The organism is Hyunsoonleella jejuensis, assembly GCF_900111025.1.
GTDB classification, from domain to species: Bacteria; Bacteroidota; Bacteroidia; order Flavobacteriales; family Flavobacteriaceae; genus Jejuia; species Jejuia jejuensis.
Window position 1 is genome coordinate 403,701 of record NZ_FOFN01000001.1, and the last position, 57,671, is coordinate 461,371.

Consider the following 57,671-nt stretch of genomic DNA (forward strand, 5'->3'; position numbering starts at 1 on the left):
AAGCGTTACCCACCTATGAATCGTGGTTAATGGACGTAGAGGGTGTAGACCAAGTAGGCGAAGGCGGTAATAGCTGGAGTAAATGGGTAAAACATTGGACTGCCGAAGAAAATCGTCATGGTGATGTTTTGAATAAATATTTGTATTTATCAGGACGTGTAAACATGAAAGAAATTGAAAAAACTACACAGTATTTAATCGCTGATGGTTTTGATATTGGTACCGATAGAGATCCATATAAAAACTTTGTATACACCAGTTTTCAGGAGTTGGCGACTTATATTTCGCATAATCGTGTGGCAAAAATTGCAAAAAAAACGGGCAATAAACGATTAGCAAAAATGTGCCAGATTATCTCTGGAGATGAAATGCGTCACCACAATGCATATTCTGAGTTTGTGGAGCGTATTTTTAAGGTAGATCCTAGCCAAATGATGATGGCATTTCATTATATGATGAAACAAAAAATTACCATGCCAGCCCATTTTTTAAGAGAATCTGGAGGCCAAATAAGTACCGCTTTTGAAGAATTTTCTAATACTGCCCAACGCATAGGTGTTTACACCTCGACAGATTATGTAGATATTTTACAAAAGTTGATTGAGCGTTGGCAAATTGACAAAATTACTGATCTTACAGAAGAAGCTGAAAAAGCTAGAGATTACTTAATGAAATTACCTGCGAGAATGTACCGTTTAGCAGAACGCATGAAGGTTCCTCAAAATTCTTATGAATTTAAGTGGGTAACCCCGGCTATTGCAAAATAACAGTAATGACCTTAGAAGAAGAAATCATAAAGAAAACCATTGTCTTCGTTAAAAAAACACTTGAAAATGCAGAAGGTGGGCACGATTGGTTTCATATAGAACGTGTTTATAAAAACAGCTTATTAATTGCAAAAACCGAGCCTGTTAATCTCTTTATTGTCGCATTAGGAAGTTTACTTCATGATATTGCCGATAGCAAGTTTCATAATGGTGATGAAACTGTTGGCCCAAGAGTAGCCAGAGCGTTTTTATTTAAAATGAATGTAGACTCTACTGTTATTGAGCATGTGATAGCCATTATTGAAAATATTTCCTTTAAATCGAGTCTTAGTAATGCAACATCCTTCCAATCTAAAGAACTAAATGTTATTCAAGATGCTGACAGGCTAGATGCTATTGGCGCTATTGGTATTGCACGCACGTTTAATTTTGGTGGTTTTAAAAATAGAGCTATCTATGATCCTGAGATACGGCCTAATTTAAATATGACTAAGGCCGAATATAAAACCTCAACCGCTCCAACAATAAATCACTTTTATGAAAAACTACTGCTTTTAAAGGATAAAATGAATACTGCAACCGGTAAAAAACTTGCAGAACAACGCCATACTTTTATGGAATTGTATTTAAAGCAGTTTTATAAAGAGTGGAATGGTAAAATTTAATACCAATCTTTTGAGGTAAATTCCATTTTATTTCTCATAACAACCTATATATCCTCTCATTAATTCTTGCATATTACCCAAAAATATTTACTCATTTAAGCTTCAATGACAATTTAGCATAGAAACTCAACAGAAATAATGTTTTCATAAGTGCCATTCTAAAGTAATTTTAAATGCTTATAGAATGAAAAAGATGAATGAGATCTCAATTCATAAGAAAGACTGCTGTAAAATAACGCAGAACATTTTGTATGCTATTACTTTTCTAGTAGCGTCACCATTGATAATAATATTTTATCTCATATCAAAAAAGCTGAAAACTATAAATTAAAAAAAACTCCAAAATATTGCAGACGTTTTTTCACTTCAACTTAGAAGAATTTTAATTTTCTTTGGCCACCTGTAGCGCTGTTATTTTATATTCTAATACAGCAAGTTCTTCGCCTTTTTCTATAATTTCTTCTACACCAAGAGTATCATTACCGTTTACAAAATCAATAATCACTTTTTGTTGGGACAAATAATATTCTAAAGCTTCATCAATTTTATTATCCATAATAAAAGTATTATTGAATTATATGCTTTATCTCCTTTCGATATTGAGAAGCACTTTTCCCTGTAATTTCGTTAAACTGCTTATTGAAATGCGAAAAATTGTTGAATCCACACTCGTAACAAATGTCAGCAATACTCATTTCGCTTTCATTTAAAAGCTTGGTAGCGTGCACAATACGGTATTCATTCACTATTTGGGTAAAGGTTTTTCCTGTGGCTTTTTTAAAATATCTACAAAACGCCGGAACCGTCATGCTTACCTTATCTGCTATTTCATCCAAAGTGATGTGGTTTTGAAAATTGGAGTTTACATATTTAAATATATCCCTGATTTTTGAGCTTTCTTGCGCTTCTGTTTCAAAAGCAACACCATCGGCATTTAAAATTTCATAATCATCAGTAAGCGCTAAATACCTTAAAATCTCCATCAACTTGATAGAGCGCTCCAAACCTTGATAGTCTGAAAGTTTTTCAATTTTAGGCCCAATTATTTTTTTGGTTTCCACCTTAAACCGAATACCCTTTTTTGCCAATTCAAACAAAGACACGAGATTTACTGCTTCGGGAATATTCAAAAAATCTTCCCCTAAAAAGTTGTTTTTAAAATGTATTGTGGTTTCTGTGCCTTCGGCAGTTAATCTATCAGTAAATCCATTATGAGGTAAAAATTCTCCTATAAGAATTAATTGACTATTATTAAAATAGGATAGATGATTCCCTATATGGGTTTTTCCTTGTCCTTTATTAACGTAAATAAGCTCTAGTTCTTTATGAAAATGCCAATAAGCATCATTTCTATCTAACTTCTCAGTATGCTGCTTAACCATAATAGAGCTACCGAAACTTGGTGTTAGCTTTTTAAGCGTAGGTTTCTTCTTTATCATTGTAGGCTATTTTAATGCAAATTTAATGTTTATTATGCATACATTATATATTCTATTACCTTAAATATATACTATATTAACTTAACACTTATTTAACATTAATTTAATAGTTAATATAGCATATAAATTAGCCAAAATTGATGTTTTATAAGGTGTGCATTACGTATATCTTTGTTCTATAAAAAGTGGCAAACCCTAACTTGGTAAAAAATGAAAAAGATATTTAATACCATTAGGATATAGATACAAAATAGAGTGCTTTACACAAGTAAGCGCATTTAGAAAATACATTAATAATTAATTTTAATGTCTTATTTAGTTTAGTTGGTTAAAGGTGGGCTGTGGTGGCCCACTTTTTTTGTTTGAGAGAAAATCAATTGTATAAAAAAAAAGCACTTTATTTAAAATCAAAGTGCTTTTTTGAGTAACTCATTATTAAAAATCTTTCTTTTTCATATTGAATTTAACAAGAGCTAACTGCAATAGGCTTAACAATTTTCTATAATCTGATATACAACAACTGAAACGCCAAATGCTTTATATAAATGGGATTTGGAACTAAAATTTTTCTTTTTCACAGCAAATTTTTACCCACTTTATTTATTAGATGCAAAAAAAACAAAATGGTTGCGTTAGGAATTAAAAAAAACAATTACATACTTAAAATAGACTTTAATGCATGTTGAAAACTATTATTGTAACATCTCGAAACTTGTAGTATTTTAGCTAACATAATTTTTTGAGAAAACGAAACAATGAGCAACGAAAAAGAAGCAAAATTAAAGGCACTAAAACTTACATTAGACAAACTAGATAAAGCATACGGCAAAGGCACCGTAATGAAAATGAGTGATGCTGCTGTAGTAGATGTGGATGCCATCCCATCAGGATCATTGGGTCTGGATATTGCATTAGGTGTTGGTGGTTATCCGCGCGGACGTGTAATAGAAATATACGGTCCGGAATCATCGGGTAAAACCACATTAACATTACACGCCATAGCCGAAGCTCAAAAAGCTGGAGGTATTGCAGCATTTATTGATGCAGAACACGCGTTTGATAGATTTTATGCCGAAAAATTAGGTGTTGATATAGACAACCTTATTATTTCCCAACCCGACAACGGTGAGCAAGCACTAGAAATTGCCGATAATTTAATCCGTTCTGGTGCTATAGATATCGTTGTTATAGATTCGGTAGCAGCATTAACGCCTAAAAGCGAGATTGAAGGAGAAATGGGAGACTCAAAAATGGGCTTGCATGCGCGTTTAATGTCTCAGGCCTTAAGAAAGCTAACCGCTTCTATAAGTAAAACGAACTGTACCGTTATTTTTATTAACCAATTACGTGAAAAAATTGGGGTAATGTTCGGCAATCCTGAAACAACAACTGGTGGTAATGCCCTAAAATTTTATGCTTCGGTACGAATAGATATTCGTAGATCTACCCAGATTAAAGATAGCAACGGCGAAGTTTTAGGAAATAAAACAAGAGTTAAAGTGGTGAAAAATAAAGTAGCGCCACCCTTTAGAATGGCAGAATTTGATATTATGTATGGCGAAGGTGTGTCAAAAGTTGGTGAAATATTAGATGTAGCCGTAGAGCACGATATTATTAAGAAAAGTGGCTCCTGGTTTAGCTATGGTGAAACTAAATTAGGACAAGGTAGGGATGCTGTAAAAGCTATAATTAAAGACAACCCAGAACTGTTTGAAGAACTGGAGGAAAAAATCAAAGATGTTATAAAAAGCGAATAATAAAAACCGAAAATTTAAAAAAATCCCGTTAACGCGGGATTTTTTACTTTTATACGCAACCTTTTATTGTGTTTTGCATCTAAAGAGAAAGTATTGATTAAACCCAAATTAAATTTTTTATGAAAAAGTTTTTTATTTTAAGCTTTGTGGTGGCGTTATTATTTTCCTGTAGTCTTGATGATGATGGCCCAAACTTCAGCTTTGAATTAATTCCTATTGAAAGCGTTGATATTCCTGATGAATTTACTTTAGGAGAAGTTTACCCTATCACTGTAACCTATGAAAGGCCTACGAGTTGCCATACCTTTAGGGAATTTTACTATGCAAAACATAATAATGAGAGGACAGTCGCAGTAATTAACACAGTGTTTGATGAAAATAATTGCGAAGATTTAACCGATGCCATGTTAACTGCCTCATTCAACTTTCAAGTTACTAGTAATGGTTCCTACATATTCAAGTTTTGGCAAGGAAAAGACGAAAACGATGAAGATATTTATTTAGAAATAGAAGTACCGGTAACCAATTAAACGAAGTGTAAACTAATTTTTGTGTCATTTGAGTTTAAATCAACTCATAGAAAAATGTAAAGCCAATGATACCAGAGCACAGGGGGAATTATATCAGCTCTTTTCGAGTAAGTTATTTTCTGTATGCTTAAAGTATTCGCGTAATTATGTAGAAGCACAAGATAATTTACAAGATGCCTTTTTAACGATATTTGATAAAATTGAACAGTATAAATACAAAGGTTCTTTTGAAGGTTGGATAAAGCGTGTCACGGTAAATACCGTTTTACAACGCTACCGTAACGAAAAAGTTTTTGATATTATAAATGAAAATATAACTGAAGACATTGAAATTGAAGTTTACGAGGACCAGATATCCATAGATTTTCTTCTAAAATGTATTCAAAAATTACCCGATAGATACAGAATGGTGTTTAACCTTTATGCACTTGACGGGTATTCGCATAAAGATATAGCAGAAATGCTAAAAATTACTGTAGGCACTTCAAAATCAAATTTAGCCAGGGCGAGACAAATTTTGAAGCAGACTATAGAACAAAATAGCGAGAAGCAAAACCTACAATCCTTATAATGGGAGAGAAAAAACATATAGATAGATTATTTCAGGAACGCTTTAAAGACTTTGAAGTACAACCTGATGATGCTGTTTGGAGTAATATAGAAGCTAAGCTTAATGAAAAAAAGAAAAAGCGACGTGTAATACCTATCTGGTGGCGTTACGCAGGTGTAGCGGCACTTTTGTTGTTAGCATTTACTATTGGTGCATACTTATTCGATAGGGACAATTCTGAGAATACCATTCCACAAATAGTTGATACCGAACAAAAAGACACAGAAAACGCAACGAACAAGAACTTGTTGAAGAAAAATAATAACCTTATCGGTGTAGATGACACGTCTATAACATCAAATGTTGATGATACTGATGGCGCATCTGTATTGCCTTCTAATACTTCAAAAGATACATTTAAACGTAATTCTAAAACAGTACATCAAGAGACTGTAGTGGCTAATTCAAAAGAAAATATTTCGGTTAATAAATCTTCAAAAGCCTCCAAAAATAAGTCTCGAGCACTATTTAACGATGATGCCTCTAAATTGATAACAGATAATGGCGTTATTGAAAATAAAACGGAGCTTAAAGACGCTTCTAACGTGAAGCAAAATAATTCTGATGCTTTTAATAAAACGAATAACCCTCAACAAAATGCCACTACAATTGCTTCAGATAATACTGCTTTAAAGACAAGCGAGATTAAAACGACTGATGTAGCCGAAAACGAATCGAAAAAAGAAGAACAATCGATCGAAGAGGCTATTGAGAAAAACAAGACACTTCTTGAAGACGAAAAAACCGAAGTGGCTGCAATAAACAAATGGAGTATTGCTCCAAATGCAGCACCAGTATATTTTAGTAGTTTGGGTAAAGGCTCGTCAATTGATGCTCAGTTTAACGAAAACTCTAAAAGTGGAGAAGTAAATATGAGTTATGGCCTTAACGCAAGTTATGCTATAAATAAAAGGCTTACTGTACGCTCAGGAGTTAACCGTGTAAATTTAGGGTACAACACTAATGATGTTGTGGTTTTTAGTTCTGTAAATGCAAGCACTAGTACTAAAACTTTAAATACCTTAAGTAGTAATGTGTCGGATAATATGGCTCAAACATCTGCCATAAGTGCTGGAGAGAATGTATCAATTATAAGTGCTACATCTTTTAAATCCAGCAACATAGCTGCTTTTGAAACTACAAACACCAGTATTAATCAGTCTTTTGGTTTTATTGAAGTGCCTCTAGAATTACAATATGCTATATCAACCAAACGCTTAGGAGTAAATGTTATTGGTGGTTTTAGTTCCTTGTTTTTAAATAATTATGAATCGGTTTCAGTTATAGAAGGACAGCGCACGCGTTTACAAGAAGCCGATAATATTAATAATACAAGTTATAGCGCCAATTTTGGTTTGGGCTTAAATTATAAAGTATCAGAAAAGATTAATTTGAATTTAGAACCTATGTTCAAATATCAAATTAATACGTTTAAAAATACGTCTGGAGATTTTCAACCCTTCTTTATTGGGGTTTACACCGGATTCGGAATTAAATTTTAGGTTTTTGGTTAGATTGATGTCGGCTTTCCTTAAGCTCGAAAGCTGATGTCTAGAAAAAACTGCTCTTCCCCCAAGAGCAGTTTTTTATTTTCTAAAAATTACTCAAATGCCTTAAGTTGCTTCATGATAATAGCCCGAGAGCTTTCGTTTATACTCCTAGTATCATGAGTTGTTAAACCTTTGGTTGACAAAAACTTATGAATTTTGGCACGCATTTTTCCTGGTCCACCACTAAAGAATGTATATGAAAAGCGTTTTTTATTATCGGCAAAGGTTAATGGCACAATTGGAATTTGGTGATTTATGGCTAAACGGAATGCACCATCTTTAAATTCGTCTAAAAGCACAGATTCGTCTGGTACTCCACCTTCAGGAAATATACAAATACTTAAACCTTGTTTCAAACGTTTTTGGGCTCTTAAAAATACGGCACGCCTACTTTCTGGAGAACTTCTATCTACCAAAATACACGTACGTTTATAGAAAAAACCAAACAGTGGAATTTTTGCTAGTTCCTTCTTCCCCACAAACACAAACGGATTTTTAACTACAACCAACATCAGCATAATATCGGCCATTGAAGTGTGGTTTGCTATAAACATATAGCTTTTTCCTTGCTCTGGTATTTGTTCGCGTTCAATATTATAACGAAAGCCCATGCCTATTAAAATGAATTTCGCCCACCCTCGTGCTAATTTAAAAAAGTGAGGATACCATGATTCCTTTAAAATAGAAATCAACAGCAATGGGAACAATATTAAAATTGGCAATGCCACAAGGATGTAAAACCAAATACGGTATAACACCCAGAATATGTATTTAAAAACCATCATTACTGCCAAAAATAAGCAATTGCATTGAGGTTTTTATGAAATCGTTTACCTTTGCTTTCGGTTAAAAACTAGAGTTTAATTTAAATTAGATTTCTGCCTTGGCGGGAATGACGAAATGGCAAGAATACTTACAGGCATACAAAGTACAGGAACACCACATTTAGGAAACATTTTAGGCGCAATTATGCCAGCAATTAAAATGGCCGAAGACCCAAAAAACGACTCCTATTTGTTTATTGCAAATCTGCATACCTTAACGCAAATTAAAGATGCTGCTACACTTAGAGAAAACACCTATTCTACTGCTGCAACTTGGTTGGCTTTTGGTTTAGATATCGAAAAAACCGTATTTTACAGACAAAGCGATATTCCTCAAGTAACCGAACTGTCTTGGTATTTAAGCTGCTTTTTTCCGTACCAACGTTTAACCTTAGCCCACAGTTTTAAAGATAAAGCTGATAGATTGGAAGATGTAAATTCTGGATTATTTACCTACCCAATGCTTATGGCTGCCGATATTTTATTGTATGATGCCAACATCATTCCTGTAGGGAAAGACCAATTGCAACATATTGAGATGACACGTGATGTAGCCTCTCGTTTTCATGCGCAAGTAGGCGATACTTTTGTAATGCCTGAAGGGAAAATTCAAGAAAACACCATGCTAGTTCCTGGAACGGATGGTGAAAAAATGAGCAAGAGTAGAAATAATACGATTAATATATTTCTAGCGGATAAAAAACTGCGTAAGCAGATTATGTCTATTAAAACGGATAGTACGCCGCTTGAAGACCCTAAAGATTGGAAAACCTGTAATTGTTTTGCAATTTATAGTTTATTAGCAGATGATGCTCAAATTGCTGAAATGAAAGCTAATTACGAAAAAGGTGGTTATGGCTACGGACATGCTAAACAAGCCCTATATGAATTAATTATAGAAAAATTTGCTGAACCTCGCGAGCGTTACAATCACTACATGAATAACCTTAACGAAATTGACAAAGCTTTAGCTATTGGTGCTGAAAAGGCAAAAAAAGTGGCTGACAGCGTTTTGGCTAGGGTTCGTAAGAAGGTTGGGTATTAAATAACCTCAAACAACTTACCAGGTAAAGGTCTTACCACACCTTTTAATTCCATATTCAATAAGATACTTGCAGTTTTAAAAATAGGTAAGTAGCACCCTAAAGCGATTGTATCGAGTTGTGCTTTTTCGTTGTCTTTTAAATAATTGTAAATAAGCTTTTCAGTATCATCCAACTCAACAAACAATTGTTTTTGTATGTTATTTTTGGCTGCTGAGCTTGTCGAAGCATCCAGTTGCCAATTTAATATATAAGGCACATCTAAAGGAGAAGTCATCATATGTGCTTTTTGGTATTTAATTAAATTGTTACAGCCCATACTAAATTGGTCTGTAGCGCGCCCAGGAACTGCAAAAACATCACGGTTGTAGGAATGGGCAATATCTGCAGTAACCAAACTACCGCCTTTTTCAGCAGATTCTATCACAATTGTAGCTTCACTTAGGCCTGCAATAATACGATTTCGTTTTAAAAAATTGGTTTTATCAAACTTACTTGTACTCCAAAAATCAGAGAAAAAACCTCCGTTTTTCTCAACATCAGCCATATACTTTTTATGCACTTTTGGGTAAATTTGGTTCAATCCGTGTGCTAAACAACCTATAGTTTGTAAATTATGTTTTATCGCCAATTTGTGCGCCGTAATATCTGTACCATATGCAAAACCTGAAACAATTATAGGGTTATAGGGTCTTAAAGCTTCAATTAATTTTTCACAAAAAGCAATGCCATTAGTTGTAATTTTTCTGGTACCAACAATACTAATAATATGCTGCTGCTCTAAATTAATATGTCCTGTTTGAAACAATAAAATAGGGCCATCAATACAATGCTTTAATTTTTCAGGATAATCAGTGTCTTCAAAATAAGACACTTTTATAGCGTTCTCCTCGATGAAAGCAATTTCCTTTTCGGCCTCAACTAAATGTTGCGGATCAAAGAGTCCACTTAACACATATTCGCCAATACCATCAATCTTTAAAAGGCGTGCTTTTTTTTCTTTCAATACCGCTTCAGCAGAACCACAATGTGCAATGAGGCGTTTCGCAATAATGTCTCCAACATTTGGCACATGCTGTAAGGCTAAGGTGTAAAGTAGTTCGTTTTCTGTCATTTAAACATCTGAAATTCTACTGCAAGAAAAGGATTTTTTATTGAACTCATCTAGGCTTTTTCTAATTGGCTACAAAATAATCTTTTTTGCCCATTTTTCGTTATTTTTTAGTTCCGTAACTAAGGCTATGCAACGAAAAAATGCCTTAACTGAACAAAAAATCTTTATTTTTCGCTTCAATCAAAAAAGTCTACACGAGTTCATTGTTAATAAATAGTTAAGTCAAAAATTTAATAGAAACCATATTTTTTTAAATTTGCCTTATGCAACTGGAAACCTTCATTAGCGATTTATTATACCGATACGAATGTGTGATTGTACCTGACTTTGGTGCGTTTTTAACTGAGCGTCAATCAGCTACCGTAAATGAAACTACTAATTCGTTCTATCCACCAAGAAAAGTCATTGCTTTTAACGAGCAAATCCAAAATAATGATGGTTTGTTAGCACGTTATATTGCTGATGTAGAAAAAATTCCTTTTGAAGTTGCAGTAAAAAAAATAAAAAAACGTGTAAAAATCTTAAAGTCATATTTGACCCAAGGAGAAACCATCACGTTTAATAATATAGGTGAAATTATTTTTAACTCTGAAGGAAAAATAGTTTTTGAACCTTCGTATAACCTCAATTATCTTACTGACGCTTTTGGTTTATCTCAATTTGAATCGGAAGTTGTTACGCGAGAGGTTTACAAAGAAACCGTTGAAGCTATTGAGGAAACTGCACCTATTACAATCACTCCTGAAAAGCGTAAAAATAGAGGGTATTTAAAATATGCCGCTGTTGCATTGATTGCATTAACATTAGGTGGTGTAATGGCATCAAAATATTACGTTGGTCAAATTGAAGCCCATAATATGTTGGCTCAAGAAGAAGCAAAACAGCAATTAGATACTAAAATTCAAGAGGCTACTTTTAGTTTGAATCCCCTTCCAGCGATTACTTTGAATGTTACCAAACAAACGGGCAATTATCATATTGTCGCTGGTGCTTTTAGAATTGAAGATAACTGCGATAAAAAAGTAGCACAATTAAAATCTGAAGGCTTTAGTGCAAGAAAAATTGGTGCAAATCGCTATGGTTTACATCAAGTAGCTTATGCGAGCTACGAAGGCAGGCTTGATGCGCTTAAAGCATTGAGAACTATCAAAAAAACGCATAATAAAGATGCGTGGTTACTGGTACAGAAGCTGGACTAGTTTAACAAAAGATTACTGTTTACTTTATTGCTTTAATACGTAACTTTGCAGCATCAAAATTTAGAGATGCAAGCAAAGACTCCGGAACAATCGAAAACTACAATGACCGATATGGTCTTACCTAGTGAAACCAACCCTTTAAACAACTTATTTGGTGGTGAACTTTTAGCACGTATGGATCGTGCAGCTAGTATCGCTGCAAGACGCCATAGTAGACGTATTGTGGTAACAGCTTCTGTAAATCATGTAGCGTTTAATCGCGCGGTGCCTTTGGGGAGTGTGGTTACTGTTGAAGCTAAAGTTTCTCGAGCGTTTAATACGTCTATGGAGATTTATATTGATGTGTGGATGGAAGATAGAGAATCTGGCGCTAGAACAAAGGCTAATGAAGCTATTTACACATTTGTAGCTGTTGATGAAACAGGACGTCCTGTAAAAGTACCTGAAGTTACTCCTGAAACCAAACTAGAAAAAGAGCGTTTTGATGCAGCATTGCGACGTAAACAATTAAGTTTATTGCTAGCTGGAAAAATTAAGCCCGATGATGCTACGGAATTAAAAGCACTTTTTTATTAAAATCACATCTTGTAAATCCAACTTGCAGGATTTTGTGTTGTGGCATCCTTAAATATAGAAAAACTGAGGATGGTGTCTACTTCTACATTTGTAGAAACCTCACCAATAACGTCTTTTGTTTTAAGCGTATCTCCCTCTTTTACATAAACTTTAGAGAGGTTTTTATACACCGTAATGTAATTACCGTGCCTTATCATTACCATAGGGTTGGAGTTTCTAATGGCGGTAACTTTAATTACAGTACCATTAAAGATAACCCTAGCTTTCGCTTGTTTTTCTGTGGTAATTAAAACGCCATTACGTTGAACGGTTAAAGATTTATCAATCAACGAAGGTTGTTTCCCATAACGTGCTTTTACAAAACCCTTTTCCACAGGCCAAGGTAGTTTTCCTTTATTGGCTATAAAATTACTAGCCAACACCTTTTCTTCCGCCGTGAGCGCAAAATTGGAACTTCTAGATGTTGATGTGCTCGAGGCCTTATTAGATTTTGCAATGGCTGCTTTAATAATGCGCTCTATTTCTCTATCTATTCTAGCGGCTTCCCGCTGTTTTGATTTTATTTGAGCCGTGTATTTCTTCAAGTCTTTTTGAATGGACGCCATGATAGAACTATGTTGCGCACGCTCCTCTTCTAACGTTTTCTGTGTTTTTTTGTTTTCGGCAATCAGCTTTTGTTTGTCTTCCTTTTGAACGAGCAAATCTTTATTTATTTGCTGTAATTTGGCCGTTTTAGCCTTTATAGTTTCACCTTGTTCCTTTTGATGGCTTGTGTACTGCTTCATGTACTGCAAGCGCTTATAAGCTTGCTTGAAATCGTTGGAAGATAATAAAAACATAATGCGACTTTGCTGATTTTTGCTTTTATATGATTTTACAATCATAGCAGCATAGTCATCTTTTAAGAGTTTTAACTCATCACGAAGGTTGTCTATTTGTTTTTGGTTATTATTGATTTCTCGCGTTAATAAATTTGCTTGTTGATTTGTAACTTTAATTAAGTTATTAAGCACACTTATTTTATAGTTGAAGTCTTCTATAAGTGATAGTTGCGATTTCTCCTTAGACTTATTTTCAGCACGTAAAGCGTTGATTTTTTGAATTTCCCTACGTAGTTCTTGGCGACGTGTTTCCAATTGTTTTTGGGTATTGCTCTGGGCAAAAACCACGGTGCTCCCCATAAAAATAAAGAGTACAAAAACACCTCGAATTATGTGAGTTTTGGAACGCATTATAACTCTATTTTCTTAAATCCTGATGGAATTTTAAATGGAAATCGTAAATCTTCATTAAGCGACACCGATTTAAATTCTAATTCTGCTATAAGCTCTTTAGTACCTTCAACAGCGATTACTTTTACATGTTCTGGCAACACCTGTTTATCTACTTCTTGATGCGCTAAATAGTCTATCTGTAAATGCCGTTGTTCCGACATTTGCGATAATTGTTGCGATGTCACCTTGAAAAGTGACGGATTTACCAAAAAGAAAATTTCAAATAATTCCCGCTGATTTTTAGGTTGCAGTACATATTTGCCTTCATAAACCGAAACGTTATAAGTCTCATCCTTTAAATTGAACAAGGCTTCACCTAAAATAATATTCTGTACTTTTTCAAAATCTAATGCTGTGCCCAGCAGTTTACTAAAATATTTAAAATCACCTTCAAAATACGTGTTGTCTAACTTATTATAAAATGCTACACTTTGTGGGGTGATTTTTGCTCTAATAATCCCAAATGTAGCGCTCATCCACAACACTTTGTCTTTCTCCATACGATAACTAACCGTATGCGATTGGGTTTTATCACCTTCAGAATAGGTGATTTTTAATTTTGATTGCAGCGTTTTAAACTCTGGAGCCTGTTTTTGGTTCTCTTTAATCAATTGCTTCGCAGAAAGCTTTAAGTTACTATCTCCTGCTGTTACAGTTTTTGTCGATTTACATCCTGTAAACCCAAAAAACAATAGGAACAGACATAAAGATAAAATGTGGGGTTTTTTCAAAATTTGAGGTCTCATTAAATTATCTTATTACGATTTAAGCGCATTCGCCTTATCCCTAAACGTTTTTGCCTTGTTGGTATTGTTAAGCAATTCGTACGCACGGGCCAGTTGGTTATAAAAATCGGCTTCCATCTTCGTGTCATCCACAATCCAATCTAACCCAGATTCCAAAACATCAATAGCGTCTTTCGCATGTTGCAACTCAATTAAGGCTATACCATTTATCAGGTAACATAAAGGTTGCGCTGGATAGGTTTGCATGGCATTTTCACTTTTAGCTTTTGCCAGTTCAAACTGATGTAAATCTATATGCAATAGCATTACGTTTTTTAAAATACCGAAATTATTGCTATCTAACTTCAAAGCTTCCTGAAAGTGTTCTAGGGCCTTTTGCTTATCTTCTTTTTGTAGATAATATTGCCCTAAATCTGTCAGGGACTTTGCATTGGCTGTACCCTCAAGAAGCGATGTAGCTTCAACGAGCTCCTTTTCGTATTCTGGATGTAGCTTTACAAAATTTACAAAATCAGACAGTACTTTTAATTTAGCGTCTGGCTTAATGGCATTGCTTTGCACTACAATTTTCATAGATTTTATAGCTTCCTCTGTTTCATTTCTGTCCAAATAAAACTTATAAAGTGCCAAGTGTACCACTTGGGAATTTGGTTTAATTTTAAGTAATTCCTGCGCTGTTTCGAATGCTTTTTCCGTGTCTCCTTGTTCGCTATAGCGATAAATCAAGGCCAAATAATTGGTTTCATTATTAGGATTCTTATCAACTCTAGATTCTAAATTCTCTATTTGCTCTTTTGCACGTCCTGTGGCCTTGTATATTCTATTACGCAAGACATCACGTGCTGCGGAAATACCAAAGGAAGCATCCAATTCATCTAAAATCTCAAGTGCATCATCATACTTTTCCATCTTAACGTATAGCGTTGCCAAATCCTCTTTATAATCGGGATGATACTGCACCAGTTGCTTTACGGTTTTAAGCGCATTTTTTAAGTCATTTTGCGATGCATAATAGCCATAAAGTTCATCCAAATACCATTCGTTATCAGGAGCTTTATCAACAGCTTTTTTTAATGCCTCTTCAGCTGCACCAAAATTCTTTAATTTCATGTAGTTTTTACCCAACTCAAAATATAAAACTGCCGGTTCTTTATCTATATCGATGCATTTTATAAGTGCTTCTACCGCTCTATCGTAGTTTTCAATACCTTTTTGTTTCAAGGCTTCAAAAAACAGTTCTTGAAATTGGTCTTCAACAATACCTAAATCATCATCTGGAGTTTTATTAAAATCCACTTGGGTATAGCTAAAGCTAGGAATAACTAATATTCCGAAAAAACAAAATATGTAAAATAATCGTTTCATTACATATATTTTAGGGCGTTACCCCGCTCGATCGCTTAGGCTCTCGAAGCGCGGTCGGGCTATCCGTTACTAGTCCTCGCACCTCCTGCGTCGGGCTGTGGGCTATCCACTTCTATCCCTAACGCACTTATCCGCCATCATTTAGCATGCACTAAGCTTACACTTGTCTACAAATAGATTCCTTTTTTCAAAGGAATTTTATTCCAAAACCGAATAATCACCAATACTAATACTAGTAAATTCGCCATTATAGGTCACATTGTTTCCAATCATGGCATTCTTCAATTTAGCATTTCTAATTTCTGTGTTGGTTTGAATTAAGCTATTCTCAATAGTTGAGTTTTCAATAACCGTACCATTTCCAATAGACACAAACGGCCCAATGGTTGTATTTTTCAATACCACATTTGCTCCAATAAAACAAGGCTCAATAATATTTGCGTTCTCTAACTTCGCTGAACTTGCCACCAATTGTTCCTCGCCATCCGCCTTTAAAAAGCCCAGCATCCGTTGATTAGTTTCTATGGTAATGGCTTTATTACCACAATCCATCCATTCATCAACAGTTCCTGTTTTAAATATTTTTCCATCGGCCATCATACGCTTTATACCATCATTAATTTGGTATTCACCACCGTTCACAACGTTCTCATCCAAAATTTCTTGCAGTTTTTCTTTTAAAACAGCAACATCTTTAAAATAATAAATGCCAATTACGGCTTGGTCGCTCACAAAAGTCTCTGGTTTTTCAACTAACTCTACTATTTCATCATTTTTATTCAGCTTTACCACACCGTAAGCTTCTGGATTATCTACTTGTTTTGTCCAAATAACACTATCTGCTTCAGGATCTAAATCAAATTCTGCCCTAATCAATGTATCTGCATATGCAATGACTGCTGGTCCAGAAAGCGAAGGTTTCGCGCACATAATGGCATGCCCTGTTCCTAAAGGTTTATCCTGTCGGTAAATTGAGGCTTTTGCTCCTAGGCTTTTGGCTAAATCTTTTAAACTAGATACCACATCGTCTCCAAACCATGCAGGGTCTCCTAAAACAAACGCTATTTCATCAACAGGCTGCTTTAATACTTTTGCTATATCCTTAACAAGTCTGTGCACTATAGGTTGACCCGCAACCGGAATTAACGGTTTTGGTACTGTTAAACTATGTGGGCGTAATCGAGAGCCTCGACCTGCCATGGGGACTATTATTTTCATTTTTTAAGGTTGATTCGTTTATGTGTTTAATTGTTTATTCGTTGTGTTGAGTTCACTAATTTTGTTATAATTCTGCTATCAAAAATCGTCAATCGTAATTCATTAATTACTTAGTTCCAGTACTTCCAAATCCTCCTTCACCTCTATCAGTTTCAGAAAGCGTCTCTACCTCAGCCCATTCCGCACGCTCATGTTTCGCAATCACTAATTGTGCAATACGCTCACCGTTTTGGATGGTAAAGTCTTCATTAGATAAGTTAACCAAAATTACGCCTATTTCACCTCTGTAATCGGCATCAATAGTTCCAGGAGCATTAAGTACTGTAATGCCTTTTTTTGCCGCTAAACCACTTCTTGGGCGTACCTGGGCTTCAATACCTACTGGAAGCTCTATAAAGAGTCCTGTACCGACAATACTGCGCTCTAATGGCTTTAAAACTCTTGATTCGGATATGTTGGCTCGTAAATCCATACCAGCCGAAGCAATGGTTTCGTAATGTGGCAACTCATGGCTGGATTTGTTTATGATTTTAATTTTCATGAATTTAATATTAAAGATGCTTAGACCGCGCTCAGCACGACATTAATTTATTTTCTTAATAATTGTTTTAGTTCATCTTTCTCTGAAAAATAAACGATTCCCAAAAATACAACTAACATAGAAATTCCGACAATATAATTAGTCCTAAATTGATAAAAGTATACTACTGAAAACAGTATGGAAACCGTTAAATATATTCCTATCTTCTTCAAATTATAAGCTATTGGATAATATTTTCTACCGAAGTAATACGATAATAACACCATAGTACCGTAAGCTACCAAAGTTGCAATGGCAGATCCTTTATAGCTCATAATAGGAATTAACCAAATATTTAATACTAAAGTAATTATAGCTCCAACTACAGAAATATAAGCTCCGAATTTGGTGCGATCGGTGATTTTATACCATACAGAAAGGTTATGATATATCCCTAAACATAAACTGGCAATTAAAATGATAGGAACAATCCACATGGCTTCCCAGAAGTCTTCATCTCGAATAATGATAACTTTTAAAACATCTGAAAACACAACAACCATCAATAAAATCACAGAGCCAAATACCACAAAATATTCTAAAATTCTGGCATAGTTTTTCTGTGGGTTTTTACTATTTGAATGACTAAAAAAGTAGGGTTCTATACCTAAACGAAAGGCTGTGGCAAACAACGTCATAAACAATGCTAGCTTATAACAAGCCGAAAACATCCCAACTTCACGCTCAGGATGTTCGGCAGTGGACAAACTACTATCCAATAAAATACGGTTAAAGGTTTCTATAGTGGTGTAGGCTAACCCTGCTATAAGTACTGGGAATGCGTAGCGCAACATGTGCTGCCATAATTTAGTATCGAATACATATTTGATCTTGCTATAAAAAGACAGCATTAACAAAAGCGTAATAGCGCTTGCAACCACATTGGCAATAAGTACATAATTTATTTCAAAATCAGGTTTATATGCGGTTTCAAAAAAACCTCCGTTTTTTGCTAACCCACTTAACAACAAAAAGAAAAACAAGTTAAGACCAATGTTGATAGCTACATTTGCGATTTTAATTATAGCATATTTTACAGGTTTTGCCTTAGCTCTTAACCAAGCAAATGGAATGATTACTAAAGCATCTAGAAGTAAAATCCATACCACAAAACTAATATGTTCGGGCTGTATATCAGTGATTTCAGCTATTTCATTTTTAAACATAAAGGCTAAAACAAATATTGCGAACGATGTAAAAATAACGGATAATGCAGCTGTTCCAACCACTTTATCTTTGTCTTCCTCTTTATTGAAAAAACGAAAAAACGCTGTTTCCATCCCATAGGCTAAAATCACATTAAAAATAGCAAACCATGAAAATATAATAGAAACCTTCCCATAAACACCTACAGCCATCACTTCTGTGTAAAGTGGCGTCAACAAGAAGGTAAGCATTCTTGGTAACACAGTTGCTAAACCGTAGATAAATGTTTGTTTAAAAAGTGATTTAATGCCGCTCAAGAACAGGTATTTTGTTATGCTAAAAATAGGGTTTTTAAAACAAAAAAACCTAACTCAAAAAAGTTAGGCTTTTGTTAATTACGATGAGATGCTGAACAAGTTCAGCATGACAATATTAAATCATTAATTGTTTAAAGCTTCAGCTCCACCAACAATCTCAAGGATTTCGTTAGTAATTGCAGCTTGACGTGCTTTATTGTATGTTAATTTCAACTGATCTCTTAATTCAGTTGCGTTATCAGTTGCCTTATGCATTGCAGTCATACGCGCACCATGTTCAGAAGCAAAAGAATCTCTAATACCTTTGTACAATTGTGTCTTTAAAGACTTAGGAATCAATTGCTCTACAATTTGAGCTTTCCCTGGTTCAAAAATATAATCTGCATTATTTACAACTGCACCTTCAACAGGTACAATTGGCAAAAATTGCTCGGTCATTACAATCTGTGTTGCAGCATTTTTGAATTTGTTATAAACAATTTCAATTTTATCAAATTCGCCAGCAACAAATCTATCCATTAAATCTTGAGCAATGGTTGCTACATTATCAAAGGTTAAATCATCAAAAACCCCACTATGGTTTGCAATAACCTTATTGGTCTTTTTAAATGCATCGTTAGCCTTCTTACCTATTGCAATGTATGATACCTCTTGATTTGCATAATTTTCTGTAGCTAGTCTACTCACTTCTTTAATGATGTTTGAGTTGAAAGCACCTGCCAAACCTCTGTTAGAAGTTATTGCAACAATAAGTACTTTTTTAACATCGCGTTGCGTAGAAAATTTACTCCCAGAATCGGCATCTAAAGTTGCACTCAAACTCTGTAAAAGTTCAGTTAACTTATCAGCATAAGGACGCATTGCGGTAATAGCATCCTGTGCCTTCTTTAACTTTGCAGCCGATACCATTTTCATGGCACTAGTAATCTGCATCGTTGAAGATACCGATGATATTCTGTTACGTATTTCTTTTAGATTCGCCATAATCTCTATTTGTCATTCTGAATTTATTTCAGAATCTATTTTCAACTAAATTATGAGATCCTGAAACAAGTTCAGGATGACATCAACATGTCTTAAGCTCTATATTTACCTGATAAATCCTTAGCTACAGCAGTTAATGTATCTGTAACCTCATCAGTTAATTTTCCAGATTTTAAAGTATCTAAAACATCTCTATGCTTAGCGTTTAAAAACTCTAAATAATCTCTTTCAAATTCTTTTACTTTATCAACAGGAACATCTCTCAATAAGTTTTTAGAACCTGCATAAATAATTGCAATTTGATTTTCAACAGTAAACGGATCGTTTTGTGCTTGTTTTAAAATCTCAACATTTCGCTTACCTTTTTCAATTACATTTAAAGTAACCGCATCTAAATCTGAACCAAACTTAGCAAACGCTTCTAATTCACGGAATTGTGCTTGGTCTAATTTTAATGTACCAGATACTTTCTTCATAGATTTAATCTGAGCGTTACCACCAACACGAGATACTGAGATACCTACGTTAATAGCTGGACGAACACCAGAGTTAAATAAATCACCATCTAAGAATATCTGACCGTCTGTAATCGAAATTACGTTTGTTGGGATATATGCCGATACGTCACCTGCTTGTGTTTCAATAATCGGTAAAGCTGTTAAAGAACCGCCACCTTTTACCATTGGCTTTAAAGCATCTGGCAAGTCGTTCATGTCTTTAGCAATAGAATCATCGTTAATTACTTTTGCTGAACGCTCTAATAAACGCGAATGCAAGTAGAAAACGTCACCTGGGTACGCTTCACGTCCCGGTGGTCTTCTTAATAATAAAGACACCTCACGATACGCTACCGCTTGCTTAGATAAATCATCATAAATGATTAAGGCTGGACGACCAGTATCTCTAAAGTACTCACCAATTGCAGCACCTGCCATAGGCGCATATACTTGCATTGGCGCAGGATCTGATGCGTTTGCGGCTACAATAGTAGTGTAAGCTAAAGCACCTCTATCTTCTAATGTTTTCGCAATGTTCGCTACAGTAGATGCTTTTTGACCTACAGCGACATATATACAATATACAGGCTCGCCTGCATCATAAAATTCTTTTTGATTTAAGATGGTATCAATACAAACTGTTGTTTTACCAGTCTGACGGTCACCAATAACCAACTCACGTTGTCCACGACCTACAGGAATCATGGCATCGATAGACTTAATACCAGTTTGTAATGGCTCAGTTACAGGCTCACGGAAAATTACCCCTGGCGCTTTGCGCTCTAAAGGCATTTCGTAAGTATCTCCAGGAATTGGTCCCTTACCATCAATAGGGTTTCCTAAAGTATCTACTACACGTCCAACAATACCTTCTCCAACATTAATAGAAGCAATACGTCCTGTACGTTTTACTGTAGAGCCTTCTCTAACCCCTATTGAAGCACCTAATAATACAATACCAACATTATCCTCTTCAAGATTAAGTACAATACCTTCTAGTCCGCCATCGAATTCAACTAACTCACCATATTGTGCATTAGATAATCCGTAAGCACGTACAATACCATCACCCACAGTAAGTACCGTTCCTACTTCATTTAACGAAGCTGAGGCTTCAAAACCTTCAAGTTGTTTTTTTAAGATTGCTGATACTTCAGCTGGTTTTACTTCTGCCATCTTATTTTTAATTTAATATAAATTCTCTTTTTAACTTGTTTAATTTGTTAGAGATACTTGCATCAAATTGCTTATCTCCAACTCTTAAAATGAAACCACCAATAATGCTTTCATCTATTATACTTTCCAACTCTACTTTTTTACTAGTAAGCTCTTTAACTTTAGCTAAAACTTTTTGCTCTAAGTCTTTTGTTAAAGGAACGGCAGTAGTTACCTGTGCGGTTTCTTTACCATTATGTTCGTCGAATAACACACTATATTTCTCAGCAATATGCAGCAAAATATCAATTCTCTTATTTGAAATCAAAAGATCAAAAAGACCTTGAGTCATCTTGTTAAGTTTAGGAAATATTGCTAATAGCGCCGATTTTTTAGTGTCTGTTTTAACAACAGGATTGCTTAGCATATTGCTTAACTCTTCGTTTTCTGCAATAGTACTAGCAATAAGCTTCATATCATCATCAACCTTATCTGCTTTATTTTCAGAAATGGCTAAACTTAATAATGCTTTTGCGTATCGTATAGCTGCTCTTGTTCCTGCCATAATACTTTATTAATTTAAAGTTGCGTCTCCTAACAAAGACTCTACCAACTTTTCTTGCTTTCCTTTATTTGATAATTCATCCTGAACTACTTTTTCAGCAATACTTATAGATAAATTAGCAACTTGAGATTTTAAATCAGCAATCGCTGCTTTCTTTTCACTTTGAATACTTGCCTGTGCTTGAGCAATTAACTTAGATGCTTCTGCTTGAGCCTCACCTTTAGCGTCTTCAATCATTTTATTTTTGATATCTCTCGCTTCTTTCAACATTACTTCACGCTCTGCTCTTGCTTCTTTTAATAATTTCTCATTATCAGCTTGAAGGTTTTGCATTTCTAATTTTGCCTGTTCAGCAGAATCTAAGGCATTTTTAATACCCTCTTCTCTTTCATTAACCGCATTTAAAATAGGTTTCCAAGCAAATTTTCTTAATAAAAAGAATAAAGCTAAAAACAATACTGTTTGCCAAAAAAACAACCCAATTGAAAATTCTTCTAATAACTTTTCCATAATGTATATACTAGTATTATGTGTGTCTTTTAATTTTTAAATGAAGCAACCTTGCAACCAACCGTTACAAGGTTACTTTTTTTGGTTTTGATTACACTGCAAATAACGCAGCGAATCCAATACCTTCAATTAACGCAGCTGCAATAAGCATAGCAGTTTGAATTTTACCGTATGATTCTGGTTGACGAGCGATTGCTTCCATAGCTGAACCACCAATTTTACCAATACCAATACCAACTCCAATTACCACTAAACCGGCACCTACCATTACTGGGATATCCATAATAAATATATTTAAAAATTAATATTCAAATTTAATTTTTTACAAGTGTTGTACTTCCCCTTCGTGTTCCTCTGCATGATCATGAGTTTCTGAAGCGAAACCAAAATAAAGGGCAGACAACATTGTAAAAATATATGCTTGTAGCAGTGCCACAAGTAATTCTATTAAAGAAATGGCGAAAGCTAATCCAAATGATAATGGACTTCCTAACCAGCTCTTAAATAAAAACATTAAACCAATTAAGCTCATTAAAACAATATGTCCTGCTTTAATGTTTGCATACAAACGTATTAATAATGAAAACGGTTTAATGAAAATTCCTAATACCTCAATTGGTATTAGTATAATGTATAATGGAATTTTAGCTATCCAAGGCATAGAATCGCCTAATGGGTCGAAAATATGCTTCCAATAATCTTTTGTTCCTGTAAAGTTTGTGAGTATAAAGGTGATTAATGCTAATGCAACCGTAACTGATATACTATTTGTTACATTTACCCCTAGTGGCGTTAACCCTAATATATTAATAAACCATATAAAGAAAAATACAGTTAATAAATACGGCATGTATTTTTTGTACTTCTTTTCACCAATATTCGGAATTGCAATATCATCTCTAATATATAGCACAATTGGCTCAAAAAACCTTCCAGCACCTTTAGCAATATTACCATTTCTAGCGTATGATTTTGCCAACCCTCTAAATAAGAAAAACATTAAAACACCAACTAAAAAAATAACAACTACATTTTTTGTAATTGAAAAGTCCAGTGGTTTTGCATTGGTTGCATGTCCGTCTTCATCTTCTATTATCTTTCCATTTGGACCATCAACCTTGTATAATTTTGAATGATGTTGTTTGTAAAAATTACCATCAACTTCAGCTACGTCTTCACCATGATGTAACTTTGAAGATGAAAACACTTTTAAACCATTGTCCCAAAGTATTACCGGTAAAGGAAATCCAACATAAACGTGTTCACCATTTTCTTTGGTGTAAGATGTTAGACTAAAATCGTAGGAATCTTGTAAGTGATGTTGAATATATTCCTTAATCTCAGTCTTTTTGTCTTTCTTAGTTTCTCCATGCTGGTTAGTATCTTTTGCATATGACAAGAAGGTCATTAAAAAAAGCACTAATGTAATTGGCTTAAAAGCTATTTTTCTTCGCATATCACTTTAAATAATAGTGGCTTAAAAATCGGTGCAAAGGTATGTTTTTATCTCAAAAACAAAAACTATTTTGCTTTTTATTTCATCTATACGTTTTTATCGCTTTTTAAGAGCGCGATAAGGCAAATAAATAATAAATGTTAAGGCGTGATAATTTTTTAAACAGCGTAATTAAAATACGCGTTGTAGACTGGTTAAGAGGGCGTTTCATCCATACTGTTAAGCCATTTACCAAGACTGGTAGTTTCTAGTATTAAACCCACTAAATACGGCACAAAAAACGCCGCAAACTCAAGCTTTGAAATAACACCATCATCTTTATAAAAAGGGTAGAAAAGTGCAAAAAACACAGCAAATTTTATCGCACTCCCGAACAAAAATAAAAACCCTAATTGCGTTTTATATTTTTTCTTAAGAAGATAGAGTGCACCAAAAATGCCTATTACTAATATCAAATTCACAAAGTAACTTAGCACAATACGATTGTTAAAAAGAGGTAGATTTAGTTGCTGAAGAATAAGAAGGTGTATTCCGAAAACAACTGCAAGTAGTATTATGGCTTTTAATGAAAAGCTTAAAAAAGGATTCGTCATTAATATTTAATTCGGTTGAGTTGTTTTACAACAGTGTAAAGCGATAGTGCGACTCCCAAAAGTGTCATCACTATAATAAACCCCTTATCACCGTCATTATATTTACCATCAAGCCATTTTCCTAGCAGTACAAACAGGTATATAATTACGCCCATTTGTATGCCAATACCTGAAAGTACAGCAATATGTTTAAGCTGTTTTCTCGGTTTCTTGTTTTTTTCTTGCTGGCTCACCGTTTGTCATTGGTTTTACAGTGCCTTTCATGGCACATGTTACATTAAATGTGGCTCCTGGCTCTACAGCCAACTTACCCACTATAACTTCGCCTTCTATAAATGCAGAAGATTTTAGGGTTAACGTACCCGATAAGGATAATTTTCCTGAAAATTTACCTTCAAAGTAAGCGTCTGTACCTTGTATGGTACCTTTTATATAACCGTCTTTACCAACTACAATTTTTCCTGAAGTTTTAATATTGCCCTCAATGGCCCCGTCTATTCTAAAATCACCTTCACTATTAAAGTCACCAACAATTTTAGTGCCTTGGGCTATGATATTTTGGCTTGATTGATTTTCCATTAGTTGTTTATCTTTTTTATTTTCTGAAAACATAACATCTTGGTTTATTGGTTATTCAAGTTTAAGTAGGTCTCTAAATTTTTATGAATTTGGAGTATTTGATAATTGGCAGACGACACTGCAAAGTAGGGTTCTTTTATTTTTTTTGCGTCTTTATCTAATAATATTTGGTTAAACGTTTTTGCCACTTGCGCGTTTCCTAAACCATGCACTACTACAAAGGTAGTATTTGTATCGTAAACATCAACGGAACTCTTTAATTTATAATACCTTACGTTTTTTAAAACCTCATCTAAAGTTGTTTTAAACGTGTCTATTTTATCTGTTTTACTACGATCAAATTGAAAAATTACTTTAAAATGGTCTGAAATACTATCATTAACAAACGCTGCACTTTCAAGCTTTGGAAGCATTTCATTTGCAGTTTTTTGTGCTTGTTGCCCTTCTGGGGTATTCGCATAAGTAACGGCTATATAATTTATACCTTTTTTGTAAGCTTCGAAACCATATAAACGTCCTGATGCTGTGGTTTTCAACAATTCAAATTTGGGCACAATAGGTTCGCCATCAAAGGTTTTGATGTATTGCTCACTTTTTTCGATAACGGTTTCATAATCTTGTGCGACGTGAACTTCGTACAAGTTTTCATAAAGTGTTATCGGACTATTTTCATCTTTCGCGTTAACAGAATCAGGATTGGTTAAAATTGCCGTATATCTGCTTTCTGGATAGTTTGAAATAATATCGTTTTTGGCAATTGTGGCCTCGTCATTTTCACCTAATAATTCATAAATCTTATAGAGATTATATTTTGAAGGTAGAATTAAACGCTCTTCAGGATTGCTTTGCAGCAGCTCTTGAAATTTGTCCTTTGATAAATTATACTCCTTGAACTTCTCTTTATAAATTAATCCTAGCTGATAATATGCATAATTCCGCTCTTTTGAGATACTATCAATTATTTTTTCATCCGTAGGTATCTTGGATATGTAAAACTGAGGATCAAATCGCTCATCCTCTGAGGCACTTGCCACAATATCAGCAGTAGCACCAACATTTCCTGAAGAAGATAATGTTTTGCTAGACCATCGCCAGTTATCCTCTAAAGGCCTATCGCCCCATACCTTTATAAATTCATTTTTTCCAAATGCTACCGTTGTAGGATTATAAAAATAAAACCCTGCCGCCTGTCCAGGAACTCCAGTATTCGTATTTCTGTTACCTATTTGATTGTTTACTGTAGCTAAGCCTGTATTGCGCTGTAACGCTTCTTGCTTTTTTTCTTCTTCCTCAGCTTTCTCTTTTAAATCTGTTGTGAATTTTTCAAAATACACCAGCTTTTCAGCATCAGACAGGTTTGCTAAATTTAAAATGCTATCATCCACCTTGGCTACGGCTTCATAATAAATTACGTCTTCTAGATTATCGCGCTTACGCTTAATGGTACGGTAAGGTTTAGAATTTAGCTTAAGATTCGCCAAAGTGCTGTCATAATACGCTCCTGCATCGGCATATAAACGTTTATCAAATGTTATATCTCCTAAAATCTCATAATTTCTGGCTTTCAGCTTTTGATCTCTGGTGTTGGTACGTAACGATTTATTAAAATACCGTGATGCCAATTCTACCGAACCATTTTTTAAATGATGTGTACCAATCACGTGGTAAATCTTATCCAAAAACGGACGGTTTTCGCGGTTAGTTTCAAGTTCTTCTAGTAATTCTGCCAATAGCAATTTATCACCATTCTCGTAATCGAAGTTTTTAATTTTTTCAAGATGCGCAGAAATCATGTAAATGCGTGGGGTTTTTCTGTTCAAATCAATCACCTCATCAAAAACCATATTAGCACTATCCTTATAGCCTAAAGTATTGTAAAGTTGTCCTTGAATAAAACGATAACGCCCCCGTTCGTCATTACTTTTTGTAGCTTCTGCAGCAATATTAAGTTGTGTTACAGCACTGTCTATGGATTTAGTATTAATGTATGCCTGTGCCAACATAGATGTTGCATCAGCCAAATCCTGACCCTCTAAATCTTCTTGTCTCAACAGACGTTTTAAGTTCTTAATGGCCAATTCATCATTTTCTAAACGAATATTGGTTTTCTCTCGCCATACCTTGGCCTGATTTATCTTATCGCTCGCAGGGTATTTGTATAAAATGTAGTTAAAAGCTTCTAGCGCAGGCACAAAACGCTGATCGAAATAGCGCGCTTTCCCTAAAAGCAAATACGCTTCATCCATTTGCGGATTATACTCCTTGCTTTCAATATTTATACTGTGCTTTTGTATGGCCTTTACGGCTTTTTCCTCAGCTCTCGTAAAATTGTCGTTCTTAGATTGTCCAGGTAGTATCACATCCTCATCAATCTGCATACGCTCAATGGGTAACACTTCCCAATAGTCGTCTTCATAACCTTCATTAAGCGATGTTTTTCCTTGCTCCAACGCATTGTAACCATTGTACAACGCATTATACTCCGCTGTAACAGCATGAATATTTCTGCTTAAAAAGGTGTTTTTTTTGCGCGAACAACCTGTTATAGTTAATGCGCTTATAAGAACTAATAATAAAGGTTTAAAAAGTGCTTTCAATACCTCTTGGTTTGGTGTTATAAATAACTACAAAGTAGTACATATAGTATGTAAGTGGGTAAAAATAAGCATCTTTTTCGATTAAGCTATAAAATCACCGTAATTTTGGAGGTTGCTATGAACGCTTCACAAGGGTCTGACTTTTCATTAAAAGTCTGTTTTCTCTGTAGCGTAACAAAAAGCAACCACCACAATCTAAAGCAAAAATCCTTCGGAAACACGATAAAACCCCAAACAATGAATTGCATAGTTTGGGGTTTGCTTAAATTTACTAATAATAGTAGGCGCTTTAATTCGCAAAATGAGCCTCCAACTCCTTCAAAGTAGCCTCATTAGTTACTAAATCTTTTACAACTTCACCTTTTTCAAGTACTACGATACGCTCGCACACATCAGTAACGTGCATTAAATCATGGCTCGAAATTAAAACAGTAACACCTCTAGTTTCGGCTAAATCTTTTACGATACCTTTTAGGCGAATTTGTGTTGTAGGGTCTAAATTTGCAAAAGGTTCATCTAAAATCACTACTTCTGGGTTTCCAATAAGTGCGGCTACAATACCTGCTTTTTTCTGGTTTCCTTTGCTTAAATCGCGCAAATACTTCTTTTTTCCTAAAATTTCACCATGGAAAAAATCTTCAAACTGGCCCACAAAAGCATCAACAGTAGCTTTATTTTGTCCGCGTAATTCGCCAACAAAATAAAAATATTCCTCAGGTGTTAAATACCCAATTAAAAAACTTTCATCTATAAAAGCCGACGTAAATGGTTTCCAATCTTCGCTTTTATTCACTTGAATATCATTAGAAATAATATGCCCCGTTGTTGGTTGAATTAAATCTAACAATAAACTAAAGTATGTGGTTTTTCCAGCACCGTTATTGCCTACTAAACCAAAACTTTGTCCTTTGGGAATCTCTAAGTTTTCAATATGTAAAACCTGATTTCCACTATATTTTTTTGATAAATTTGATGTTGTTATCATAGCTGTATTTTAATTATCTTGATCGAAAGCATCAATCATTTTGTATTTTGATTCTAAATATTTTCCTGTTATAAATCGCATTAGTTTTTCGTGAAATACAATACCTAAAACACCCATAGCAATAAGCACAATACATGCGATTTCAAAACTTAACAACCAATTTAAAAGTGCAAAAATTAGCATTGGTAAAACAAGAAGTGGAATACCTATTAACCATTGTACTGCACCGGTACCTTGATAGTTAAATGCTGCTTTTTGACTTAAATCGATCTTTTTTCTGTTAAAAGAGCCTCCCCACAAAATAACATGCGTATTAATACCAATGTTGTAAATGGCAGCTGCAAAATGCGCAAACAAAATTTTCCAACCGAAATACACATAAGGTATTCCCAAAACAAATAGCACAACTACACTTAAGGCCATCAATGTAAATTTAGATTTTAAATATTGCTCGTACTTAATATTTTGGCTCATCAATAATTTATAATAACCACTATCCCAAGCGGGTACAAACTGACCAAAGTTGATTAAAAATATTCCAGTTGAAAAAATACCAATAAATATGAAGAAAAACGGCATGTTATTATAGGTTGGATTTGGATAGAAAAACAGCCCATAAAGTAACCCAATAGCCAACATCCACACAGACGATTTTGTGCGTTTATTGCGCCAAATTAATCGTAAATCCAACTGCATAAAAGGCGCAATGTCTCCAAAGTTCTTCGTCCAATCTAGGTTTGATGCATTTACCTCTTTCACCTCTGTTTTCAAGCCACTATCTAGAAATAGCTTTTTGTGTAAGAGCTTAAAATTAAAAATATAAGTTATGGCTAATATTAGGAGAAGCACTAATATCAATAATGGCGATTCGTAAATAGCAATAAACGCATTACCAATTAAATCTTTAAATGAAATAATTTCATAATAATTTAGAGCAAATAAACCTCCTGTTAACAAAATAACAGGCAAAAACGATAATTCCGTTTCAGCTGAAAAGCTTTCAATTATAAAATTTAGGAAGTTAATGATAAGTGTCGTTACAAAAAGCGCTAATAGCAATATCAATACTGAACCCGTTGGATAATCTTTAAACAATAACTTTATACCAAAAGGTATAATAGCAAAAAGCGGTAAAAAGTTAAAGAATGATAAGGCTGATTTTCCCAATACATAATGTACTATTTTATTTCTACTGACTGGGAGTGTTAATAATGGTTTCACACTCATAACTGGAAGTTTTTGAAAGAAAAACCGAAAAATTAAATCGCCTAAAATCCAGAAGAACAATAAACCGCAAAATGCTGTAATTAAATCTAATTTTGGGAAGACCTTTTCGAGGATTTTATCCATAAAAAACCCACCAATTAAAAAGAAAGTCATAAAATAAAGCGCCATAAAGCCCATAAAAATCTTTATGCCTAGACTTTTTCCAAAACTGGCTGACCTAAAAAATGCTTTCCATTCTAGTTTTAAGAAATGCTTCATCATAGCTAATACGTTTATTAGTTATATTTCTGAGCAATCCCTTGTACTTTCATACCCCATGACTGTCCCATCATCATACCTTTTTGGGTTAATGAAAGTTGCTTTTCTGCAAGTTTCTTACCAATATCAGAATTATAAAACTTCAAAAGTTCCTGAATTTCGGCTCTTGTGAATTCACTCATATACAATTCCGCCATTTCTTCATAAAGTGCGTCCAAAGTTCCCTCAGCTTCCTTTTTGTAGGCTGCTTTATTTTCTTGAGACACCATACTCCCTAGTTGTTCAATAGCGCTATCAAACGCTTTGGTGGCACCGGTAAGTTTAATAAACTCAATGGTTTCTTCTTTAAAACTTTCATCTTCTTGTGCATTCATTGAAATGGTGAATACTAAAAGAAATAACAATAGCAATCTTTTCATTTTTGACATGTTTTGGTTAATGTGAATTTTAGATATAGGTATAAAAATAGATAGAAATGTTACAATTTCCTTCCGTTTCGCATAATTATATAAATAAAAACTCTAAAGAAATTGGTTTTCTTGGTAATTTATGAGAACGAAGACTTAATAAAATTTCATACTCCCTGATGTTACTGCCTAAACTTCGGGTTTACTAACGCCCGCATGGTCCTTATATAATCTTCCAGTTCTGCTAATTTATAAACGGTTTCTTGCGTACCTAATTCAGTAAGTTTATAATATTTTCTAGTTCTATTGTTCACTTTTACAAATTCAACATCCAATAAACCTTCGGCTTCTAATTTATGTAATGATGGGTAGAGCGCACCTTCAGTAATAATAAGCTCACCATTGGTGATTTCCTTTACTTTTTGTGTAATTTCATAGCCATACATTTTATCATTCTCGTTTAAGAGCTTTAAAATGATGGTTGTTAAACTCCCTTTGTATAAATTAGTGCTTTTCATTACTTTCAAATATACATAATTTATCTATGCATAAAATTATTATGTATTATTTTTTCGACTAATAATACCGATAAAACGTTACTGCTTCATTATTTTTGATAAAAATTTATTTCATGTCTGAATTTCATAAACTTTCTGTCAAAAACATCAATAGAGAAACCGATAAATCGGTAAGCATAACCTTTAATGTTACTGATAATTTAAAACCTGTTTTTTCATTTAAAGCAGGGCAATACATTACATTAAAAACCGACATTAACGGGAACGAGGTTAGGCGCGATTATTCACTTTGCGCCTCTCCAAAAAGCGGTGAATTAAAAGTAGCAGTAAAAGAAGTGAAAGACGGCACGTTTTCAGCTTTTGCTAACAACAACCTAAAAGTTGGTGATGTTCTAAATGTTGCACCTCCCAGAGGTCGTTTTGTTTTTGAACCAAACGATAAAAAAACCAAAAATATCGCACTATTTGCTGCTGGTAGTGGTATTACACCCATTTTAAGTATCATAAAATGTGCTTTAGAAGAAGAAGTACATAGTAAAGTTATTTTGGTTTACGGGAATAAATCCACTAAAGATACCATGTTCCTTAATGAACTTTTAGAGCTACAACACCAATATAGTGAGCGTTTTTCAATTCAATTTGTATTTAGTCAAACCGATGAAGACGATGCTATTTTTGGACGTATTGAAAAAAGTACTGTAAACTACGTGATGAAAAACAAGCACAAGCACATAGATGTAGATGCGTTTTATTTATGTGGTCCGGAAGGCATGATCAACACCGTAAAAGGGGTATTAACCGAACATGGTATAAACGAAGACCGCATACATTTTGAACTGTTTAAAGCCGGTAAAACTTCAGAAAGTATAAAAGAGACAATTAGTGCAATACCTGTTGGACGTACAAAAATAACTGTTGTTGTAGATGATGAGGAATCTACCTTTGAAATGTCTTCTAAACAAACCATTCTTGAAGCTGCGCTCGACGAAGATCTTGATGCGCCCTATTCCTGCCAAGGTGGTATTTGCAGTAGTTGCTTAGGGAGAATTAAAGAAGGTGCCGCCACTATGGTACAAAACAATATTTTAACTGAAAGTGAAGTCGCTGAGGGATTGATTTTAACGTGTCAGGCGCATCCAACAACGTCTACTATCATTGTTGATTACGATGATGTTTAAAGCCGAACCCTAAATCTCTTTAAACAACAGCGTTTATTTTATCTACAATCGTTTTTGGTGAGATTGATGCACTGGCCCTTTTATAACCTTCAGGACATTTATTACCATAAACCGAGGTTGGTATTAAAGGAAATTGTTCCCTATCAGAAAGTAAAGCATAATATTCTGGTTGATTAAATGGCGCAAAACCGGTAAAGGGATGCGTTACACCCCAAATGGTGACCACTTTAATACCCAACATTGCTGCCACGTGCGCATTTCCAGAGTCCATAGAAAGCATTACATCGAGGTTTGAAATAATATCTAACTCTGCATCTAATGACACCTTTCCAGCTACATTAACTGTATTGTCGTTAAATTTTTCCCAACGGTTTAAAATGGCTTCCTCATTTTTTCCACCACCAAAGAGCAACACTTTGAAATTTTCTGAAAGTGTTTTTACCACCTCCTCCATTAAATTTAAAGGATACATTTTACCGTCGTGCGCTGCAAAAGGTGCAATGCCTATAAGCGCTTCCTTTCTGTCGCCTAAAAGGCCTTTTAGTGTTTTATCTAGATCTACTTTCTCTGGAAAAGAGGGCCTTGACAGATCAACTGGATAACCCAAAGCGCCGAATACATCAGCATAGCGTTGAGGTGTTGTTTTTAATTGCTTGAATAACTTACCCGAAGTCAATTGCCGTTTTTCAGTGCGCCCTTTATCAATTGTAACAAACCTTCTACATTTAATAAACTGTTTTAACACCTTGCTTCTCAAAACATTATGTAAATCGGCAATGGCATAAAATTTATAGTGCTTATTGATATGTCTGGCCAATTTGTAAAGGCCAAATGTGCCTTTGTGTTGCCCTTTTACATCAACTGTAATTACCTCAATATCTTTTAAATCCCTAAAAAACGGTTTAAAAAAAGGTTTGGTTAATACTGTGATTTTTAACTCAGGATGTTGTGCGATAGCTGCCCTTAACACAGGTACTGTCATAGCAACGTCTCCCATCGCTGAGAGACGTATAACCAATATATGTTTTTTAGGTTGGGACATAAATTACATCTCTATGTCACGTTGAGCGCAGTCGAAACGTCCTTAAAAATGAGATTCTTCACTTCGTTCAGAATGACAATACTCTACTTCTGAGAACGCAACACTGGGTTTAGTTCGTCATCATTGTACATCTTCATTTGCTTGTACACTTTCATATATTTATCGCCATTTTCTATATCCTTTAAAAGCGTATCAATTGCAGTAGATAAATCTACACGTTGTTCTAATAAAACATCTAACTTTGCTTTACAGGCAGCTCTGTGTGCATCAGAAGCATCGGTTCTTGTTGCTTCTTCGTTCATATGATATACTTTTAGTGCCAAAATGGATAACCTATCAATACCCCAAGCTGGACTTTCAGTATTAATGGTGCCATCGTCTTTCACTGTGACATCTTTATATTTTTCAAGAAAATAACTATCTATATACTCTACCATATCGGTTCGGTCTTGATTGGATGCATCAATTTGACGTTTTAATGTTAATGCAGCTACCGGATCTATTTGAGGATCGCGAATAATATCTTCATAATGCCATTGTACGGTATCTATCCAGCACTTTCTGTACAATAAATGTTCTATTAAATCACTTTTTGGATATGGGTTTTCAAAAGGCTGATCTACTGTATTAATTACATGGTATTTTTCAATTACATCTTGAAATATCTTATTGGCTTTGTCGGTAAACATAGGTATTAAATTTAGACCACAAATATACTTATATTAGTTAACTTTAGCATTCTAAAGCTTATCATAAAATATGCATGTTCGTAACCTTTCAAAAGAAAACTCAATATTAAACAGGTTTATTTCTGAAATACGAGATATGGACATACAGAAAGATAGTATGCGATTTAGAAGAAACATAGAACGCATAGGGGAAATTTTAGGGTATGAAATGAGTAAAACCCTGCGCTACAGAGCAAAAGTGGTTACTACACCTTTGGGTAATTTTGATACATACGACTTTGATAATAGCATTGTACTTTGCTCGATTTTAAGAGCTGGTGTACCCCTGCATAACGGACTTTTAAATTATTTTGATACTGCCGAAAATGCTTTTATTTCAGCATACAGACACCATAAAGCACACCCTGAAAATTTTGAAATTGTGGTGGAGTATTTGTCTTGTCCCGATTTATCAAATAAGACACTAATTTTAGCTGACCCCATGTTGGCTACAGGTCAATCTATGTTAGCTACTTTTGAAGCATTACAGCCTTTCGGGGTCCCAAAAAATATTCATCTAGTAAGTGTAATAGGAGCACAGGAAGGCGTAGATTTTGTATCAACTAAATTTCCAGAAAACACACATCTTTGGATAGCTTCAATCGATGACACACTAAACGATAAGGGCTATATAATTCCAGGCTTGGGAGATGCTGGCGATTTGTCTTTTGGTAAAAAACTACAGAAATAGAAGTGCTACAGGTACTATTAGCAGTACTAAAAAAAACACTTCCTTAAACCATTTTTCTCTTATTACCTCAATATAGCTAGATATGATAATAGCCAATGGCGCAAATACAAATAAGAATTCCCCTCCACTTTTTTCCGGTGCAATTATCAATAATAAGAATGATATAATTACAGTCCAAATTATAAGATAAAATGCTGGTCGCAGTGACTTTTTTTTCAGATTGATGCTTTTTATGTAAAACAATAATGACCAGAGGCCAAACGAAAAAAATAATGTAAGTGCTACCAAAAATTGAGGGGTGTTGTACACGCTGAAGTCGAAACTAATTTCAAAACCATTAATGAAATGGCTTGTCAATTCATAATTAGCGAAAAAACAAATGCAATACGCAATAAGTAATACAGCTACAATAGCAGTTAATGGAATAAGCCAATTTCTTAGTTTATTATCGGTATATAAAAAAACTGCAACTGGTATTAATATAAGAAATACGCTGGCCCAAGCATAACATATTGCTGCTAGTGTTATCCAAAACGCAGCGTCAAACAGCTTTTTTTTTATGCTTTTCTGGGAACGTAAACTAATAAGACGTCTTAAACTAAACAACAAAAATATATTCGCTAAAAGAAGTTTTAAGCTACCCGTTGTTTGTGGCACCATAAGTAAAAACGAAGCATATAGTACAATTTCAAAATTATTGGTCTGGGTTAAGTTATTTTTCCCAGAAACAAAGTTTAAAACCAACATTGAAAAGTAACCGAACAAAAAAAGGACACTAACAATTAAAAGGTTATTGAAACTTATAGCGTAATTTCCAATCTTAAAAAATGAAATAGAACAAGCAATGGCAATAATAAAAAAGACAATTATAAAATTAATTGGCTTAGATTTATTAAAAATGCTTGTAATCATTAACTGTTTTTGTATTTTTGCTTCGTAAATATACTAATATGAAAGACTTCTTTTACGCTATACAAGATTTATTTGTTAATGTGCTTTTTGCGCCATACGATGCACTAAGAGCATTAGAATTGGATAACTGGTGGCTTGCAAATACCGTATCATGGATTTTTTCCATTATATGTGTAGTTGCCATAGTTTATTGGATGAAGCAACTAAGAATATTTGATAACAACAACGAAGAAGATAAGAGTATTTCTTCGCACTCGTTTTTATAAATCGAATCCAATATCTTTACGATAGTTCATCTTATCAAAATGTAGTTTTTCTATACTTTGGTAAGATTTTTTTATGGCCTCTTGGTAAGTTTCCCCATAAGATGTTATTGCCATAACACGACCACCCGAAGTTATAATTTTACCATCTTTTAATTGCGCTCCAGCATGAAAAGGAATGGAATTTGTTATATTTTCTATTCCTGTAATTTCTTTACCTTTCTCGTATGCCTCAGGATATCCTCCAGAAACGAGCACAACAGTGGTAGCCGCACGCTCATCAATTTCAATATCAATTTTATCAAGAGTTCCGTTAGCCATGGCTTGTAGTATTTCCACTAAATCGTTCTTCAACCTTGGAAAAACTACTTCGGTTTCAGGGTCGCCCATTCGCACGTTGTATTCAATAACTTTTGGGTCGTCTCCAACTTTAATTAATCCAATGAATATAAAGCCTACGTAAGGCAAATTGTCTTTCTTTAAGCCCTCAACGGTAGGTTTTACGATGCGCTCTTCAATCTTACTTAAGAACTCATCTGTAGCAAAAGGCACTGGAGACACTGCGCCCATACCGCCAGTATTTAAACCAGTATCGCCTTCACCAATTCGTTTATAATCTTTTGCTGTGGGCAATACTTTGTAATGTGTGCCATCGGTTAGCACAAAACAACTTAGCTCTATCCCATCTAAAAACTCTTCAATCACTACTTTAGTACTGGCATCACCAAATTTAGCATCAACAAGCATGCTTTTTAGTTCTGCTTTAGCTTCATCTATATCATTTAAAATCACTACACCTTTCCCAGCGGCTAATCCATCTGCCTTCAATACATACGGCGGTTTTAAGGTGTCTAGAAATGTATACCCTTTTTCAACGGTATCTTTAGTAAAGCTTTCATAAGCTGCAGTTGGGATGTTATGACGATACAAAAATTCCTTAGCAAATTCTTTGCTACCTTCCAGTTCTGCAGCTACTTTTTGTGGCCCAATAACTGACACATGCTTAATCTCATCATCATTCAAAAAATAATCATGAACTCCTTTTACCAAAGGATCTTCTGGACCAACAACAACCATATCAATCTGCTTATCCAAAACTAAGGCCTTAATCGCTTCAAAATCGGTAACACCAAAATTTACATTAGTTGCAACCTCAGCAGTTCCTGAGTTTCCTGGTGCAACGTATAGATTTTTAAATATATCACTTTGAGCAATTTTCCACGCGAAAGTATGCTCTCTTCCTCCCGAACCTAGTATTAAAATATTCATGTGTTTGGTTTTAGTTTCCCTTTGAATGGGAAAAACAATTTTAAGTTTGCGCAAAAATAAAATTAATGCTTCTAATACACGAATATTTTTTATTTACTTTACACCAATACAGGTTTTAAAGTGAATTTATTTAATCTTACATTAAAATTAAAAGGATTTCCTATTGATAAGGCTAAACGCGACTTATCCGAAATTCAATCTAAAACAGACTCTGAATACAAAACATATTTAAGCTCTAGAAAAAAACAGATTGTTGCCTATCATTTAAAACACAATAGGTTTTATAAAAACTTAACTGAAGGTATAGATACTAGCGAATGGCACAACCTTCCAGTAATTAAAAAAAGTGATTTACAAATTCCATTAGCTGAAAGACTATCAGACGGCTTTACTGTAAAGAATTGTCATATTCATAAAACATCAGGCTCTTCTGGAACACCTTTAATTTTCGCAAAAGATAAATATGCTCATGCGCTTTCTTGGGCAAATTTTATAGATAGATATGCGTGGTATGATATTGATGCGACTGCCTCTAAACAAGCTAGGTTTTATGGTATTCCGCTAAAAGGTATAGCGCATTATAAAGAACGCTTGAAAGATGTTTTAGCTAACCGTTTTCGGTTTTCGGTTTTCGATATGAGTGAAAAACAATTAGAATGTAACTTAAAAAAATTTGAGACTATACCATTTGAATATATAAATGGTTATACCAGTGCTATTGTACAGTTTGCTAAGTACTTAGAAGAAAAAAATAGTGTTCTAAAAGATGTTTGTCCTACACTTAAAGTCTGTATTGTAACAGCTGAAATGCTTTTTAAGGATGACAAAATCTTATTGAAAAAACACCTTGGTGTCCCTATTGCGAACGAATATGGTTCTGCCGAATTAAGTTTGATTGCCTTTAATAATCTAGATAACGAGTGGATAGTTAATACTGAAGATTTATTTGTTGAGGTTTTAGATGATAATGACAATCCTGTTCCTATTGGAAAAGAAGGGCGTATAGTAGTTACTTCACTTTACAATAAAGCGCACCCTTTTATTCGCTATGACCTTGGCGATGTTGGGACGTTCCATGAAAACAGTACTATTAACAAGCCTATTTTAAAACGTGTTACAGGTAGAACTAGTGATATTTTGGTGTTACCAAGTGGAAAAAAAGCTGTTGGCTTAACGTTTTATTATGTGACTAAAACGGTAATTGAAGATGATGCTAACGTAAAAGAATTTATTATTGAACAACATGCCTTAGATACTTTTAAAATACTTTACACCAGTAGAGAAACGCTTTCTGAAACTAAAATAAAAGCCATAAAGAAAGCCATAGCAAGCTATTTAGAATCTGGCTTAAATGTTAGTTTTGAAAGAAAAACAGCATTAAAACGCACTAAAGGCGGTAAGCTAAAACAATTTACATCTTTTGTGAAGTAAGTGTTTGTTGAGATTTTACAAAAAAGTATTCGAAAAGGAAAACAATTAAATAGTAGGTAGATTTTAATTTAGAAAACCCAAGACCTTTGTAGAAAACCAAGTAATTGTATTTTAAAAGATTGAGTTTGTTTGAAGACATTGAGTTTTTTCTAACCCTATATAGGGCCAGCGATTCTTCAATGCCAAGTGCGGGCACACCACTTTGTTCAACAGCGTTTAACCATAACAACCAGTCTTGGCGTTTACGCAAATTTGGCGCGTATATTTTGCCTAGGGCTTTGGCATTATACATACCTGTTAGGTTGCCAACATAATTACATTTCAATAGTTTTTTATAAGAAAGCGACGGCAAAGCTTTTACTCTTTTATGTAATGTGTTTCCAACTTCATCCATTAAGTCATAGCTTGAAAAACAAACATTAACCCTATTCTCCTGCATAAATTTAAGTTGTTTTTCAAGCTTATTCGGCTTCCAAAGGTCGTCTGCATCCAAAAATGCAATAAAGTCTCCTGAGGCTTCTTCAATACCCCTATTTCTTGTTATTGCAGCTCCTTGGTTGGTTTTATTTTGAAATAGTTTAATGTTTGTGTGATTAGAAGCGCATTGATTAATAATTTCTACAGTGTTATCGGTGGAGGCATCATCAATAATTATGAGTTCCCAATTCGAGTAGCTTTGATTTAATACGCTTTGTATTGTATCTTTAATATAGAGGTGGGAATTATAAGTTGCAGTTATTACAGAAACTAGTGCTGCCATCTAGTATGCTTTTTTCTCTCCCCTTAGTGCATTTAAGAAAGTCTGGACTATGATTTTTATATCTAGAAGTAAAGACCAGTTTTCAATATAAAAAATATCATACTTTACTCTGTTTATAATATCCTTATCGGTTTCTATTTCTCCTCTAAACCCGCTTACCTGTGCTAAACCAGTGATGCCAGGTTTTACAAAATGTCTCACCATAAACTTATCTATCTTTCTAGCGTACATGTTTGTATGACTTACCATGTGCGGTCTTGGGCCAACAACGGACATGTCTCCAAATAGAACATTAAAAAACTGTGGTAATTCATCAATACTAGTTTTTCGTATAAATGCTCCCACTTTGGTTACTCTAGAATCGCCTTTAGTTGCCTGGTGCAAATGTGCGTTTTTATTAGGCGTCATGGACCTGAATTTATAGCAGTCGAACTCTTTATAGTTAAATCCGTTTCTAGATTGTTTAAAAAATACCGGGCCTCTTGACTCTAATTTAATTAATATTGCTAATAAAGGTGTTAACCATGATAAAATAAAAACGATTATAAAAAGTGAAAACAAAATATCAAATGCTCTTTTAACAATTTTGTTTATTGACTCTTTCAGCGGAATATCTCTTAAAGATAATACCGGAATATAATCGTAATATTCGTATTTGAGTTTTTTGGAAAATATTTCCTTATTATCTGGTATAAATTTTAGCTCTCTTAAATTGTTATCTGCAAAATTAATTAACTCATTAATCTGTTTATTAGAGAGCTCAGAAACTGAAAAATAAATTTCGTCAATGTCATTGTCTATTATATAATCAAAACACTTGCTTAAAGAAAAGTCTTCTTCTTTCACACTAAATTGCATCATAAACTTATAACCAAAATCTAGTCTTTTATTAAAAATATTTATCAGCTGACGTGTTTTTTCATTTTTTCCTATAACTACAACTAATCTTATATTTCCCCCTAAAACACTCCTATATTTGTTGAGTAAAAAAAAGATTAAAAATTTAAAAAAAGTCAAAACAAGAAAAACAAAAAGTAGATAGTTGCCTAAGTTTATTCTACTAATATTAGGTTGCTTAAAAAACCCTATAAAGGCATAAAGTACAATGGAAAATAATATTGTTTGCTTTAATAAAAGCGTTAATATTTGAATAATTCTTGTATTTCTTTGGATTTCATAAAATCGATTATAAAATGAAATAATGAACCATAACACAGAGATATAGGTGAAAAACATCAATTTATCGGATAGATTGATGTTAAAGAAAAATACAGAGCTATTAATAATAACTAAATCTACCAAAAAAGAAATTGGTTTAATAAATCCTGAATACCTGCCCTGTTTAAATACTTTCAATTTATCTTTTTATATGTTCCTTAAAGTTTTTATGATCTCTCCTATATAAATCTTCCAAGGAAAGACTCTTAAAATACTCAAAAGTAATCCTCATACCTTCTGCCCTAGTTACTTTAGGTTCCCAATTTAGAATTTTTTTTGCTAATGAAATATCTGGCTGTCGTTGAAGGGGGTCATTAGCTGGTAAATCTTTATAAATTATTTTTTGGTTAGTGCCAGTTAACTTAATAATTTCTTCCGCAAATGCTTTTATGGTAATTTCATGGGGGTTGCCAATATTTACTGGGTGATCGTAATCACTTAACAATAGTCTGTAAATGCCCTCTATTTGATCATCCACATAACAAAAGGATCGTGTTTGAGAACCATCACCAAAAACGGTTAAATCTTCACCACGCAATGCTTGCCCCATAAAAGCCGGTATCACCCTTCCATCATTTAAACGCATTCTGGGGCCATAGGTGTTAAAAATCCTAACTATACGTGTTTCTAAACCATGAAATCTATTATAGGCCATGGTTATGGCTTCTTGAAACCGTTTTGCTTCATCATAAACTCCTCTAGGGCCAATGGTGTTAACATTCCCATAATAGTCTTCAGTTTGGGGGTGCACCAAAGGGTCTCCATAAATTTCGGAGGTAGAAGCGATAAGTATTCTAGCTTTTTTAGCTTTTGCTAAACCTAATAAGTTATGGGTACCCAAAGCACCTACCTTTAGTGTTTGAATAGGTATTTTTAAATAATCTATTGGGCTTGCTGGTGAGGCAAAATGCAATATATAATCTAAACTTCCTCTAAGTTCTATAAAATTAGTAACGTCGTGAGCTACAAACTCAAAATTTTCTTGACCTATTAAATGTTCAATATTTTTTTTATCTCCGGTAATGAGATTATCCATCGCAACAACATGATAGCCTTCTTTATAGAATCTGTCGCATAAATGGGAGCCTAAAAATCCTGCTGCTCCTGTTATTAATATTTTTTTCATTTCAAAAGATAATCAGTTTGATTTGCAATATAAATTTTACATTGTAACTCAAGGTAATTTGAATTGTTATTTTTTAAATTTTTGAAATAGAACTAGTTTAATAAATTTGGAATTACCAATCAGATACCTTTTCCACATTCTTCTAGGTTCTTGTAAAAACCTGTAAAACCATTCTAAGCCAATTTTTTGCATCCATATAGGGGCCCTTTTTACTTTTCCGGCTATTACATCAAAACTTCCCCCAACTCCCATCACAAAATTCACTTTTTTAAGTATTGCTCTATTTTCATACAGGAAATTTTCCTTTGTAGGTGAACTTATGGCAACAAATAAAATATTTGCTCCACTATTCGCTATCTCTTTTGCTATATTTTCTTCTTCATTTTTATTGAAATATCCGTTTCTATAACCAGCAATAATGTTCGAAGAATACTTATTTGAATAGGTCTCTACTACCTTTTTTACAATCTCTTCTTTAGCTCCAAAGAAAAATATTTTGTAATTATTTGTATGTGCTAATTCAACTAATCTTATCATCAAATCAATCCCGGCAACCCTTTCTTTTAATGGTTTATTCAAAATTTTAGAAGCCCAAATTACTGCTTGTCCATCGGCATTTATTAAATCGCTTTCATTTACACTTTGTCTTAACTTAAGATCTTTTTGCATTGCGACCATTTTACCTGCATTTACCACTACATGATGCAGTTGTTTGCCTTCTGCTATTGTTTTATCCACTATTGAAAGGGTTTCTTCCATAGTGAGATTATGGATTGATGTATTAAGAATACTAATTTTATTCATTTTCATTAAATTCTAAAAAATAATAGCTTAAAGCATAAAACATCCAAGCTTGTGCCCAACGAATATATGGAATCCTAGACACCACTAACTTCTTTTTTTGATAATAAAAATACCCTTTGGGTGATTGCATATTGTTTGTTGTCCAATCTAAAACCCTATCAATGAGCTCTTTTTGATCATTAAAATTACCAAATTTAGCAAGTGTAACAACTAATTGAGCAGGCGCATGTATATCTACAGGGTATATTTTATTATTATAATATTTCGAAATTCCTTCTGAAGTAAAAAACGTCTTTAAATAATAAGACATTCCCTTTTTAAGGTTATCACTATAAGATGTGTCTTTACTAACCTGTTCATAAATCTTAATACACTCTAGATTATAACCAGTATGAAAATTATCTATCCATTGATGAAAAGGCAAAGTTCCATAAGCCCAAGAGCCATCTTCGTTTTGCTTTGTACAAACATAAGATACTACACTCTTTGCTTCTTTTAATAAATTTTTATCACCTGTATATTTATAAATTAAACATAAGAGCTTAGCGCCAAGTAATCCAGCGTTATAAACTTGAGTTTTATCTTCTGGAGAATAAGAAAACGTATAATTTCCATTTTTATCGTACGATTTGTTCAAATCATTCAACACAAATTGAGATGCACTAGTGGCTGCTTGAAGGTATATTTCTTTTTTAGTTATTTCGTATGCTTTTAATAATGCCTCTGATATAAATGTTGTGGCTACAACGGTTGGCATATATTTAGGTTGAAAAAAGGCTCTTGCTTGCCAATCGAAATTATATCCCCAGCAAGCCCCTGAATACCCCTTAGATTCTAAGGTTAAGATAGTATCTGCTAAAAAGTTTATTTTTTCTAAATACTCTTTTTGTGGACTCTGTATATATAAATTACAATAACCCGTTAAAAACAAACCCAACCCTTTAGGGTTATATTCTTTTTTTACTCCAAACAACTGTCTGAAATTAATTGGGTTTCTTTTAAACAATTGAATCCAAGCCAATCTAAAAAAACGGGATTTGCCTAAAAGCGTTTTTTGAATTACCCAACTATTGAGTCCATCATATGGATCCCAACCTTTGAAGTTTTCCTTTTCGCAATATTCTTTTAGTTTTTTAAAGCTAGTTTTTGTGTCCAATTGTTAATTTGTAAAACTGTCAAATGATATATTTACTTCTCCGTTGTATCATTAGTTCACAAAAACCGTGTAACAATCTGGATTTGTATCCTGTTGAGAATGACTTGATGTGAAAATGAATAAAAACATACAAATATATAACACTCTTGAAATCTTCATTTATATTCTAGTTCTTTATGGTTGTTTCTAATTTGTGCATAGAAGAGCAACTATCCCAAAATACCTATAATTGGTCTCTTAAGCATGATTTTCTCCCTCCTTTGGCACTTCTTTATATTTTATAATTTTAGCTGGAATACCAGCGACAACAACATTATCTGGTACGTTTTTAACTACAACAGCATTAGCTCCTATAGTTACATTATTACCTATTACTATAGGTCCTAAAATTTTTGCCCCTGTAGCTATAAAAACATTTTCTCCTATTATAGGTACATCATAATGACCAGATTTGCCCCCAATAGTTACATTAGTACCTATAACTGTATTAGCTCCGACAACTACTCTTTTATGAATAACCACACCTATTGCACCATACCCAAATCTAGTTCCTTTTCCTAATTTACACTGAAAAGGGATACTAGAATTATAAATTAAAAAACAAATTAATTTAATTAAACTTGGGAGAATAGGAACTTTCCAATTATACAAAATATGGGAGAATCTATAAAAGTAATATGCATTAATCATCTTCTAAATATAATTTTACTAATCTTTCTGCAACATTATCAATGTTAAAGTCACTAAATCTTTTCTTTGAATTATCAGATAAGTATTGATAATTATCTTTATTAATATCATTTATTGCATTCTTTAAGTCTTCAATAGACCTGCTCTCTATTAATTTCCCATTAACATTGTCTTCTACTAACTCATCTAAAGCATTCCATTTACTACAAATAATTGGTTTCCCTAGAGACATTGCTTCAATTATAATTCCTGGATAACCTTCACCTGAATAAAACGTTGGTAACAAAAGCACATCATATTTACTTAAAGTATTTAAAACCTCGTTAGGTTTTAAGGTTCCTTTATATTCTACGCTATAATCTTGAAAGAAATCTGCTGTATAATACTTAGAATCTAGAGGTCCATATATATCGATTATATAATTCTTTGGAAGAGATTTTGAGACTTCCAAAATCACATTAATCCCTTTTGTTGGTGTTACCCTAGAAATAAAGACAAATCTATTGTTAAATCCTTCATTTTTAAAATTCACTTTTGCTACTTTCCGACTATTTGGAAACCATACAAATCCATTAAATGTCTTTTTTTCAAAAAATGAAATCATTCTCTTTGTTTCTACCAACTTAAATTTAGCTTTAAAAATTGTAACATCTAACCAGCGTCTTAATATCCAAGGATATTTCTGATACATTTTATGAAAGTTTCCTCCAAAAAAATGATAAATAATTTTTTTATTTAACATTCTGGAAAAAAGGACTACAAAAGGACCCGCAGAAACATGAAAATCCCAGGATGCATGAATACTAACAACATCATGTTTAAACAAGTGAAAGGGTAGTTTAATGATTAAAAAAAAATAATCAATGATTTGCCCTCCTTTATACCAACGCTTTCTAATGGGAAGAAAAGATATAGCTATATTATCTTTATTAGTAATTTCCTCTAATAGCTCGTATGTATAAGTACTAGCGCCTCCAATTGACCTTGGATCACTTCCAGGAACATTTCCTAAAAATAAAACTTTATTCTTCATTAATCTAAATAATTTATCGACATGGGTACAGCGCTTTTAATTTGTAAACCAACAACTACCAAACTAAAAAAACAATAGTTCACAGAATTTAAAGCAAAGCTAAAAATACTATTCACGGATATAAAAAAAATAAGTAAAACAACTGTAGTATCTAACTTGCTAATAAGTAGTGGAGTCACCAATGCTGTGAATATATATAGAAAGGCGAAAACAAGCCCCATTTCTACAATTAAATGAGGATAATAAGTGTCTGTGGTTGCCAAACCAAATTCACCATACCAATTAAAATTATAGTGGTTATATAAAATACTATTATATTTTGTAGAAGCAGGTCCTCCAAAAGTTCCTGGGCCTTTACCGATAAGCCAAAATTCATTTAAATTCTCAAATACAACTCTATAAGATTCGTTTCTTGCAGATTCTTGATTTATAAAATACCTATTTATTCGTAGCAAGAATCCATCGATTATACCTTTGTTTCCAGTTAACACCAATACTACAACTGTAACTAAAGGTAGAAAAATTAAATTTCGGTTTTTAATTAATAAATAAATTAAAAGTAGAAAGATAATCTTAAGCGACAGAGACCATATTATGAATAAAACCAAAATAACCTCTATATACTTTTTATACTTGTTAAAACTGGATAAATCAACATTTTTAGTTATTACCAATGCGACTAAGTTTATAAAACCGAAAAAATCAAAAAAACCAACAAAACCGCTAGCCCTATTAAAAATCGTATCATTAGCTAGTATTATAGACAGAATTCCATAAACTAACTGAAAAATATCACTTAATAATACATAGCTTAATAAGACTATTAACACTAAATTTTGTTGCATTTTAAGCTGCATACCATAAACTAAGGCTATAATTGGTAATACATACCTTAATCCATCCTCTACCGCTGGTTGCAGTTTGACATTATTGTAAAGAGTTAAAAAAACCAAGTATCCAAGAATGACGGGGATTGAAAATACAAAGATGTTGTTCTGTCTTTTGTACAACATGTTTCCTGCTACTAACACCATAGCGGTAAATTTCATTATTCTACTCGTTTCATTAGACCATTGCTCTATTGGTATTGAAATTAATACCAATAGCAAAGGCAATAAAAGTATGCGGCTATTTTGTTTCACGCCCTAAAAACTTATGTTGAATGTAAATATAAGTGATTATAAAAGCATATATCACTATTCCAATTGTTCTCTGTAAAATAGATTCGGTGAGAAAATAGAGTAGTACACTACTGTAAATAATCAAATTATATTTTATGTCTTTTGTATATAACGTTAACCTGAAGACCATGAAACAATGTAAAATAAATAATGTCAATCCTATTACACCGTAGGAGTATAGAGCTTCTACAAACTGATTATGGGCATTATATGTTTCCTCAAAGGCTTTATTTAAATTATTCATTTTATAAACTTTTCTTCTTAGTTCATTTGACGTATTTGTCCCATTTCCATATACCCATTTACTACCATTCAAGGTCTCGATATTAGACTTCCATAATGCCACTCGTGCATTCACATCATTCTCTAAAAAATTAGTATAAATTTGTTTTATTGAAAGACTCTTTCCTTCCTCTAATTTTTGATTTAAAAATCGATCCCCTAAAAACTGTTTCACAAAAAAAGCTGATGCACTTAATAATAAAACAAGGACAAGGGCTTTACTCAAGTTGTTTTTCAGGCTTATTGCGATATCAAATAATATAAAAACAACACATACTAAAACAGATACTTTAGAAGCAACTATAAGTTGAAATATAAAAAAGCATAAGAAAAAACTATAGTATATTACTTTACTGTAACTAGATTTTTTTTTCATTACAAACCATAGTGATATATTTAATATTAACCCAAAGTATGTCGTATGAATATCAGAGATTTCGGAGAAGTTGGAATAATATAGATAATTTCCAAAACCTTTGGTAGTAAATATAACTCCTGTAACTACATAAGCTAAAAAGACTATTGCGGTTAGAATAGGAAAATATTTAAATATAAAATTGTAGGCTTTTAATACTTTTGTAAGAGGTAATTTAAAATAAATGAATGGCATTAATAATAATGGGCTAGAACGCCAAAGAAACTCTAATCCCTTGTAATATCTATCGGTAGATATTATACCTAGTAGCACAATAAAAAATGGAATTGTTAGCCAAATTAATTGTGCTTTATTAGTCTCTAAAGGCTTGTTACTCGATATTACTAATATTAAACAAGCAAACGATAAAAATAACACAAACGCACTAAAGAACTCGGAGCGGATTAAAACAGATGCTAACGAAGCAAAACTGGCTAAAATTATATGTAACGTTTGCTTGTTTTTATTTCCTTTGAAATCAATAAGAAACCTGAAGTTCATACGGTCCGCTTTTTATTTTATGTTTTTTTTTCGTAATCCAATCAATGTTTTGAAAAAAGTACAGAGTGTCTTTAAATTTTATAGTATTTACTTTAAAATATATAATTTCATTTTCATTTAAATGCCTCATCATATAATAGGCGTCTTTCTTTAAGTTTAAGTTTTTCTTAGAGGTAAAAAAAAATGAATTAGAAAAAACGTCTCCAACTTCTATATCTGAAACCTTTATAAATTTGGTAGTACTTAGCCATTTGAATTCAGAAGTCAAATCTTTATCTAAAGTTACCGAGCACAAATTGAATACTACAATAGCAATACAAATTATAGAAACATATCTTATTTCAGCTTTCATTTATTTGTTTAAAAAAATATTTAACTGATCTTCAAAATTGTTTGGTTTATAAATGTTATTGTAGGCATCTAAAGCCTTTTTAGGCGAAGGGTAATTTTGCAGCAGATTTTTAATTGCTAAATTAAAGTCATTATCGATAAAAACCCCACAATTCCAATGTCTTAGTTCTTGATAAAACTCTATTAAACTTGTACTAATTATAGGTGTAACACCGCATGAGAGATATTCTGCAAGTTTAATTGGGGACGCCACGTTATTTAGCGGAATATTATCCCTAATTAAGAACCCATATTCCATTTTACTTAAGAATGCTTGTACTTCAGAAGTTGAGGATACATTAACTAAAGTAATGTTTGTTTGATAGTTTTTATCTACCATGTTTTCTATCAAAATATTAGCAGCATCATGATTAAAAGTAGCAATAAATAATTTGTAATTAGAATTTATGGCACTTAATTGATTGTAAAACTTCAGTATTTTATCTACGTTTTGCCACTTTGATAACCCTCCTATATAACATAAACTGTTATTGGTTTTTTCCTTTCCATTATAAGCTACTCTTGATTTACAAGGAATAACAATATGAAGCTTACTTTTTGGGCAGCTGTAAGAATCCTTTAAAACTTCAAACATTTGATGTGTTACAACAACTAATTTAGTAGATATACGCAAACATATTTTTAGTATGTTTTTAAACACATAATAGCGTATCTTGTTGTTATTAGAAAGTAAATCCTCATCATCAATTAGTCCTTGAACCCAAAATATTATTTCTTTCTTAGGCGCTAAAATATTTGAGAGAGAACCTATCAAAACCTCCTTTACTGTAATACAATAAATTTTCCCTGAGTCTTTGCTCCTAAGCATCTTAATGGTTTTAAATACGGATTTAACGGCAAATACCCGTTTATCTTTAATCTTTTTACTTCTGCTAAGATATTTTACTTCATAGCCTAATCCTTCAAAATAAGATTCGTGCAGTTTTAACGCTTCAAATACGCTAACACTTATATTTCTAGGAAGTGGAATGTATATTTTTTTGCTCATTAAAACTATTTAGTTTGTTTACAACTATCAAGGTAAGTAAATAAAGAATTGACTCATTAAACTCAAAGAATGTTGGGTTATAATTAATGATAAAAAAAAGATAAATGACCATAACCCGCAAATAAAATGGAGCTTTTTTAATTATGGAATGTAGCCATCGTAATAAGATGAAAATAGGTATCATAGAAAAAAAACCTAATTCAACAATTAAAACAAACAGGCTAGATAATCCATAGGGCGATTTGTTCTCAAACAGAGGTTGCCATTTTTTAATCATTTGCTTTGGTATATTCTCTGTAATTTCAGAGTCAAAAATTTGTCCCGATCTACTCGTGAAATTCCCGTAACCCACACCAAGGAAATAGGTTTCTTTTAACTGTTCATAACCATACTTATACACAGCCGATACACCAATTTCAGTATCAAAAAATCGTTCGTAGTTCATTTGTATTGCTGTATACTCTGTCCCAGGCCTCCTTTTTTCGTAGGCCATAAAAGAAATGGTATATATCACATAAATAATAACAAACATTATAGCTGATAATTTATATATGTTTTTAACAATATAACCTAGAACAAAACTCATTAATAAAATTAATACACCTAAATTAGAAAAGCCTAAATACGCACTAAATATTATGACAGAAATTGTGAAAAACTTACCTATTATCCCGTAATAAAAATTCTTCTTGCCTAGAAAAAATAAATAGGGCAATAAAAAAAATAAAAATCTACTCTTATTATTAGCCATCACAAATGTTCCTGAATATCTGTCCAGCGGATCTATAGAATCTTTTGGAAAAAACAGATCAAAGAATAGTTGAGAAACACAAAATATTATAATTAATTTAATTAAGGACTTACAAATTTGCTCATCCAACTTGTCCATATAAAAAACGAAAATAAAGTTAGAGCATACCAGAATAAGCTGAAAAATATTTATAAAAAATTGATTTCTAAAAACCCCTAAAACAATTATGGTTAAGGATAGCAGAATAATCCAAACCATCTTTGGTTTTACTTTTCTTTTATAAATATAGATAAGCAAAGCGATGAAGATTATACTAAAAGTAAGTTGCGTTGCTTGACTAAAAAAGGCAATATATCTTGAGAGAAACTCAGACAAAAAAACAATTACTAATTGTAATAATAATATTAGGTAGCCAAGTTTTATTTTCACTAAGATGTTATTGTTTTTATTAACGCTAACAGGTTGTTAAACATATCTGTTGCTAATTTATTGTGCTTTTTTACAGCTACTTTTAAACTTAATTTTGCCGTTTCATAATCAATATTTGTTACAATACCCTCTAAATCATCTGTAAAAGGTTGTTTCCAAATTTCCACACCATCTTCCAACATTTCTTTTGTAACCTTTAGCTTAGGCTCTATTTCAATAGCTATACTAGGGATATGCAACAAAGCCCCAAATATTACACCATGAAACCTAGAGGAAATAAACAAATCAAAACTAGATAAAGATGAGATAAAATCTTCAAGATTATGGTTCTCAGGATTCCATTTTATAATATTAAAGCCTAGATTCTTTATAGACATTTCGCAATGAACCTCATCTTTAAAGAGAATAAACTCAACTTGATATTTACTGTTTAATTTTGAAGCTTCCTCGATAACTCTATCCAAATACTCAGCACCTTCTTTAGAGTAACTCCAGTCTCTTAAAATTACGCCTATTTTATTAATTTTCTTTGAATTATTATAAAAAGGCTTGAAATCGATTATATCTGGAAGAAAACATATATCTGTACTTAGAAATGTGTTTGTATTGTAAGGTTTGGTAAAGTTATAACTAAATTTATCTCTTACAAATACGCCGCGCATATTGCTTATTTTGTCTTTCGCAATCTTCTCTATTTCTGATCCCTCTTTGAATGGCCCTAAACCTACTCCTACCGAATATAAAAAATCATAATTCGATTGTTTTGAGATTACTTTTTTCTCAAATGCTAATTGTACCTTCTTAATAAATAGCCTTGGGTTTCTAAAAAGTAGTTTCAATTTACTACCCGATCGTGGGGTGTTTTCAAAAGAAAAAAACTGCGTACCCCCTCCGTAAATAAGTGATCTGAAATAATATTTATGAAATTTCTCTTTTGTTATATAAAATTTACTTGGTATAAAGTTAGAAACGTAATTCGCTTCTTTCCCTATAAAATTCGCATTAATTTTATTTCGTTTTGCCCATTTATATAGAAAATACATTAATGCGTCATCGCCAAAATTATATTCCCCATATGCTCCTCTAATTCCTACTTTTCTATTTTTCATCCTCTATAATTTTGTAAAAACTAAACAAAACGCCTAATAAACAGAATGTTAACATCGCCAGTTTGTAATAAATATTAATAACCAAATTACTAAAAACTACGCCAATTACAGCGAAAAACACAGTCCAAATCAAAACTGCCCACTTTGAATATATGATGTTTAGGGGAATAATATTCTTTCTAACATAAACTGGGATTACAATTAAAATATTAATAAAATAAGCTATAACATACGAAAGTGCCATAGTAACTGCATTTTTTGTCTCCATGAAAAAAAACGTGGTTATTAATGTAAAACCCCAAATAAAATTACTTAGAAAACTAAACCACATTAGGTCATGAACTATCATTATTCGCGACATTCCGTTTTTAAAAAGCACTAAAATGGTTATTATAGCTATCATAAATACAGTGAAACTAAAGTTTTTATCTTTTATATATTCCGCCTTCAAAAATAAACCTAATATTTCTGGAAAAACCAATACGGGCAACATAGCAACAAAGCCTATAACCCAAGGTAATAGTAAGTTTATTTGTCCTATTTTTTTATTATTTTGGTCTTTTGTCATTGAAATAATTAACGGGGCATTCAAAGTATTTACTCCCATTAATAATAAATTATGAAATAAAAATATTGCTGCAAATAATCCCATCTCGCTAAACCCTCGTTCTTGTCTAACTAAAAGAGTTTCTAACCCCCATTTAAAGGGAATGACGGCAACGCCACTTAAAATAGCTGGTAATGTAAAATATTTTAGTATCCATGCTTCACTTAAAAACTTATTTGTTAAAATAATTTTATACTCTTTAAATACTTTTAGTATAAAATATAATGAAATAATAAGTCCTATCACAGTTGCAAAAATAAACCCAATAAACACACCTTCTATTTCATATTTTAACGCGCCAATATACAATGAGATAAATAGTATTACACCGAAAACAGTATTTACAAATGCCAATGCTCTAAATTTCTCAAAGCCCTGCAAAAAACCCAAAGCAACTCCATTCAGTATACTAAAAAACAGAAGTAATGTATTTAACTTAATCACAACTAATAAATGAGGGGCAAGGAGTATATCGTTTGCTAGCCAAGGCGATAGAAGCCAATAAACAAGTGATATTAATAGTCCTAAAACAATTGAAGAACAAAAAGTTAAACTTATTATTTTATTAACCTTTTCTGGGTCTTCATATCGGTGTTTAGGAAGAAACTTGGTTAAGGTAACACCGAATCCAGTTCCAATTATCGAAATAAAAATACTCAAGGTAGATCTTAAAACCCCTATTTCACCATTAACGGTTTTACCGAGTGTGTTTGCGACAAACATCCAAGCTAAAAACATTAGTCCCTTTGAAGTAAATGTTCCAATTAACGACCAAATCGAATTACTTACCAAGCTAGAAGTGTTATTCCTAAGTTTTATTTTCACTAGCTATTTATTAATTAATTATTCTCCGTAGTTAATAAAAGCATTAGATGTGAATACTAATTAATGAAATGCTTTATGCCTTAATGTTTCGATACTTATTCAAACAAAATATCGTATACCTTAATTTCACCTAATTTCCCGGAAGCTTTAAAGTTATTCTTTTGATAAATAAAAAATTCTATACTGTCTAGATATTTTGTGCCCTTTGGTACTCTATTAATAATTAAGTATTTTTTTTCGTGTAGTTGTCTTATTTTTAGATTTGTAAATGCCGTGAATTCTTCTTTTTCCAAGTGATCATAAGCCTTTACTCCCATGCTGTATTTATCAACTTCATTCTCAATTATATCATCATTTAATCTTAAAACAAAATAGAAAATACTATCGTTAAACTTTCTAACTCCAAATTTGTCAACTTTAAAACTAGAATTAAATTCCTGATTAATTTCTCTATAATCCAACAAGCTCAATTCATACGGGTTTAATTCTTCTTTAACATCCTTTTGAGATTCTATATGACTTTCTTCCTTTGTTTTTTGATTTTGTTTGCAAGAAAGACAAGAGAAAACAACTATTATCAATAAAATACGATACTTCATTTCAGTTTAGTTTAGTTTAGTTTTTTGGATAATGTGCTGTTTCAATTAGTTTCCATTCGTTATTCCACAAAAATCTAACACTACTTTATCCCCTGACAAATCAATTGATTTAAACTCTTTATGCGCGACTAAAAAAACAATGATATCTGCCATTTCAGAAGCTTTTCTGTAATCAGTAAGCTTAAAGACTCTGTGTTCTGTGATATTGGGCTCAACAATAAAGTACTCTTCATTATTAGCGTTTTGTAAAACTTTTTGAGCTATATATTTGGCAGGAGACTCTCTTAAATCGTCAATGTTCGGTTTGAAAGCAAGTCCCATTATTGCAATTTTTGGTTTTCTTCCGTTCTTTAATTCAAATTCCAATTTGGCAGTTTGTACCTTCTCAGCACACCAAAATGATTTATAATTGTTTATTTCACGAGCCTTTCCAATGATTTGGGATTCCATAGGATAATCTGAAACTATAAAGTACGGATCTACCGCAATACAATGTCCACCAACACCGCAACCAGGTTGTAATATGTTTACCCTTGGATGCTTATTTGCTAACTTAATGAGCTCCCATACATTAATTCCAGCCTTATCACAAATTAAAGACAGCTCATTTGCAAAAGCAATTTGTACATCACGAGACGAATTTTCCACCAACTTACACATTTCAGCAGTTCGAGCATTTGTTTCGTGCAAATCTCCTTTAATAAATTGTTTATAAAAAGCAACCGCTCTCTTTGTAGAACTTTCATCTACCCCTCCTATAACGCGGTCGTTATGTACTAATTCATACATCACATTTCCAGGCAGCACGCGTTCAGGACAATATGCAATATTAAGTTTGTTTTCTAACTCTGGTCTTTCAGAATATATTAATTCCATCATTTTTTCCGTAGTACCAACCGGAGAAGTAGATTCTATAATGTATAAATCATTTTCCTTTAATAAAGGAATAATCGATTTCGTTGCTGCTTCGACAAATGAAATATCTGGCTCATTTTTACCCTTAAATGGTGTTGGAACCACAACTAAATAAGTGTTTGCATCTATTGGAGTTGTTGCCGCTTTTAAATACCCGTTCTTCACAGCATTAGCCACTGCAATATCTAGTTCTGGCTCAATAATATGTATCTTTCCTTCATTTATGGTATTTACAACACTATTATTAATATCCACACCATGAACATACGTCTTGTTTTTTGCTATTAATGCGGCGGTTGGTAGACCTATATATCCAAGGCCTATCATTACAACTTCAGGTCTAATCATATTTCCTTAAATTTCTTTGATGTAATTAACTATGCGTTCGCAAGCCCTTCCATCTCCATATGGATTGTGTAACTGGCTCATGGAACTATATGCTGAATCACTAGTTAACAAACGACGTGCTTCTTTTACAATTTTACTGCTATCAGTTCCAACTAACAATACAGTACCGACTTCTACAGCTTCTGGTCTTTCAGTTGTGTTTCTCATTACTAATACAGGCTTGCCTAAGCTAGGAGCTTCTTCTTGTACACCGCCACTATCTGTGATAATAAGGTGTGATTTTTCCATAAGCCATACAAAAGCTGGATATGATAATGGTGCTATTAACTTTACATTTGCTACCTCTGATAACAACTCATATACAGGTTTTTGAACATTAGGATTTAAGTGCACTGGATAAACAACCTCACAATCCGGATGTTCTATGGCAATAGTTTTTAATGCCTCACAAATATCGATAAATCCTTGTCCGTGATTTTCTCTACGATGCCCAGTTACTAAAATTATTCTTTTACTTGAATCAATATTCGATTTTAGATTTTTTATTTCATCATCATCATAACCAGACTTTACTTTATTAACACTAAACATAAGAGCGTCTATCACAGTGTTTCCAGTGATTATGATATTTTCTTCCTCTTTATTTTCTCTAATTAAGTTTTGTTTCGATGTGCTAGTAGGGGAAAAATGGTAATCACTTACGACACCAGCTACACACCTATTCATTTCTTCTGGAAATGGAGATTGCATATTAAAAGTTCTTAATCCTGCTTCAACATGGCACACCTTAGCTCCTGAATAAAATGAAGCTATACTTGTAGCCATTGTTGTAGTGGTATCCCCATGTATAAAAACAAAATCGGGGTTAAAACTCTCTAGTACCGGTTTTAAATTAACTATAATATCGGCTGTTAAGCCATATAGATTTTGGTTTGGCTTCATTAAATTCAAATCAAAATCAGGTTTAATCTCAAAAAAGTTTAAAACTTGATCTAACATTTCTCTGTGTTGAGCAGTGATACAGACTTTAGTTTCGAATTGTTCGACATTCTTTTGAAATTGTTTTACCAAAGGCGCCATTTTTATAGCTTCGGGTCTTGTACCAAACACAATTAGTATTTTTCTTTTCATTTTTTATTTTTAAATAAATTCTCTGATTTTGAAGATTTTAAAACCGAATTTTTTGGACGTCTTGCAAAAGTACGATAATTGTTTACTTTAACAAGTGATATACTATTAGACATATTATTTTCTAGTAGAACTTGTTTTGCAAAATCGAACCATGTCATTATTTTTTCATCACAAAAATGTAAAATACCATAGGCCTTGTAATTTTCTTGTATCAACTTAATGATGAATTTGGATAAATTAATAGTGCTTGTAGGACAACCTTTTTGTTCAGTTGTAATACAAAGTTCCTTCTTTGTTGTAGCTTTTTTAACAATGGTTTTATAAAAATTATTACCATATTTACGACTATATAACCACGACGTCCTAATTATAAAATACTTATTCAGTATATTGTGTATATAATTTTCTCCTTCTAATTTAGATTTCCCGTATTCGTTAATAGGATTAGGTTTATCGTTTATTGTATAAGCACCTTTCTTTTCTCCATCAAACACATAATCTGTTGAAACATGTATTAAAACTGTATTGGTTTCTTTGCATTTATAGGCTAAATTTTTAACGCCTTCGGCATTTATATTATAAGCTAATTCTGGGGTTTTTTCAGCTTCCTCAACATTAGTGTACGCTGCACAATTAATACAATATTCGAACTTATGTTTATCAAAAAAGTTATCAATGTTTTTGATATTTGTTATGTCTAGCTCTTTTTTAGAAACAAAAACAAAATCCAATCCTAATTTATTTACTGCGTATAGCTCTTTTATTGTTTGACCTAATTGTCCATCAGCTCCTGTAACTAAGACGTTTTTTTTCATTTAAAAAGGTTCTCAATAGTTAATAACCTCTTATCTTTTTCAGAAACAATCATGTCTTCTTCAGGGAAATTCCAATCTATATCTAGCGTATTATCGTTAAATATAATACCTGATTCTGAATTTACATCGTAATAATTGTCACATTTATACGAAAAAATAGTGTCATTTTCTAAAACTAAAAATCCATGAGCAAAATTTCTAGGAATATATAATTGTTTTCTATTCTTATCGTCTAAATATATTGAATAGTACTTTCCGAATGTGGGGGAATTTTTTCTTAGATCTACACAGACATCTAAAACTTTACCTTTAATTACTTGCACTAGTTTTGCTTGTGCTGAATCACCTGTTTGAAAATGAAGCCCTCTTAGCACACCAACAGAAGACTTTGATAAATTGTCTTGAACAAAAATAGTTTTAACGCCTGTAGCTTTAGCAAAGACCTGATCATTGAAAGCTTCTAAAAACCAACCTCGTTTATCTTGATAAACTTTAGGTTTTATTACATAGCACCCCTTTAAAAAAGTTTCTTCAATTTCCATTTTCTTTAATGATATGATGAAGATAATCAGCATACCCACTCTTTGATAAAGGTTTTGCTAATTTTATAAGTTGATCTCTGTTAATAAAACCCATCGTATACGCAACTTCCTCTATACATCCTATTTTTAACCCCTGCCGCTCTTCAATAACTTGAACAAACTGAGAGGCCTGCATTAAAGATGCAAACGTCCCTGTATCTAACCAAGCAGTACCTTTATCTAATATCTGTACATTAAGCTTACCTTGTTTTAGATACATCTTATTTATATCTGTTATTTCTAATTCTCCTCTTTTACTTGGTTGAATTTGTTTTGCTATTTCAACTACGTCATTATCATAAAAGTATATGCCTGGTACGGCAAAATTAGATTTTGGGTTTTTGGGTTTTTCTTCAATTGATATTACTTTGTTATTCTCGTCAAACTCAACTACGCCGTAACGTTGTGGATCATGAACATGATAAGCAAAT

62 protein-coding genes (2 of these 62 cut by a window edge) are annotated in these 57,671 nt (G+C 33.0%); 13 read left to right on the plus strand and 49 right to left on the minus strand.

The features are described 5' to 3' along the window. Nucleotides 1-767, plus strand: partial view of an acyl-ACP desaturase gene (locus BMY39_RS01715; protein WP_092574596.1) — the 3' portion only. 229 nt of this gene lie to the left of the window's left edge; only the last 767 of its 996 coding nucleotides appear in the window; the start codon falls outside the window, past its left edge; it ends in the stop codon at nt 765-767. 5 nt (nt 768-772) lie between these two features. Continuing rightward, on the plus strand, nt 773-1,432 hold the full coding sequence (locus tag BMY39_RS01720) for an HD domain-containing protein (RefSeq protein ID WP_092574598.1): 660 nt from the start codon (nt 773-775) through the stop codon (nt 1,430-1,432). Between the two features lie 382 nt (nt 1,433-1,814). On the opposite strand, the gene BMY39_RS15025 is transcribed toward BMY39_RS01720, so the two are convergent. Next, on the minus strand, nt 1,815-1,988 hold the full coding sequence (locus BMY39_RS15025) for a hypothetical protein (protein WP_177176523.1): 174 nt from the start codon (nt 1,986-1,988) through the stop codon (nt 1,815-1,817). 10 nt (nt 1,989-1,998) lie between these two features. After that, nucleotides 1,999-2,871: an AraC family transcriptional regulator gene (locus BMY39_RS01725; RefSeq protein ID WP_092574599.1), complete on the minus strand. Its 873-nt coding sequence runs from the start codon at nt 2,869-2,871 to the stop codon at nt 1,999-2,001. Between the two features lie 755 nt (nt 2,872-3,626). Between BMY39_RS01725 and recA the strand changes: the two genes are divergently transcribed. From recA to BMY39_RS01745, 4 genes are all read left to right on the plus strand, one after another. Then, on the plus strand, nt 3,627-4,628 hold the full coding sequence (gene recA, locus BMY39_RS01730; protein ID WP_092574601.1) for a recombinase RecA: 1,002 nt from the start codon (nt 3,627-3,629) through the stop codon (nt 4,626-4,628). Nucleotides 4,629-4,747: 119 nt separating this feature from the next. Next, nucleotides 4,748-5,158, plus strand: coding sequence for a hypothetical protein (locus tag BMY39_RS01735; RefSeq protein WP_092574603.1), 411 nt, complete (start codon nt 4,748-4,750; stop codon nt 5,156-5,158). A gap of 28 nt (nt 5,159-5,186) precedes the next feature. Next, complete coding sequence (locus BMY39_RS01740) at nt 5,187-5,729, plus strand: RNA polymerase sigma factor (protein WP_092574605.1); 543 nt, start codon at nt 5,187-5,189, stop codon at nt 5,727-5,729. Further along, nucleotides 5,729-7,270: a hypothetical protein gene (locus BMY39_RS01745; RefSeq protein ID WP_092574609.1), complete on the plus strand. Its 1,542-nt coding sequence runs from the start codon at nt 5,729-5,731 to the stop codon at nt 7,268-7,270. Before BMY39_RS01740 ends, BMY39_RS01745 begins: the two co-directional genes overlap by 1 nt. A gap of 98 nt (nt 7,271-7,368) precedes the next feature. Here BMY39_RS01745 and BMY39_RS01750 read toward each other — a convergent pair whose 3' ends face one another. Continuing rightward, entirely contained in the window at nt 7,369-8,103 is a 735-nt protein-coding gene (locus BMY39_RS01750) for a lysophospholipid acyltransferase family protein (RefSeq protein WP_092574612.1), read from the minus strand. Nucleotides 8,104-8,218: 115 nt separating this feature from the next. On the opposite strand from BMY39_RS01750, the gene trpS reads away from it, so the two are divergent. Next, the gene (gene trpS, locus BMY39_RS01755) at nt 8,219-9,187 is read left to right on the plus strand and encodes a tryptophan--tRNA ligase (protein ID WP_092574617.1); all 969 of its coding nucleotides are present in this window, start codon (nt 8,219-8,221) and stop codon (nt 9,185-9,187) included. On the opposite strand, the gene dprA is transcribed toward trpS, so the two are convergent. Then, nucleotides 9,184-10,299: a DNA-processing protein DprA gene (dprA, locus tag BMY39_RS01760; protein ID WP_092574619.1), complete on the minus strand. Its 1,116-nt coding sequence runs from the start codon at nt 10,297-10,299 to the stop codon at nt 9,184-9,186. The two genes, trpS and dprA, sit on opposite strands and share 4 nt — an antisense overlap. Before the next feature lie 263 nt (nt 10,300-10,562). Between dprA and BMY39_RS01765 the strand changes: the two genes are divergently transcribed. Both BMY39_RS01765 and BMY39_RS01770 read left to right on the plus strand, forming a co-directional pair. Continuing rightward, nucleotides 10,563-11,498 carry an HU domain-containing protein gene (locus tag BMY39_RS01765; RefSeq protein WP_092574621.1) on the plus strand — a complete coding sequence of 312 codons (936 nt, stop codon included), beginning with the start codon at nt 10,563-10,565 and terminating at the stop codon, nt 11,496-11,498. A gap of 66 nt (nt 11,499-11,564) precedes the next feature. Then, the gene (locus tag BMY39_RS01770; protein WP_092574623.1) at nt 11,565-12,074 is read left to right on the plus strand and encodes an acyl-CoA thioesterase; all 510 of its coding nucleotides are present in this window, start codon (nt 11,565-11,567) and stop codon (nt 12,072-12,074) included. A gap of 2 nt (nt 12,075-12,076) precedes the next feature. Here BMY39_RS01770 and BMY39_RS01775 read toward each other — a convergent pair whose 3' ends face one another. The 21 genes from BMY39_RS01775 to BMY39_RS01870 form a co-directional block, all read right to left on the minus strand. Then, entirely contained in the window at nt 12,077-13,306 is a 1,230-nt protein-coding gene (locus tag BMY39_RS01775; protein WP_092574625.1) for a murein hydrolase activator EnvC family protein, read from the minus strand. Beyond that, complete coding sequence (locus BMY39_RS01780) at nt 13,306-14,079, minus strand: lipoprotein insertase outer membrane protein LolB1 (protein WP_245738130.1); 774 nt, start codon at nt 14,077-14,079, stop codon at nt 13,306-13,308. The genes BMY39_RS01775 and BMY39_RS01780 overlap by 1 nt, the downstream gene beginning before the upstream one ends. Nucleotides 14,080-14,106: 27 nt before the next feature. Further along, nucleotides 14,107-15,459, minus strand: a complete 1,353-nt coding sequence (locus BMY39_RS01785) for a tetratricopeptide repeat protein (RefSeq protein WP_092574628.1) — start codon at nt 15,457-15,459, stop codon at nt 14,107-14,109. A 198-nt stretch (nt 15,460-15,657) separates the two neighbouring features. After that, nucleotides 15,658-16,677 carry a sugar phosphate nucleotidyltransferase gene (locus BMY39_RS01790; protein WP_092574630.1) on the minus strand — a complete coding sequence of 340 codons (1,020 nt, stop codon included), beginning with the start codon at nt 16,675-16,677 and terminating at the stop codon, nt 15,658-15,660. A gap of 106 nt (nt 16,678-16,783) precedes the next feature. Beyond that, on the minus strand, nt 16,784-17,218 hold the full coding sequence (gene dut / locus BMY39_RS01795; protein WP_092574632.1) for a dUTP diphosphatase: 435 nt from the start codon (nt 17,216-17,218) through the stop codon (nt 16,784-16,786). Between the two features lie 47 nt (nt 17,219-17,265). Continuing rightward, nucleotides 17,266-18,720 carry an oligosaccharide flippase family protein gene (locus BMY39_RS01800; protein WP_092574634.1) on the minus strand — a complete coding sequence of 485 codons (1,455 nt, stop codon included), beginning with the start codon at nt 18,718-18,720 and terminating at the stop codon, nt 17,266-17,268. A gap of 123 nt (nt 18,721-18,843) precedes the next feature. Continuing rightward, nucleotides 18,844-19,704 (minus strand): ATP synthase F1 subunit gamma, encoded by an 861-nt coding sequence (gene atpG / locus BMY39_RS01805; RefSeq protein WP_092574636.1) that lies wholly within the window; start codon nt 19,702-19,704, stop codon nt 18,844-18,846. A gap of 92 nt (nt 19,705-19,796) precedes the next feature. Further along, nucleotides 19,797-21,377, minus strand: a complete 1,581-nt coding sequence (atpA, locus tag BMY39_RS01810) for a F0F1 ATP synthase subunit alpha (protein ID WP_092574638.1) — start codon at nt 21,375-21,377, stop codon at nt 19,797-19,799. 7 nt (nt 21,378-21,384) lie between these two features. Next, nucleotides 21,385-21,921, minus strand: coding sequence for an ATP synthase F1 subunit delta (gene atpH / locus BMY39_RS01815; protein WP_092574640.1), 537 nt, complete (start codon nt 21,919-21,921; stop codon nt 21,385-21,387). A 9-nt stretch (nt 21,922-21,930) separates the two neighbouring features. After that, nucleotides 21,931-22,431 carry a F0F1 ATP synthase subunit B gene (locus BMY39_RS01820; protein WP_092574642.1) on the minus strand — a complete coding sequence of 167 codons (501 nt, stop codon included), beginning with the start codon at nt 22,429-22,431 and terminating at the stop codon, nt 21,931-21,933. 91 nt (nt 22,432-22,522) lie between these two features. After that, entirely contained in the window at nt 22,523-22,714 is a 192-nt protein-coding gene (gene atpE / locus BMY39_RS01825; protein WP_092574644.1) for an ATP synthase F0 subunit C, read from the minus strand. A gap of 39 nt (nt 22,715-22,753) precedes the next feature. Continuing rightward, entirely contained in the window at nt 22,754-23,887 is a 1,134-nt protein-coding gene (gene atpB, locus BMY39_RS01830) for a F0F1 ATP synthase subunit A (RefSeq protein ID WP_092574649.1), read from the minus strand. 194 nt (nt 23,888-24,081) lie between these two features. After that, nucleotides 24,082-24,480, minus strand: coding sequence for a hypothetical protein (locus BMY39_RS01835; protein WP_092574655.1), 399 nt, complete (start codon nt 24,478-24,480; stop codon nt 24,082-24,084). Further along, on the minus strand, nt 24,480-24,713 hold the full coding sequence (locus BMY39_RS01840) for an AtpZ/AtpI family protein (RefSeq protein WP_245738133.1): 234 nt from the start codon (nt 24,711-24,713) through the stop codon (nt 24,480-24,482). Before BMY39_RS01840 ends, BMY39_RS01835 begins: the two co-directional genes overlap by 1 nt. Next, nucleotides 24,670-25,092 carry a bactofilin family protein gene (locus BMY39_RS01845; RefSeq protein WP_092574662.1) on the minus strand — a complete coding sequence of 141 codons (423 nt, stop codon included), beginning with the start codon at nt 25,090-25,092 and terminating at the stop codon, nt 24,670-24,672. The genes BMY39_RS01840 and BMY39_RS01845 overlap by 44 nt, the downstream gene beginning before the upstream one ends. An 11-nt stretch (nt 25,093-25,103) precedes the next feature. After that, on the minus strand, nt 25,104-27,656 hold the full coding sequence (porW, locus tag BMY39_RS01850) for a type IX secretion system periplasmic lipoprotein PorW/SprE (RefSeq protein WP_092574664.1): 2,553 nt from the start codon (nt 27,654-27,656) through the stop codon (nt 25,104-25,106). 86 nt (nt 27,657-27,742) lie between these two features. After that, on the minus strand, nt 27,743-27,904 hold the full coding sequence (locus tag BMY39_RS15150) for a hypothetical protein (RefSeq protein WP_218140990.1): 162 nt from the start codon (nt 27,902-27,904) through the stop codon (nt 27,743-27,745). Between the two features lie 41 nt (nt 27,905-27,945). Beyond that, nucleotides 27,946-28,641, minus strand: a complete 696-nt coding sequence (locus BMY39_RS01855) for an ABC transporter ATP-binding protein (RefSeq protein ID WP_092574666.1) — start codon at nt 28,639-28,641, stop codon at nt 27,946-27,948. A gap of 9 nt (nt 28,642-28,650) precedes the next feature. After that, nucleotides 28,651-30,129 carry a DUF5687 family protein gene (locus tag BMY39_RS01860; protein ID WP_092574668.1) on the minus strand — a complete coding sequence of 493 codons (1,479 nt, stop codon included), beginning with the start codon at nt 30,127-30,129 and terminating at the stop codon, nt 28,651-28,653. A gap of 14 nt (nt 30,130-30,143) precedes the next feature. Then, nucleotides 30,144-30,545 carry a DUF2059 domain-containing protein gene (locus tag BMY39_RS01865; RefSeq protein WP_177176524.1) on the minus strand — a complete coding sequence of 134 codons (402 nt, stop codon included), beginning with the start codon at nt 30,543-30,545 and terminating at the stop codon, nt 30,144-30,146. Between the two features lie 170 nt (nt 30,546-30,715). Beyond that, nucleotides 30,716-31,051 carry a PadR family transcriptional regulator gene (locus tag BMY39_RS01870; protein ID WP_092574672.1) on the minus strand — a complete coding sequence of 112 codons (336 nt, stop codon included), beginning with the start codon at nt 31,049-31,051 and terminating at the stop codon, nt 30,716-30,718. A gap of 113 nt (nt 31,052-31,164) precedes the next feature. Between BMY39_RS01870 and BMY39_RS01875 the strand changes: the two genes are divergently transcribed. Beyond that, nucleotides 31,165-32,229 carry a ferredoxin--NADP reductase gene (locus BMY39_RS01875; protein WP_092574674.1) on the plus strand — a complete coding sequence of 355 codons (1,065 nt, stop codon included), beginning with the start codon at nt 31,165-31,167 and terminating at the stop codon, nt 32,227-32,229. Nucleotides 32,230-32,248: 19 nt separating this feature from the next. Here BMY39_RS01875 and BMY39_RS01880 read toward each other — a convergent pair whose 3' ends face one another. Beyond that, complete coding sequence (locus BMY39_RS01880; RefSeq protein ID WP_092574675.1) at nt 32,249-33,226, minus strand: glycosyltransferase family 9 protein; 978 nt, start codon at nt 33,224-33,226, stop codon at nt 32,249-32,251. Nucleotides 33,227-33,354: 128 nt separating this feature from the next. Next, nucleotides 33,355-33,960, minus strand: coding sequence for a DUF4254 domain-containing protein (locus BMY39_RS01885; RefSeq protein WP_092574678.1), 606 nt, complete (start codon nt 33,958-33,960; stop codon nt 33,355-33,357). A gap of 70 nt (nt 33,961-34,030) precedes the next feature. Between BMY39_RS01885 and upp the strand changes: the two genes are divergently transcribed. Further along, a complete protein-coding gene (upp, locus tag BMY39_RS01890) occupies nt 34,031-34,690 on the plus strand; it encodes a uracil phosphoribosyltransferase (protein WP_092574680.1) in 660 nt (219 codons plus the stop codon). Here upp and BMY39_RS01895 read toward each other — a convergent pair. Beyond that, on the minus strand, nt 34,679-35,602 hold the full coding sequence (locus BMY39_RS01895; protein ID WP_092574683.1) for an LTA synthase family protein: 924 nt from the start codon (nt 35,600-35,602) through the stop codon (nt 34,679-34,681). The genes upp and BMY39_RS01895 overlap by 12 nt on opposite strands. A 38-nt stretch (nt 35,603-35,640) precedes the next feature. Between BMY39_RS01895 and BMY39_RS01900 the strand changes: the two genes are divergently transcribed. Further along, nucleotides 35,641-35,868, plus strand: a complete 228-nt coding sequence (locus BMY39_RS01900) for a DUF6341 family protein (protein ID WP_092574689.1) — start codon at nt 35,641-35,643, stop codon at nt 35,866-35,868. Here BMY39_RS01900 and purD read toward each other — a convergent pair. After that, nucleotides 35,863-37,134: a phosphoribosylamine--glycine ligase gene (purD, locus tag BMY39_RS01905; RefSeq protein ID WP_092574690.1), complete on the minus strand. Its 1,272-nt coding sequence runs from the start codon at nt 37,132-37,134 to the stop codon at nt 35,863-35,865. The genes BMY39_RS01900 and purD overlap by 6 nt on opposite strands. Before the next feature lie 120 nt (nt 37,135-37,254). On the opposite strand from purD, the gene BMY39_RS01910 reads away from it, so the two are divergent. Further along, nucleotides 37,255-38,565 (plus strand): phenylacetate--CoA ligase family protein, encoded by a 1,311-nt coding sequence (locus BMY39_RS01910; RefSeq protein ID WP_092574692.1) that lies wholly within the window; start codon nt 37,255-37,257, stop codon nt 38,563-38,565. On the opposite strand, the gene BMY39_RS01915 is transcribed toward BMY39_RS01910, so the two are convergent. The 20 genes from BMY39_RS01915 to rfbA form a co-directional block, all read right to left on the minus strand. Then, the gene (locus tag BMY39_RS01915; RefSeq protein ID WP_092574694.1) at nt 38,546-39,325 is read right to left on the minus strand and encodes a glycosyltransferase family 2 protein; all 780 of its coding nucleotides are present in this window, start codon (nt 39,323-39,325) and stop codon (nt 38,546-38,548) included. The two genes, BMY39_RS01910 and BMY39_RS01915, sit on opposite strands and share 20 nt — an antisense overlap. Beyond that, entirely contained in the window at nt 39,326-40,681 is a 1,356-nt protein-coding gene (locus tag BMY39_RS01920) for an undecaprenyl-phosphate glucose phosphotransferase (RefSeq protein ID WP_092574695.1), read from the minus strand. 1 nt (nt 40,682) lies between these two features. After that, complete coding sequence (locus tag BMY39_RS01925) at nt 40,683-41,669, minus strand: UDP-glucuronic acid decarboxylase family protein (RefSeq protein WP_092574697.1); 987 nt, start codon at nt 41,667-41,669, stop codon at nt 40,683-40,685. 66 nt (nt 41,670-41,735) lie between these two features. Next, the gene (locus tag BMY39_RS01930) at nt 41,736-42,428 is read right to left on the minus strand and encodes a WecB/TagA/CpsF family glycosyltransferase (RefSeq protein ID WP_245738135.1); all 693 of its coding nucleotides are present in this window, start codon (nt 42,426-42,428) and stop codon (nt 41,736-41,738) included. 37 nt (nt 42,429-42,465) lie between these two features. Next, on the minus strand, nt 42,466-43,629 hold the full coding sequence (locus BMY39_RS01935) for a glycoside hydrolase family protein (protein WP_092574699.1): 1,164 nt from the start codon (nt 43,627-43,629) through the stop codon (nt 42,466-42,468). 237 nt (nt 43,630-43,866) lie between these two features. Further along, nucleotides 43,867-44,319, minus strand: coding sequence for a serine O-acetyltransferase (locus BMY39_RS01940; RefSeq protein ID WP_092574701.1), 453 nt, complete (start codon nt 44,317-44,319; stop codon nt 43,867-43,869). Further along, complete coding sequence (locus BMY39_RS01945) at nt 44,312-45,352, minus strand: glycosyltransferase family 4 protein (protein WP_092574703.1); 1,041 nt, start codon at nt 45,350-45,352, stop codon at nt 44,312-44,314. Before BMY39_RS01945 ends, BMY39_RS01940 begins: the two co-directional genes overlap by 8 nt. Then, nucleotides 45,352-46,494 carry a hypothetical protein gene (locus tag BMY39_RS01950; protein ID WP_092574708.1) on the minus strand — a complete coding sequence of 381 codons (1,143 nt, stop codon included), beginning with the start codon at nt 46,492-46,494 and terminating at the stop codon, nt 45,352-45,354. Before BMY39_RS01950 ends, BMY39_RS01945 begins: the two co-directional genes overlap by 1 nt. Then, nucleotides 46,481-47,731 (minus strand): O-antigen ligase family protein, encoded by a 1,251-nt coding sequence (locus BMY39_RS01955; RefSeq protein WP_092574712.1) that lies wholly within the window; start codon nt 47,729-47,731, stop codon nt 46,481-46,483. Before BMY39_RS01955 ends, BMY39_RS01950 begins: the two co-directional genes overlap by 14 nt. Continuing rightward, nucleotides 47,709-48,083 carry a hypothetical protein gene (locus BMY39_RS01960; protein ID WP_092574717.1) on the minus strand — a complete coding sequence of 125 codons (375 nt, stop codon included), beginning with the start codon at nt 48,081-48,083 and terminating at the stop codon, nt 47,709-47,711. The genes BMY39_RS01955 and BMY39_RS01960 overlap by 23 nt, the downstream gene beginning before the upstream one ends. Further along, nucleotides 48,084-49,130, minus strand: coding sequence for a glycosyltransferase (locus tag BMY39_RS01965; RefSeq protein WP_092574719.1), 1,047 nt, complete (start codon nt 49,128-49,130; stop codon nt 48,084-48,086). After that, the gene (locus BMY39_RS01970) at nt 49,099-50,310 is read right to left on the minus strand and encodes a hypothetical protein (RefSeq protein ID WP_092574721.1); all 1,212 of its coding nucleotides are present in this window, start codon (nt 50,308-50,310) and stop codon (nt 49,099-49,101) included. The genes BMY39_RS01965 and BMY39_RS01970 overlap by 32 nt, the downstream gene beginning before the upstream one ends. Next, entirely contained in the window at nt 50,310-51,419 is a 1,110-nt protein-coding gene (locus BMY39_RS01975; protein WP_092574723.1) for a polysaccharide pyruvyl transferase family protein, read from the minus strand. The genes BMY39_RS01970 and BMY39_RS01975 overlap by 1 nt, the downstream gene beginning before the upstream one ends. Further along, nucleotides 51,409-52,851, minus strand: a complete 1,443-nt coding sequence (locus tag BMY39_RS01980) for an oligosaccharide flippase family protein (RefSeq protein ID WP_092574728.1) — start codon at nt 52,849-52,851, stop codon at nt 51,409-51,411. Before BMY39_RS01980 ends, BMY39_RS01975 begins: the two co-directional genes overlap by 11 nt. A gap of 95 nt (nt 52,852-52,946) precedes the next feature. Continuing rightward, nucleotides 52,947-53,450, minus strand: coding sequence for a hypothetical protein (locus tag BMY39_RS01985; protein ID WP_092574734.1), 504 nt, complete (start codon nt 53,448-53,450; stop codon nt 52,947-52,949). A gap of 45 nt (nt 53,451-53,495) precedes the next feature. Continuing rightward, on the minus strand, nt 53,496-54,713 hold the full coding sequence (wecC, locus tag BMY39_RS01990) for a UDP-N-acetyl-D-mannosamine dehydrogenase (protein ID WP_177176525.1): 1,218 nt from the start codon (nt 54,711-54,713) through the stop codon (nt 53,496-53,498). 6 nt (nt 54,714-54,719) lie between these two features. After that, nucleotides 54,720-55,844 (minus strand): non-hydrolyzing UDP-N-acetylglucosamine 2-epimerase, encoded by a 1,125-nt coding sequence (gene wecB, locus BMY39_RS01995; RefSeq protein ID WP_092574736.1) that lies wholly within the window; start codon nt 55,842-55,844, stop codon nt 54,720-54,722. After that, nucleotides 55,841-56,659, minus strand: a complete 819-nt coding sequence (gene rfbD / locus BMY39_RS15030; protein WP_177176526.1) for a dTDP-4-dehydrorhamnose reductase — start codon at nt 56,657-56,659, stop codon at nt 55,841-55,843. The genes wecB and rfbD overlap by 4 nt, the downstream gene beginning before the upstream one ends. Beyond that, entirely contained in the window at nt 56,656-57,201 is a 546-nt protein-coding gene (gene rfbC, locus BMY39_RS15360; RefSeq protein ID WP_177176527.1) for a dTDP-4-dehydrorhamnose 3,5-epimerase, read from the minus strand. Before rfbC ends, rfbD begins: the two co-directional genes overlap by 4 nt. Beyond that, a protein-coding gene (rfbA, locus tag BMY39_RS02005; RefSeq protein WP_092574741.1) for a glucose-1-phosphate thymidylyltransferase RfbA crosses the window boundary here: on the minus strand, nt 57,191-57,671 show its 3' portion. The gene runs 392 nt beyond the window's last position; 481 of the gene's 873 nt are visible here — the last part of the coding sequence; its start codon lies off the right edge, out of view; the stop codon is at nt 57,191-57,193. The genes rfbC and rfbA overlap by 11 nt, the downstream gene beginning before the upstream one ends.

Bases quoted from the DNA above. Each gene is read 5' to 3' on its own strand.
- BMY39_RS01720 (WP_092574598.1), top strand. From the start codon at position 773: ATGACCTTAGAAGAAGAAATCATAAAGAAAACCATTGTCTTCGTTAAA.
- BMY39_RS15025 (WP_177176523.1), bottom strand. From the start codon at position 1,988: ATGGATAATAAAATTGATGAAGCTTTAGAATATTATTTGTCCCAACAA.
- BMY39_RS01725 (WP_092574599.1), bottom strand. From the start codon at position 2,871: ATGATAAAGAAGAAACCTACGCTTAAAAAGCTAACACCAAGTTTCGGT.
- recA (WP_092574601.1), top strand. From the start codon at position 3,627: ATGAGCAACGAAAAAGAAGCAAAATTAAAGGCACTAAAACTTACATTA.
- BMY39_RS01735 (WP_092574603.1), top strand. From the start codon at position 4,748: ATGAAAAAGTTTTTTATTTTAAGCTTTGTGGTGGCGTTATTATTTTCC.
- BMY39_RS01745 (WP_092574609.1), top strand. From the start codon at position 5,729: ATGGGAGAGAAAAAACATATAGATAGATTATTTCAGGAACGCTTTAAA.
- BMY39_RS01750 (WP_092574612.1), bottom strand. From the start codon at position 8,103: ATGATGGTTTTTAAATACATATTCTGGGTGTTATACCGTATTTGGTTT.
- trpS (WP_092574617.1), top strand. From the start codon at position 8,219: ATGGCAAGAATACTTACAGGCATACAAAGTACAGGAACACCACATTTA.
- dprA (WP_092574619.1), bottom strand. From the start codon at position 10,299: ATGACAGAAAACGAACTACTTTACACCTTAGCCTTACAGCATGTGCCA.
- BMY39_RS01765 (WP_092574621.1), top strand. From the start codon at position 10,563: ATGCAACTGGAAACCTTCATTAGCGATTTATTATACCGATACGAATGT.
- BMY39_RS01770 (WP_092574623.1), top strand. From the start codon at position 11,565: ATGCAAGCAAAGACTCCGGAACAATCGAAAACTACAATGACCGATATG.
- BMY39_RS01775 (WP_092574625.1), bottom strand. From the start codon at position 13,306: ATGCGTTCCAAAACTCACATAATTCGAGGTGTTTTTGTACTCTTTATT.
- BMY39_RS01785 (WP_092574628.1), bottom strand. From the start codon at position 15,459: ATGAAACGATTATTTTACATATTTTGTTTTTTCGGAATATTAGTTATT.
- BMY39_RS01790 (WP_092574630.1), bottom strand. From the start codon at position 16,677: ATGAAAATAATAGTCCCCATGGCAGGTCGAGGCTCTCGATTACGCCCA.
- dut (WP_092574632.1), bottom strand. From the start codon at position 17,218: ATGAAAATTAAAATCATAAACAAATCCAGCCATGAGTTGCCACATTAC.
- atpG (WP_092574636.1), bottom strand. From the start codon at position 19,704: ATGGCGAATCTAAAAGAAATACGTAACAGAATATCATCGGTATCTTCA.
- atpA (WP_092574638.1), bottom strand. From the start codon at position 21,377: ATGGCAGAAGTAAAACCAGCTGAAGTATCAGCAATCTTAAAAAAACAA.
- atpH (WP_092574640.1), bottom strand. From the start codon at position 21,921: ATGGCAGGAACAAGAGCAGCTATACGATACGCAAAAGCATTATTAAGT.
- BMY39_RS01820 (WP_092574642.1), bottom strand. From the start codon at position 22,431: ATGGAAAAGTTATTAGAAGAATTTTCAATTGGGTTGTTTTTTTGGCAA.
- atpE (WP_092574644.1), bottom strand. From the start codon at position 22,714: ATGGATATCCCAGTAATGGTAGGTGCCGGTTTAGTGGTAATTGGAGTT.
- atpB (WP_092574649.1), bottom strand. From the start codon at position 23,887: ATGCGAAGAAAAATAGCTTTTAAGCCAATTACATTAGTGCTTTTTTTA.
- BMY39_RS01835 (WP_092574655.1), bottom strand. From the start codon at position 24,480: ATGACGAATCCTTTTTTAAGCTTTTCATTAAAAGCCATAATACTACTT.
- BMY39_RS01845 (WP_092574662.1), bottom strand. From the start codon at position 25,092: ATGTTTTCAGAAAATAAAAAAGATAAACAACTAATGGAAAATCAATCA.
- BMY39_RS15150 (WP_218140990.1), bottom strand. From the start codon at position 27,904: ATGCAATTCATTGTTTGGGGTTTTATCGTGTTTCCGAAGGATTTTTGC.
- BMY39_RS01855 (WP_092574666.1), bottom strand. From the start codon at position 28,641: ATGATAACAACATCAAATTTATCAAAAAAATATAGTGGAAATCAGGTT.
- BMY39_RS01860 (WP_092574668.1), bottom strand. From the start codon at position 30,129: ATGATGAAGCATTTCTTAAAACTAGAATGGAAAGCATTTTTTAGGTCA.
- BMY39_RS01865 (WP_177176524.1), bottom strand. From the start codon at position 30,545: ATGAAAAGATTGCTATTGTTATTTCTTTTAGTATTCACCATTTCAATG.
- BMY39_RS01870 (WP_092574672.1), bottom strand. From the start codon at position 31,051: ATGAAAAGCACTAATTTATACAAAGGGAGTTTAACAACCATCATTTTA.
- BMY39_RS01875 (WP_092574674.1), top strand. From the start codon at position 31,165: ATGTCTGAATTTCATAAACTTTCTGTCAAAAACATCAATAGAGAAACC.
- BMY39_RS01880 (WP_092574675.1), bottom strand. From the start codon at position 33,226: ATGGGAGACGTTGCTATGACAGTACCTGTGTTAAGGGCAGCTATCGCA.
- BMY39_RS01885 (WP_092574678.1), bottom strand. From the start codon at position 33,960: ATGTTTACCGACAAAGCCAATAAGATATTTCAAGATGTAATTGAAAAA.
- upp (WP_092574680.1), top strand. From the start codon at position 34,031: ATGCATGTTCGTAACCTTTCAAAAGAAAACTCAATATTAAACAGGTTT.
- BMY39_RS01895 (WP_092574683.1), bottom strand. From the start codon at position 35,602: ATGATTACAAGCATTTTTAATAAATCTAAGCCAATTAATTTTATAATT.
- BMY39_RS01900 (WP_092574689.1), top strand. From the start codon at position 35,641: ATGAAAGACTTCTTTTACGCTATACAAGATTTATTTGTTAATGTGCTT.
- purD (WP_092574690.1), bottom strand. From the start codon at position 37,134: ATGAATATTTTAATACTAGGTTCGGGAGGAAGAGAGCATACTTTCGCG.
- BMY39_RS01915 (WP_092574694.1), bottom strand. From the start codon at position 39,325: ATGGCAGCACTAGTTTCTGTAATAACTGCAACTTATAATTCCCACCTC.
- BMY39_RS01925 (WP_092574697.1), bottom strand. From the start codon at position 41,669: ATGAAAAAAATATTAATAACAGGAGCAGCAGGATTTTTAGGCTCCCAT.
- BMY39_RS01930 (WP_245738135.1), bottom strand. From the start codon at position 42,428: ATGGAAGAAACCCTTTCAATAGTGGATAAAACAATAGCAGAAGGCAAA.
- BMY39_RS01940 (WP_092574701.1), bottom strand. From the start codon at position 44,319: ATGATTAATGCATATTACTTTTATAGATTCTCCCATATTTTGTATAAT.
- BMY39_RS01945 (WP_092574703.1), bottom strand. From the start codon at position 45,352: ATGAAGAATAAAGTTTTATTTTTAGGAAATGTTCCTGGAAGTGATCCA.
- BMY39_RS01955 (WP_092574712.1), bottom strand. From the start codon at position 47,731: ATGAACTTCAGGTTTCTTATTGATTTCAAAGGAAATAAAAACAAGCAA.
- BMY39_RS01960 (WP_092574717.1), bottom strand. From the start codon at position 48,083: ATGAAAGCTGAAATAAGATATGTTTCTATAATTTGTATTGCTATTGTA.
- BMY39_RS01965 (WP_092574719.1), bottom strand. From the start codon at position 49,130: ATGAGCAAAAAAATATACATTCCACTTCCTAGAAATATAAGTGTTAGC.
- BMY39_RS01975 (WP_092574723.1), bottom strand. From the start codon at position 51,419: ATGAAAAATAGAAAAGTAGGAATTAGAGGAGCATATGGGGAATATAAT.
- BMY39_RS01985 (WP_092574734.1), bottom strand. From the start codon at position 53,450: ATGAAGTATCGTATTTTATTGATAATAGTTGTTTTCTCTTGTCTTTCT.
- wecC (WP_177176525.1), bottom strand. From the start codon at position 54,713: ATGATTAGACCTGAAGTTGTAATGATAGGCCTTGGATATATAGGTCTA.
- wecB (WP_092574736.1), bottom strand. From the start codon at position 55,844: ATGAAAAGAAAAATACTAATTGTGTTTGGTACAAGACCCGAAGCTATA.
- rfbD (WP_177176526.1), bottom strand. From the start codon at position 56,659: ATGAAAAAAAACGTCTTAGTTACAGGAGCTGATGGACAATTAGGTCAA.
- rfbC (WP_177176527.1), bottom strand. From the start codon at position 57,201: ATGGAAATTGAAGAAACTTTTTTAAAGGGGTGCTATGTAATAAAACCT.